At 43.5% G+C, this 57,671-nt stretch carries 53 protein-coding genes, 20 tRNA genes, 3 rRNA genes, 1 pseudogene and 2 riboswitches (2 of these 79 only partly in view); of the genes and pseudogenes, 15 read left to right on the top strand and 62 right to left on the bottom strand.

The genetic code is table 11. The features are described from left to right. From thiO to NAF01_RS02690, 4 genes are all read right to left on the bottom strand, one after another. On the bottom strand, positions 1–514 hold the 5' portion of the coding sequence (gene thiO / locus NAF01_RS02705) for a glycine oxidase ThiO (protein ID WP_250801676.1). Its footprint begins 626 nt before the window's first position; only the first 514 of its 1,140 coding nucleotides appear in the window; it begins with the start codon at positions 512–514; its stop codon lies off the left edge, out of view. After that, positions 498–1,121: a thiazole tautomerase TenI gene (gene tenI, locus NAF01_RS02700; protein ID WP_197248551.1), complete on the bottom strand. Its 624-nt coding sequence runs from the start codon at positions 1,119–1,121 to the stop codon at positions 498–500. Before tenI ends, thiO begins: the two co-directional genes overlap by 17 nt. Positions 1,122–1,207: 86 nt before the next feature. Next, a riboswitch (TPP riboswitch) is annotated at positions 1,208–1,317 on the bottom strand. Between the two features lie 23 nt (positions 1,318–1,340). Beyond that, a complete protein-coding gene (gene thiC, locus NAF01_RS02695) occupies positions 1,341–3,125 on the bottom strand; it encodes a phosphomethylpyrimidine synthase ThiC (RefSeq protein WP_250801675.1) in 1,785 nt (594 codons plus the stop codon). A gap of 128 nt (positions 3,126–3,253) precedes the next feature. After that, positions 3,254–3,368, bottom strand: a riboswitch (TPP riboswitch). A gap of 211 nt (positions 3,369–3,579) precedes the next feature. Further along, entirely contained in the window at positions 3,580–3,864 is a 285-nt protein-coding gene (locus NAF01_RS02690) for a hypothetical protein (RefSeq protein ID WP_250801674.1), read from the bottom strand. A gap of 181 nt (positions 3,865–4,045) precedes the next feature. On the opposite strand from NAF01_RS02690, the gene NAF01_RS02685 reads away from it, so the two are divergent. Beyond that, the gene (locus NAF01_RS02685; RefSeq protein ID WP_250801673.1) at positions 4,046–5,665 is read left to right on the top strand and encodes a bifunctional metallophosphatase/5'-nucleotidase; all 1,620 of its coding nucleotides are present in this window, start codon (positions 4,046–4,048) and stop codon (positions 5,663–5,665) included. 101 nt (positions 5,666–5,766) lie between these two features. Continuing rightward, on the top strand, positions 5,767–6,000 hold the full coding sequence (locus NAF01_RS02680; protein ID WP_197214000.1) for a hypothetical protein: 234 nt from the start codon (positions 5,767–5,769) through the stop codon (positions 5,998–6,000). A gap of 8 nt (positions 6,001–6,008) precedes the next feature. Here NAF01_RS02680 and NAF01_RS02675 read toward each other — a convergent pair whose 3' ends face one another. Beyond that, positions 6,009–6,545 (bottom strand): DUF3267 domain-containing protein, encoded by a 537-nt coding sequence (locus NAF01_RS02675; RefSeq protein ID WP_250801672.1) that lies wholly within the window; start codon positions 6,543–6,545, stop codon positions 6,009–6,011. 229 nt (positions 6,546–6,774) lie between these two features. Between NAF01_RS02675 and NAF01_RS02670 the strand changes: the two genes are divergently transcribed. Then, complete coding sequence (locus NAF01_RS02670; RefSeq protein ID WP_250801671.1) at positions 6,775–7,194, top strand: hypothetical protein; 420 nt, start codon at positions 6,775–6,777, stop codon at positions 7,192–7,194. A gap of 169 nt (positions 7,195–7,363) precedes the next feature. Here the strand turns inward: NAF01_RS02670 and NAF01_RS02665 are convergent. The 33 genes and pseudogenes from NAF01_RS02665 to NAF01_RS02505 all read right to left on the bottom strand — a co-directional run. Next, positions 7,364–7,529, bottom strand: a pseudogene (locus NAF01_RS02665) (IS1595 family transposase); the annotation flags it as partial. A gap of 66 nt (positions 7,530–7,595) precedes the next feature. Continuing rightward, complete coding sequence (locus NAF01_RS02660) at positions 7,596–7,871, bottom strand: hypothetical protein (RefSeq protein WP_135149679.1); 276 nt, start codon at positions 7,869–7,871, stop codon at positions 7,596–7,598. A gap of 314 nt (positions 7,872–8,185) precedes the next feature. Continuing rightward, positions 8,186–9,055, bottom strand: a complete 870-nt coding sequence (locus NAF01_RS02655; protein ID WP_197213995.1) for a cation diffusion facilitator family transporter — start codon at positions 9,053–9,055, stop codon at positions 8,186–8,188. A gap of 230 nt (positions 9,056–9,285) precedes the next feature. After that, positions 9,286–10,074, bottom strand: coding sequence for a DUF2935 domain-containing protein (locus NAF01_RS02650; protein WP_250801670.1), 789 nt, complete (start codon positions 10,072–10,074; stop codon positions 9,286–9,288). 153 nt (positions 10,075–10,227) lie between these two features. Further along, the gene (locus NAF01_RS02645) at positions 10,228–10,788 is read right to left on the bottom strand and encodes a hypothetical protein (protein ID WP_250801669.1); all 561 of its coding nucleotides are present in this window, start codon (positions 10,786–10,788) and stop codon (positions 10,228–10,230) included. Beyond that, on the bottom strand, positions 10,785–11,417 hold the full coding sequence (locus NAF01_RS02640) for an SCO family protein (RefSeq protein WP_226619715.1): 633 nt from the start codon (positions 11,415–11,417) through the stop codon (positions 10,785–10,787). Before NAF01_RS02640 ends, NAF01_RS02645 begins: the two co-directional genes overlap by 4 nt. Before the next feature lie 60 nt (positions 11,418–11,477). After that, positions 11,478–13,172 (bottom strand): cbb3-type cytochrome c oxidase subunit I, encoded by a 1,695-nt coding sequence (locus NAF01_RS02635; protein WP_163139608.1) that lies wholly within the window; start codon positions 13,170–13,172, stop codon positions 11,478–11,480. 14 nt (positions 13,173–13,186) lie between these two features. Then, the gene (locus NAF01_RS02630) at positions 13,187–13,651 is read right to left on the bottom strand and encodes a cytochrome c oxidase subunit II (protein WP_076263118.1); all 465 of its coding nucleotides are present in this window, start codon (positions 13,649–13,651) and stop codon (positions 13,187–13,189) included. A 12-nt stretch (positions 13,652–13,663) separates the two neighbouring features. Next, positions 13,664–13,804, bottom strand: coding sequence for a cytochrome c oxidase subunit 2A (locus tag NAF01_RS02625; protein WP_163139610.1), 141 nt, complete (start codon positions 13,802–13,804; stop codon positions 13,664–13,666). Positions 13,805–14,146: 342 nt separating this feature from the next. Next, positions 14,147–14,223, bottom strand: a tRNA-Ile gene (locus NAF01_RS02620). 8 nt (positions 14,224–14,231) lie between these two features. After that, positions 14,232–14,305, bottom strand: a tRNA-Gly gene (locus tag NAF01_RS02615). A gap of 37 nt (positions 14,306–14,342) precedes the next feature. Then, a tRNA-Cys gene (locus NAF01_RS02610) sits at positions 14,343–14,416 on the bottom strand. Between the two features lie 7 nt (positions 14,417–14,423). Then, positions 14,424–14,498, bottom strand: a tRNA-Gln gene (locus tag NAF01_RS02605). 23 nt (positions 14,499–14,521) lie between these two features. Then, positions 14,522–14,597: transfer RNA gene (locus NAF01_RS02600), tRNA-His, on the bottom strand. Positions 14,598–14,608: 11 nt separating this feature from the next. Then, positions 14,609–14,682 (bottom strand) — tRNA-Trp (locus tag NAF01_RS02595). Between the two features lie 7 nt (positions 14,683–14,689). Continuing rightward, positions 14,690–14,773: transfer RNA gene (locus NAF01_RS02590), tRNA-Tyr, on the bottom strand. Positions 14,774–14,795: 22 nt separating this feature from the next. Then, positions 14,796–14,871 (bottom strand) — tRNA-Phe (locus NAF01_RS02585). Positions 14,872–15,020: 149 nt separating this feature from the next. Further along, positions 15,021–15,097 (bottom strand) — tRNA-Asp (locus NAF01_RS02580). 3 nt (positions 15,098–15,100) lie between these two features. Beyond that, a tRNA-Met gene (locus NAF01_RS02575) sits at positions 15,101–15,174 on the bottom strand. Between the two features lie 184 nt (positions 15,175–15,358). Beyond that, a tRNA-Ser gene (locus tag NAF01_RS02570) sits at positions 15,359–15,451 on the bottom strand. A 23-nt stretch (positions 15,452–15,474) separates the two neighbouring features. Continuing rightward, positions 15,475–15,551: transfer RNA gene (locus NAF01_RS02565), tRNA-Met, on the bottom strand. A gap of 18 nt (positions 15,552–15,569) precedes the next feature. Next, positions 15,570–15,645: transfer RNA gene (locus NAF01_RS02560), tRNA-Ala, on the bottom strand. A gap of 18 nt (positions 15,646–15,663) precedes the next feature. After that, positions 15,664–15,740 (bottom strand) — tRNA-Pro (locus tag NAF01_RS02555). Between the two features lie 5 nt (positions 15,741–15,745). Next, positions 15,746–15,822: transfer RNA gene (locus NAF01_RS02550), tRNA-Arg, on the bottom strand. Positions 15,823–15,829: 7 nt separating this feature from the next. Next, a tRNA-Gly gene (locus NAF01_RS02545) sits at positions 15,830–15,904 on the bottom strand. A gap of 6 nt (positions 15,905–15,910) precedes the next feature. After that, positions 15,911–15,995: transfer RNA gene (locus NAF01_RS02540), tRNA-Leu, on the bottom strand. 15 nt (positions 15,996–16,010) lie between these two features. Beyond that, positions 16,011–16,086, bottom strand: a tRNA-Lys gene (locus tag NAF01_RS02535). A gap of 151 nt (positions 16,087–16,237) precedes the next feature. Continuing rightward, positions 16,238–16,313, bottom strand: a tRNA-Val gene (locus NAF01_RS02530). A 3-nt stretch (positions 16,314–16,316) separates the two neighbouring features. Further along, a tRNA-Glu gene (locus NAF01_RS02525) sits at positions 16,317–16,391 on the bottom strand. Between the two features lie 24 nt (positions 16,392–16,415). Further along, positions 16,416–16,532 (bottom strand): 5S ribosomal RNA (rrf, locus tag NAF01_RS02520). Between the two features lie 78 nt (positions 16,533–16,610). Beyond that, positions 16,611–19,546 (bottom strand): 23S ribosomal RNA (locus NAF01_RS02515). A 205-nt stretch (positions 19,547–19,751) separates the two neighbouring features. Continuing rightward, positions 19,752–21,301: ribosomal RNA gene (locus NAF01_RS02510) — 16S ribosomal RNA — on the bottom strand. Together the 16S, 23S and 5S rRNA genes with 20 tRNA genes alongside form the textbook arrangement of a ribosomal RNA operon. A gap of 345 nt (positions 21,302–21,646) precedes the next feature. Then, on the bottom strand, positions 21,647–22,585 hold the full coding sequence (locus tag NAF01_RS02505) for an alpha/beta hydrolase (RefSeq protein ID WP_226620388.1): 939 nt from the start codon (positions 22,583–22,585) through the stop codon (positions 21,647–21,649). A 128-nt stretch (positions 22,586–22,713) separates the two neighbouring features. Between NAF01_RS02505 and NAF01_RS02500 the strand changes: the two genes are divergently transcribed. Beyond that, complete coding sequence (locus NAF01_RS02500; RefSeq protein ID WP_226620389.1) at positions 22,714–23,040, top strand: hypothetical protein; 327 nt, start codon at positions 22,714–22,716, stop codon at positions 23,038–23,040. Between the two features lie 55 nt (positions 23,041–23,095). Here the strand turns inward: NAF01_RS02500 and NAF01_RS02495 are convergent, their stop codons facing one another. Beyond that, positions 23,096–23,425 (bottom strand): winged helix-turn-helix transcriptional regulator, encoded by a 330-nt coding sequence (locus tag NAF01_RS02495; protein ID WP_250801668.1) that lies wholly within the window; start codon positions 23,423–23,425, stop codon positions 23,096–23,098. A gap of 279 nt (positions 23,426–23,704) precedes the next feature. On the opposite strand from NAF01_RS02495, the gene NAF01_RS02490 reads away from it, so the two are divergent. The 4 genes from NAF01_RS02490 (at position 23,705) to NAF01_RS02475 (ending at position 26,891) form a co-directional block, all read left to right on the top strand. After that, positions 23,705–24,904, top strand: a complete 1,200-nt coding sequence (locus NAF01_RS02490) for an MFS transporter (RefSeq protein WP_250801667.1) — start codon at positions 23,705–23,707, stop codon at positions 24,902–24,904. A 16-nt stretch (positions 24,905–24,920) separates the two neighbouring features. Beyond that, on the top strand, positions 24,921–25,754 hold the full coding sequence (locus tag NAF01_RS02485; protein WP_250801666.1) for an aldo/keto reductase: 834 nt from the start codon (positions 24,921–24,923) through the stop codon (positions 25,752–25,754). 154 nt (positions 25,755–25,908) lie between these two features. Then, the gene (locus tag NAF01_RS02480; protein ID WP_250801665.1) at positions 25,909–26,373 is read left to right on the top strand and encodes a hypothetical protein; all 465 of its coding nucleotides are present in this window, start codon (positions 25,909–25,911) and stop codon (positions 26,371–26,373) included. A 5-nt stretch (positions 26,374–26,378) separates the two neighbouring features. After that, complete coding sequence (locus NAF01_RS02475; RefSeq protein WP_250801664.1) at positions 26,379–26,891, top strand: hypothetical protein; 513 nt, start codon at positions 26,379–26,381, stop codon at positions 26,889–26,891. A 36-nt stretch (positions 26,892–26,927) separates the two neighbouring features. Here NAF01_RS02475 and NAF01_RS02470 read toward each other — a convergent pair whose 3' ends face one another. From NAF01_RS02470 to NAF01_RS02455, 4 genes are all read right to left on the bottom strand, one after another. Continuing rightward, positions 26,928–28,550 (bottom strand): ATP-binding protein, encoded by a 1,623-nt coding sequence (locus NAF01_RS02470; protein ID WP_250801663.1) that lies wholly within the window; start codon positions 28,548–28,550, stop codon positions 26,928–26,930. Between the two features lie 142 nt (positions 28,551–28,692). After that, positions 28,693–29,034, bottom strand: a complete 342-nt coding sequence (locus NAF01_RS02465) for a zinc ribbon domain-containing protein YjdM (protein WP_250801662.1) — start codon at positions 29,032–29,034, stop codon at positions 28,693–28,695. Beyond that, a complete protein-coding gene (locus NAF01_RS02460; RefSeq protein ID WP_250801661.1) occupies positions 29,027–29,809 on the bottom strand; it encodes a hypothetical protein in 783 nt (260 codons plus the stop codon). The genes NAF01_RS02465 and NAF01_RS02460 overlap by 8 nt, the downstream gene beginning before the upstream one ends. Before the next feature lie 3 nt (positions 29,810–29,812). After that, a complete protein-coding gene (locus tag NAF01_RS02455; protein WP_250801660.1) occupies positions 29,813–30,142 on the bottom strand; it encodes a PadR family transcriptional regulator in 330 nt (109 codons plus the stop codon). 635 nt (positions 30,143–30,777) lie between these two features. Here NAF01_RS02455 and ahpC point away from each other — a divergent pair. Both ahpC and ahpF read left to right on the top strand, forming a co-directional pair. Next, positions 30,778–31,341, top strand: coding sequence for an alkyl hydroperoxide reductase subunit C (gene ahpC, locus NAF01_RS02450; RefSeq protein WP_009335870.1), 564 nt, complete (start codon positions 30,778–30,780; stop codon positions 31,339–31,341). Positions 31,342–31,355: 14 nt separating this feature from the next. Then, on the top strand, positions 31,356–32,885 hold the full coding sequence (gene ahpF / locus NAF01_RS02445) for an alkyl hydroperoxide reductase subunit F (RefSeq protein WP_250801659.1): 1,530 nt from the start codon (positions 31,356–31,358) through the stop codon (positions 32,883–32,885). A gap of 134 nt (positions 32,886–33,019) precedes the next feature. Here ahpF and NAF01_RS02440 read toward each other — a convergent pair whose 3' ends face one another. The 9 genes from NAF01_RS02440 to NAF01_RS02400 form a co-directional block, all read right to left on the bottom strand. After that, positions 33,020–33,814 (bottom strand): Cof-type HAD-IIB family hydrolase, encoded by a 795-nt coding sequence (locus NAF01_RS02440; RefSeq protein WP_250801658.1) that lies wholly within the window; start codon positions 33,812–33,814, stop codon positions 33,020–33,022. Between the two features lie 18 nt (positions 33,815–33,832). Further along, complete coding sequence (locus NAF01_RS02435) at positions 33,833–34,504, bottom strand: transaldolase family protein (RefSeq protein WP_250801657.1); 672 nt, start codon at positions 34,502–34,504, stop codon at positions 33,833–33,835. A gap of 88 nt (positions 34,505–34,592) precedes the next feature. Continuing rightward, positions 34,593–34,958 (bottom strand): PTS glucitol/sorbitol transporter subunit IIA, encoded by a 366-nt coding sequence (locus NAF01_RS02430; RefSeq protein ID WP_197204312.1) that lies wholly within the window; start codon positions 34,956–34,958, stop codon positions 34,593–34,595. Between the two features lie 76 nt (positions 34,959–35,034). Further along, positions 35,035–36,048 carry a PTS glucitol/sorbitol transporter subunit IIB gene (srlE, locus tag NAF01_RS02425; RefSeq protein WP_250801656.1) on the bottom strand — a complete coding sequence of 338 codons (1,014 nt, stop codon included), beginning with the start codon at positions 36,046–36,048 and terminating at the stop codon, positions 35,035–35,037. A 21-nt stretch (positions 36,049–36,069) separates the two neighbouring features. Further along, positions 36,070–36,621, bottom strand: coding sequence for a PTS glucitol/sorbitol transporter subunit IIC (gene srlA, locus NAF01_RS02420; RefSeq protein ID WP_284709495.1), 552 nt, complete (start codon positions 36,619–36,621; stop codon positions 36,070–36,072). Positions 36,622–36,637: 16 nt separating this feature from the next. Then, a complete protein-coding gene (locus NAF01_RS02415) occupies positions 36,638–37,087 on the bottom strand; it encodes a transcriptional regulator GutM (RefSeq protein WP_250801655.1) in 450 nt (149 codons plus the stop codon). A 29-nt stretch (positions 37,088–37,116) separates the two neighbouring features. Continuing rightward, positions 37,117–39,039 carry a BglG family transcription antiterminator gene (locus NAF01_RS02410; protein ID WP_250801654.1) on the bottom strand — a complete coding sequence of 641 codons (1,923 nt, stop codon included), beginning with the start codon at positions 39,037–39,039 and terminating at the stop codon, positions 37,117–37,119. A 128-nt stretch (positions 39,040–39,167) separates the two neighbouring features. Continuing rightward, positions 39,168–39,968: an SDR family oxidoreductase gene (locus NAF01_RS02405; RefSeq protein ID WP_197204315.1), complete on the bottom strand. Its 801-nt coding sequence runs from the start codon at positions 39,966–39,968 to the stop codon at positions 39,168–39,170. Positions 39,969–40,182: 214 nt separating this feature from the next. After that, a complete protein-coding gene (locus NAF01_RS02400; protein WP_250801652.1) occupies positions 40,183–40,800 on the bottom strand; it encodes a DUF3298 and DUF4163 domain-containing protein in 618 nt (205 codons plus the stop codon). 125 nt (positions 40,801–40,925) lie between these two features. Here NAF01_RS02400 and NAF01_RS02395 point away from each other — a divergent pair, with 125 nt between their 5' ends. Continuing rightward, positions 40,926–42,659: an ABC transporter ATP-binding protein gene (locus tag NAF01_RS02395; protein ID WP_250801651.1), complete on the top strand. Its 1,734-nt coding sequence runs from the start codon at positions 40,926–40,928 to the stop codon at positions 42,657–42,659. 165 nt (positions 42,660–42,824) lie between these two features. After that, positions 42,825–43,049, top strand: coding sequence for a hypothetical protein (locus tag NAF01_RS02390; RefSeq protein ID WP_250801650.1), 225 nt, complete (start codon positions 42,825–42,827; stop codon positions 43,047–43,049). Between the two features lie 111 nt (positions 43,050–43,160). Here the strand turns inward: NAF01_RS02390 and NAF01_RS02385 are convergent, their stop codons facing one another. The 8 genes from NAF01_RS02385 to NAF01_RS02350 form a co-directional block, all read right to left on the bottom strand. Continuing rightward, positions 43,161–43,988 carry a sugar phosphate isomerase/epimerase family protein gene (locus NAF01_RS02385; RefSeq protein ID WP_250801649.1) on the bottom strand — a complete coding sequence of 276 codons (828 nt, stop codon included), beginning with the start codon at positions 43,986–43,988 and terminating at the stop codon, positions 43,161–43,163. Further along, entirely contained in the window at positions 43,985–44,968 is a 984-nt protein-coding gene (locus tag NAF01_RS02380) for a DUF6005 family protein (RefSeq protein ID WP_250801648.1), read from the bottom strand. The genes NAF01_RS02385 and NAF01_RS02380 overlap by 4 nt, the downstream gene beginning before the upstream one ends. Continuing rightward, positions 44,965–45,240, bottom strand: a complete 276-nt coding sequence (asbD, locus tag NAF01_RS02375; protein WP_250801647.1) for a petrobactin biosynthesis protein AsbD — start codon at positions 45,238–45,240, stop codon at positions 44,965–44,967. Before asbD ends, NAF01_RS02380 begins: the two co-directional genes overlap by 4 nt. Continuing rightward, entirely contained in the window at positions 45,237–46,472 is a 1,236-nt protein-coding gene (locus tag NAF01_RS02370; RefSeq protein ID WP_250801646.1) for an AMP-binding protein, read from the bottom strand. Before NAF01_RS02370 ends, asbD begins: the two co-directional genes overlap by 4 nt. A gap of 19 nt (positions 46,473–46,491) precedes the next feature. Beyond that, positions 46,492–48,207 (bottom strand): IucA/IucC family protein, encoded by a 1,716-nt coding sequence (locus tag NAF01_RS02365; protein WP_250801645.1) that lies wholly within the window; start codon positions 48,205–48,207, stop codon positions 46,492–46,494. Next, complete coding sequence (locus NAF01_RS02360; RefSeq protein WP_226620399.1) at positions 48,179–50,005, bottom strand: IucA/IucC family protein; 1,827 nt, start codon at positions 50,003–50,005, stop codon at positions 48,179–48,181. The genes NAF01_RS02365 and NAF01_RS02360 overlap by 29 nt, the downstream gene beginning before the upstream one ends. Before the next feature lie 148 nt (positions 50,006–50,153). Beyond that, positions 50,154–51,101, bottom strand: coding sequence for an ABC transporter substrate-binding protein (locus tag NAF01_RS02355; RefSeq protein WP_061793031.1), 948 nt, complete (start codon positions 51,099–51,101; stop codon positions 50,154–50,156). 166 nt (positions 51,102–51,267) lie between these two features. Next, complete coding sequence (locus NAF01_RS02350) at positions 51,268–52,809, bottom strand: AraC family transcriptional regulator (protein ID WP_226620400.1); 1,542 nt, start codon at positions 52,807–52,809, stop codon at positions 51,268–51,270. A gap of 136 nt (positions 52,810–52,945) precedes the next feature. Between NAF01_RS02350 and NAF01_RS02345 the strand changes: the two genes are divergently transcribed. Both NAF01_RS02345 and NAF01_RS02340 read left to right on the top strand, forming a co-directional pair. Further along, a complete protein-coding gene (locus tag NAF01_RS02345) occupies positions 52,946–53,980 on the top strand; it encodes a FecCD family ABC transporter permease (protein WP_197212526.1) in 1,035 nt (344 codons plus the stop codon). Next, complete coding sequence (locus tag NAF01_RS02340) at positions 53,980–55,011, top strand: FecCD family ABC transporter permease (protein ID WP_250801644.1); 1,032 nt, start codon at positions 53,980–53,982, stop codon at positions 55,009–55,011. The genes NAF01_RS02345 and NAF01_RS02340 overlap by 1 nt, the downstream gene beginning before the upstream one ends. 51 nt (positions 55,012–55,062) lie before the next feature. Here NAF01_RS02340 and NAF01_RS02335 read toward each other — a convergent pair whose 3' ends face one another. Beyond that, a complete protein-coding gene (locus tag NAF01_RS02335) occupies positions 55,063–55,398 on the bottom strand; it encodes an antibiotic biosynthesis monooxygenase family protein (RefSeq protein WP_250801642.1) in 336 nt (111 codons plus the stop codon). Between the two features lie 146 nt (positions 55,399–55,544). On the opposite strand from NAF01_RS02335, the gene NAF01_RS02330 reads away from it, so the two are divergent. Beyond that, entirely contained in the window at positions 55,545–56,759 is a 1,215-nt protein-coding gene (locus NAF01_RS02330; RefSeq protein WP_197249271.1) for an MFS transporter, read from the top strand. Positions 56,760–56,937: 178 nt separating this feature from the next. Here NAF01_RS02330 and NAF01_RS02325 read toward each other — a convergent pair whose 3' ends face one another. Next, positions 56,938–57,671, bottom strand: partial view of an NAD(P)/FAD-dependent oxidoreductase gene (locus NAF01_RS02325; protein ID WP_250801641.1) — the 3' portion only. It continues 316 nt past the right edge of the window; 734 of the gene's 1,050 nt are visible here — the last part of the coding sequence; its start codon lies off the right edge, out of view; its stop codon occupies positions 56,938–56,940.

Below are 57,671 nucleotides of genomic sequence, written 5' to 3'. Positions count from 1 at the left end.
CTGCGCCGATGGCTATCGAAGCTTTTGCAAAGGCTAGGGACAATTCATATGCCTGTACCTGTCCGTCATTCGGTATATACATGGCCCCCCTCAATTTGTTTGATACGAAGGGTTCAAGTTTGATCAGGCTATCAATTGGTAACCATTCGGCCTGCTCACCTGCTTTTTGCTGGATTTCTATCAATCTTTTTAATGCCAGCTCCTCTTCTTTATTAGCCGCTACTTTATATACACCCTTATTTTGATAGCCAATATGAACTTGTGATAAATCTTCCAGTTCAGGAATCAGGCTCTGGTACATGGAGCGGCTTTTGCATGCCAGCTGGCATAGCGGGCCATCTTCTGTCAGTTCCGTTTGGGCTCCTAAAATTCCAGCTGCAGCTCCGGAAGCCTTGCCGGCTATTTTTCCCTTATCCAAAACGGCCACTTTATACCCTCTTTTAGCCAGTTGAAAAGCAATGGAGCTTCCATTAATGCCTCCACCTACTATAACGGCGTCAAATATTTTCCTCATCTTTCCCCTCCTCATTAAACTTATTTAAAAAGAGCTTTGCTGCCTCTGCAGGGTCCTTTGCCTGCAAAATCGCCGACATTACAGCAATGCCGTCTGCTCCAACCTCCAAAACCTCGGTGACATTTTCTGGTTTAATGCCTCCAATTGCCAATACAGGAATTTCTACTGCCTTTTTAAGAGCCTCCAGTGACCCAGTGCCCCTTGGCGGAACTCCCTTCTTGGAATCGGTTTCAAATATGTGCCCAAACAGGATATAATCAGCCCCTTGTTTTGCAGCCTCTTTTGCTTCTTCAAGAGAATGTACGGAACATCCGATGGGTATATCTGGAAAACGCATTTTGACAACATGGACTGGAAGGCTGTGAAAAGCAAGATGTACTCCTGTTTTATATGTCCAAGCAACATCCACCCGATCATTTATAACAATTTTATGAATGGGGACTCCCTCATTACAAAGCAGCTCAACCCCTTCATATAGCTCCCTTGAGGTTCGATGTTTTTCCCTCAAGTGGAACTTGTCTGCAAAGGGTTCTACTTCACCTGCTATTTCAGCAAAGGCCTCTAGAGAAAGCTTTCCATCTGATATAACATGCAGACACTTTTTCATAGAGGATGCTCCCATGCTATTTTTAATTTTGTGCAAATAAAAAACCACCTTCTAAATAGAAAGCGGGGTATGAGGCCCTGGAATATAGACCCGATACTCCACTTCCCTACGCTGGAATTCATGCCAGATCAGGTTCCAAGGGTCTTAAGCTTTTGCTTTAATCTCAGCCTGCAAACAGGCACCCCCAGCGGATATAATTTCTATTAAACTATAAAAAGACTACTGATAAATGTTTCCCCCGGCCTTATTAAATTCCTCAGCTTTCTCTTCCAGTCCCTTTTGTATCGCTTCGTCGGTTTCAAGCTGATGCTCTTTTGCATAATTCCGGATATCCTGAGAAATTCTCATACTGCAAAATTTTGGCCCGCACATGGAACAAAAATGAGCTGTTTTTGCCCCTTCAGCCGGCAGTGTTTCATCATGGAATTCCAAAGCGCGCTCAGGATCCAGGGAAAGATTGAATTGATCTCTCCAGCGGAATTCAAAACGGGCTTTTGACAGGGCATCATCCCTTTTTTGCGCTCCAGGATGTCCCTTAGCCAGATCTGCAGCATGAGCGGCAATTTTATACGTGATGACACCCTCGCGGACATCGTCTCTATTCGGCAAACCCAAATGTTCTTTAGGGGTAACATAGCAAAGCATTGCCGTCCCATACCAGCCTATCATGGCAGCCCCGATTGCAGAGGTAATATGGTCGTATCCCGGAGCTATATCAGTCGTAAGGGGTCCGAGTGTATAGAATGGTGCTTCTTTACAGATTTCCAATTGTTTATCCATATTCTCTTTGATTAAATGCATTGGAACATGGCCAGGTCCCTCGACCATTACCTGTACATCATGTTCCCAGGCAATTTTCGTCAACTCCCCAAGTGTTTCGAGCTCTGCAAATTGAGCCTCGTCATTTGCATCTGCAATCGATCCCGGCCGCAGTCCATCCCCCAGGGAGAAGGCCACATCATAAGCTTTCATGATCTCGCAGATTTCTTCAAAGTGTGTATATAAAAAGTTCTCTTTATGATGATGCAGGCACCATTGGGCCATAATGGATCCGCCTCTCGACACAATTCCGGTCAAGCGTTTTGCTGACAGCGGTACATACCTCAAAAGGACACCTGCATGAATGGTAAAATAGTCAACCCCCTGCTCTGCTTGTTCGATTAAGGTATCCCTGTATACTTCCCAAGTAAGATCCTCAGCAATGCCATTAACCTTTTCAAGTGCCTGATAAATGGGAACGGTACCGACCGGAACGGCAGAATTTCTGATAATCCATTCACGTGTTGTATGAATATTTTTTCCAGTTGAAAGATCCATAATCGTATCGGCGCCCCAGCGTGTGGCCCATGTCATTTTCTCTACCTCTTCTTCAATAGAGGATGAAACAGCCGAGTTTCCAATGTTCGCATTAATTTTCACATGAAAATTCCTTCCGATAATCATTGGCTCTGTCTCAGGATGATTGATATTGGAAGGAATAATCGCCCGCCCTCTTGCTACTTCAGACCGCACAAATTCCGGCTCCATATTTTCCCGAATGGCTATAAACTCCATCTCCGGGGTAATAATTCCCTTTTTGGCATAGTGAAGCTGGGTGACATTCTTCCCTTTTTTCGCTCTCAATGGCTTGCGGTTTAAGCCAGGAAAGACTTTATGATTGGCACGCGGATCATCTTCATTGAGGTAGCCATTGTCCTCGGGCTTTACTTTCCGCCCATCATATTCTTCTACATCCGCCCGTTCCTGAATCCACCGGCTTCTCAGAGCGGGAAGCCCTTTCTTTAGATCTGCCGTATATTGAGGATCCGTATATGGTCCGCTCGTATCATATACACGAACCGGCTCATTGACTTCTTCACCAAACGTTCCGGCAGTGGGGCTTAATACTATCTCCCGCACCGGAACCTTTATATCAGTCCTGGATCCCTTCACATATACTTTTTTGCTGCCAGTAAAGCTCGACATAATAGAAATACTCTCCTGATTTAAAGAACTTGCAGTCATTGATCATCTCTCCCTTATTAAAAAATATAAGGACGAGACCTGGAACCGAGGTAGTGCAAGATATGTAAAAAAGCCGGTCCACATAATGATGGACCGGCTTAACCGCAGATGTCTTTGCACAAAGAAACCTTTGCACATTCTAACTTCCCCACGCTGGTATAATCCAGATCAGGTCCAAAGAGTCAAGAAACTTTAGCGCGTTTCTTTCTCAGCCCAAGCTATTGGGCACCCCTAGTTATTGCTATTTAATTCTATTTTAGTATACATAATTCTGAAAACAAATAAAAGGGATTTCTATAATGTGTATGAAAAAGCTTCCGTTTTTCCCGCTAGATCACTTGTATTCCTGCAGCTGAATACTCCACGGCTTAGACATTCAAATTCTTGAAAAAACATACAAAAACGCCTGCCATTAGCAGACGTTTTTCTACATGTATTAGATGTGTATCATCAATTAGTTCTCTTCAGAACCCCCATCGTTCATATCCATATCACTTTCATCCATGTTTTCTTCATCGTGTGGAGATTCTTCATTCATGCCGGGTTCCTCCATATCCGACTCCTCTGATGTGCCTGGATCCTGCATTTCACTATCTTCATTATTGTTTTCTTCCATTTGATTATCTTCCAATTCCACATCTTCCGTTTCCGGCGGCGGCTCCTGTTCATCTGTCCCGCACCCTGCCAACAATAATCCTGCACCCAATGGGACTGAAAGCAAAAGCTTCTTATATTTCATATGTTGTCATCTCCTTTGGCAGTATTATGTTTCTTAATATGAACTTACCCTTTATCAAATTGGATAAACAAGTGCAGGTTAGCAGGATTTTTTCATTTACTTGCCACCCAAAAGCCCCCTTACGATTAAATCCCCAATATCTGCAAATACTATCCCTGCCACAATTACAGGAGGTTGATTGATGAAAGTACTTATCTCCCTTATATTATTTAGCTTCCTGGGAATGTCTCTGGGAGAAAAAAATCAATGGGATCGGCAAGGCCTCTCTGAGGATTATCATGGCCATATTGAAGATCGCTCAGAAGGACCATACAAGAGAGTCCAGCTGCTGGGAATCAATGATTTCCATGGCCAGCTGAATGTGACCCGGCAGATTAACGGCAGACCAGCAGGACGTGCAGATTATCTCGCTGCGTATTTGCGCCAGCGTGCCGCAGAAAATGAAAATACCATCCTGCTTCATACTGGAGACATGATAGGAGCAAGTCCTCCTGTATCCGCCCTCCTGAAGGATGAACCGACCATTGAATTTTTGAATAAGATGGGGTTTGACATTGGCACCATCGGCAACCATGAATTTGATCGGGGTTTGGATCAGCTTCTTCGCTTACTAAATGGCGGTAGCCCTTCAGCTGCAAAGAGCTACCCTGGCTCACGCTTTCCATGGATTGCAGCCAATGTTATCAGTCAGAATTCTGGCAAGCCCATCCTTCCTCCCTATAAGATTTTAAATGTCAGCGGGGTCCCAATAGGGTTTATCGGTGTGATCATGAAACAAACACCAAGCTTATCTGCACCAAATAGTGTGAAGGGTCTTACCTTCACTGATGAAGCGGAAGCAATCAATACGTATACCCGGGAACTTAAAAAGCAAGGAGTAAGAGCCATTGTGGTACTGGCCCATGTTCCCGGCAAATCAAAACCAAATGGAGAACTAGCCACGGGCCAGCTAATAGAATTGGCCCATCAAGCAGATGACGAAGTTGATATTATGTTCGGAGGCCACAGTCATGCTTATCTGAACAGTGTGGTGGATGGAAAGCTTCTCGTGCAGGCCTATTCATATGGCACTGCCTTTTCAGATGTGGATATCGAAATAGATCCCCGGACAAATGATATTGTCCGTAAGCACGCAGAAATTGTAAATGTTTTTCAAGAGAATACCCAGCCTGCCAGCGACATAACCAGGATGATCGAACACTACGAAATGAAAGTAGAACCCGCTGTGAACAGATATATTGGCACTGCTGCCTTTTCCATCACAGCTGCACGAAACAGAAGCGGCGAGTCCGCCCTGGGCAATCTTATTGCCGATTCCGAGCGGGCAGCGATGAACACAGATTTCGCTTTCATCAATCCTGGGGGCATCCGGGCAGACATTGACGCAGGCCGTGTTACATGGGGCAACTTATATGTCGTCCTTCCATTCAGCAATCAATTGGTTAAAATGAACCTGACAGGAAGCCAAATCCGTGAAATTCTCAATCAGCAATGGCAGCCTGATACTACCCGAATCCTTCAGATCTCGGGCTTCACTTATAGCTGGGATGACAGAAAGCCTGCCGGCAGTAAAATACAGGAAATCTATTTGCCCAACGGAACAATGCTTGATCCGGATAAGAAATATTCAGTTACCGTAAATACCTATCTCGCAGATGGCGGAGATAATTTTACTGTATTCAAAAGTGGTATAAGCAGAGTGACGGGACCAATGGATATTGATGCACTGGAGAAATATATACAGCAGCTCCCTCAGCCGTTTAGTTCTGCAATTGATGGACGCATAAAGAGAATAGACTAAAAAGGACAGCCATGACTGTCCTTTTTTTCTTGTCTATTTAATACTAATAAGGGGATCTGACTCATATCTTTCCAGTAGGATCAAATGAAAGGAATAGGATAATGAAAAAATATATTTATTTCCTCATGCTGTTCGGTATCTTTTTTCCATTTTTTCATAAGACAGCCATTGTTTATGAAAACTGGAGATTGTGCACCACTGCTTCTAAACTAATCGGGATCCGGCTCTATGGACTGGATTCCATGAGAAACCTCCTTATATCAGCATTGGCGGCCCTCGTTGCTTTCTATTTTACGCAGCTATTTATTAGATGGGACAGCAAATATAAAAGCTAGTATAACCGCTATTCATAAATCGTAAATTGCGGTTTAGTCGGATGGTCAATGACAAGAGCCTCATTAGGAAATTTTAATAGCTTTTGATACAAAACAAGATCCCCCATGCAGCCAACTGTCAATATTGCTCCCAGGACCGATAATCCAGGCATATTAAACACAACCCCCAGAATAAGCGGCAATAAGCCAGTCGGAATGAATGGCAGCATTAAAACCTTTTTCATTTGCTGAACTGTTACTGGCTGTTTGGCATGAGCATAAGCCACACCCATTTTCAAATTGACTCCCCAGGACATTTCCTTCCAGGGAACACCGCCAATATAGTGAAAACCCGCCAAATGAATGGCTTCATGCAAAATAACGATAGCGACCATGCCAGCTAAAAATAATAGCATACCTGTGAGGTCAAAAGACATTTCCCCACTGCCATAAAACACAGCATGTAAAAAGAGTACCCCAAATATAAGCACCATCGTTGTAAAGAATAAATAAATCTGCAGCTTGATCATTGAAACAGTAACAACTGTTGCTTTTTTATTTTCCACTTTTTTCACCTCATCAGAATTGGTCAATACCCATACCTACGAATCAAGCAACAGCGAAGTTTCAGATTTTTCCATTACCTGATTTTCCCCTTCTTTTGCCTCAGTCTCATTTTTTCATAATGTCCAGTTTCTGCCCAAATGGACCTAAAGTAGCGAAAAACACTGTTACCGTCACTGATAGACTTGTATAATCAAGGCAAGAAAAAATGAAAGGACTGTGATAAGGAAAGTGCTGTATATCTGGGATATTGAAAAAATCATTTTACATACATTGAACGAACAACGCCTCAATATAAATTATGAGTTCAGCAATTCACTCGCTTCGCCTATGAGCTACAATGTTTCAACGAATACAATAAAATTTAACTACCTGAAGGTGAACGGCTACATAGCCAAAATCAATTTTAAAATAAAAGAGACAAATGAGAACCTGGTAAAATTAATGCTTTACCATGAGATCGGCTATTATCTGGATTTCAAGAAAAACAAACATGACATCAGAACGCTTATGTACGGAGAAGATGATGAGAAAGAACAGCTCATGGCTGAAATAGAAAAAAACTCCTGGGATTATGGGAGGGGTATTGTACCTGAACATCTGGTCAATGCCTATGATCAGTTTAGGGAATTGGATAAAGAGTTCAGTTAAAAAAGATTTTTAAATCTTGATTTTATTAATAATAATGGGAACCTCTAATTCACTAGGTTCCCTAAAATTTTATACTTCTTTTTTTACTTTTCATTAGCATATCACATAAATTACAATTCCATTTGCGACCATAATTAGAAAAGAGTTTTGAAATCCAGCTTTTTTAATTACCGTTAAATCGATTTAACCAGACCTCCAAGACTGTTATATCTATTCACATTTTGAATATGATAAACCTCTCTAACACATTCCTTACCATCTGATTTATTTCTATAATGCTCATGTCCTTTTTCTTTTGCATAAGTAATAAATGCCCGAAAAGCATCGGTACACAGGAATTGGAACGAGCAGTTTAGAGACAAAAGTTTTTTCACAAAAAAGAACAGCTTCCGCTGTCCTTTCTATACGCTTCCTGATGCTGATCCGATGGCAACCAGTATCCAAAAGCCGAACTTGTATATAAATGTTCCAATTCCCAGTATAAGTCCTGTCCAGCACATCCCTTTGCTCTGACCCTTTTTCAGCCCCACTGCACCAAAAACAATGGCAAGGATCCAGGCGGGAAGAAGAAACCATCCAATAAACGGTATCAGTCCTAATACAATCCCGCATATGCCAAGAACCAGTGAAGCTACGGCCATTCCATTGCTCTCCATCTTTGCCTGCTGCATTTCCATCGCATCCACTCCTTCTTTCTATGGATACGCGTGATTTAGTAATAAAAGAACCGTATTCGTTTTAATCAGAGTTAATTTCTGGATATTTTCAATTGACAAGGTATATCTCGATAAAAATGGATCCTTTTATGAAAAGGGATGATAATCTGCTATCTATTATGGAAGAAAAGCCCGACCCTTCTTCTTGCCAATCGTTTTAAAATTGCAGGAGCTACTTCTGCAGCGAGTTTGAAGACCTGTTGTGTTTGCAGGATTTATCCATACAGAATAAACTCCCTCAGCGTCAGGTCCCTCATCATGAGACGCATTTCTTTTCAATTTGGTTCAACATGGACATGAACATCATAAACACCATGATCCTGCATCATCACTTTTTCCACATGTGTCGCAATATCATGGGCTTCCTTAATATCAAGCGTGGAATTAACCATAATGACCACATCAATCACTTCATTGTTGCCGTAGCTTCTTCCTTTAATATCTTTTATGCCTTTAACTCCGTTTACTTTTTTGATGACATCCTGATATTCTTTAATCTTTTCTTCATCAAATCCATCTGAAAGCTCATGGGAAGCTTGTACAAAAATATCCCAAGCCGTTTTGCATATTAAGAGCCCGACAATAATGGCTGTTAACGGATCAAGCCATGGCATGTTCAGCTGTGACCCAAATATCCCGATGGCTGTGCCGATACTCACCCATGCGTCTGAAATATTGTCCTTTGCAGCTGCCATTACGGCCTTGCTGTTAATTTTTATGGCTAATTTTTTGTTATAGCGGTACACAAAGTACATTGCCGCTCCAGAAAATACTCCCGTATATGCCGCAATGATATCAGGAGATTCATTAGCTCCTTCAAACATGGATGAAACAGCATTAAGCAGGACTTGAAGACCTACAGCAGCCATAATGAAGGAAGCTACCATAGATGCAATGGTTTCACTCTTCCAATGGCCATACCCATGATTTTTATCCGGCGGACGCTGGGAAATCCTAAGACCTATAAGCACTGCAATTGAAGCAATGATATCCGTTGTATTATTCAATCCATCCGCTTTCAAAGCAGCTGAATCACTCACATATCCAATTGTTAATTTTAGTACAGAAAGACATATATAAGCTGCAATACTAATAACCGCAGCACGCTCACCTAATTTAAGGTTTTGATACTTTTCCTTTTCCATGCCCCAGCCTCCTACATTACCCTTGCTTATATTACCAAGCGGCATTCGGGTGGGTCTAGAGCAATCTTTTTGTCTATTATTAAATAAATAAGTAAAGTGCAATTAAGTTGTACTAATGAAAATTTAAGCCAGCCCCGTAATAGGCTGGCTTAATTCGAAACGTTTTATATGACGAAGGTGAAGACAGAATCCGAACCGCCTGTGAGTAATAGCCCTTCATTCATGCAAATCTAAGATCTTTTGAGACTCGCCTCAAACAAATCGATAATTTCCAAAAATCTTTCTGCTTCTCTAAATGTATGGTCAGCCAGAAGAGGATGAATATTGCTTTTGATCCGGCATGCCTCTATTAATTCTCTGGCAGTTTTCTTAAAATCCCTTAATGAAGCAACTGATACTTTATTCTGGTTTAAGAATTGGCTCAGAATTGGTTTCGTTTCTGATTGCGGCTGCATAGATTCCAGGTCCACAGCCTGGAATAGCAATTGATCGAAATCATGGCTGAACTCTCTGGCCTGTTCAACCAGCTTTCTTTCGGAAGGGTCTAATAAATGGCCGATAAATTTAGCATGATCAGCCATAATCTTTAGGAAAAATACATTCTCCTCTATTATAGCTTCCGGCTTTGGAGCGAGTACCCCTGAGTTAAGTTCTTTTAATCGATTAGCAAAATAAGCAGCTTCTCTGCTGATATGGTCAATCAATAAAGGATAATTATTTGAACGGATTTCGCATCTTAAGGTCAAACCCAATACTTTTCTCTTATAGCTCCAGATAGCGGCAGCTGCCTGATAAACCTCGTTATTAAAAGCTTGCACTTGGCCAAGTTCGGAGTTTACATTAAACCTTGCCAGCTTCTCCTCAATTCGTTCAAATAAAGCAATAAACTGCTGGGCTTCGGTAATTAACTGTTTCTGTTCATATGTAAAACCCAAACTTAAGAATAAGGCATGTTCTTTCATGATCCTGGACCAAAATTTAATTTCATCCAGAGATCTAGCAACAATTGGATCCGCCATGTCTTCCCCTCCTTAATTACTCACTCCTTCTTATATATATTTATGATATTCTGTCATTATTCCATTTTAGTTCACTCACTAATCATTACCTTACAAGCAGATAAACCAGCTGAAAATGTAAAAACTGCTCCCAGGACGGAAGCAGTCATTCTTTTACTCATATTTTGAAAAATCCATAAAATAGCTATAAATCAAGTAAACAACCATTGCAAACGCGGTTGAGATGAAACCCCAGCCGAGCGTAATCTGCTCGATAACCAAATAGTTATTGCAAAGCTGCACAGGAGACCAGATATATAGCCATCCCAGAGCTAGAAAAAGAATAGTAAAAAAGATAATGAGAGCATGCTTCCAAAATGAACTTAGCTTTGGCCAGCTGTCCCGCAATGGCACCCCGGCCAAAAATGGCAGTGAGATAAATTTAAAGACTTCTACACTTGTAAGCGTCAAAGCTTCATCCATCGTTCTTGGCAGAGACCAATACACCATAATAATTGAAAACAGCAATAGACCCGGCACTCCGTTTTCATTCCATTTTGAGAAAAACTCAGGAAAACGATTCTGAAAGAACTGCGCCATAAACAATCCAGAGATCACCAGCAGGGGCATTTGCATATGCATATGGGTAATCATAATGGACTCCAGCAAATTAGCTGCAGGCGGGAGCATCAACGCAAGAAGCAGAAGCAATCCGTAAACTGGTGACTTCATCATTCTTCCCTCCCGCTGCGCATAATCTCCGTTACCCGATCAGCCGCTTCTTCAATCAAGGTGTAGTCCATGACTTCGATTAACTGTCCTTTTGGGTTCACCAGATAAAAAGCCGAGTTATGGGCAAAGTTGCCGTATTCATCCGGTATGACAATGACGCCAAACCGATCCAGCAAAGAGTCAAGCTCCTGCTGTTCCGGTATCCTCGCCATTCTCCACGTTTCTCCGTCACTGCCGAAAGCCTTACGGTAAGTATCCAATGTTTTCGGATCATCCCTCTCCGGATCAAAACTGATGCTAAGGAATTGAATGTCGTGGCCAATATACTCTTCCGGAATCCGTTTATATACTTCAGACATATTAACCTCAAGCTCGGGGCAAACCGTACCGCATGAAGTATATAAGAATGTAATAAAAACATACTTCCCTTCAAATTCCGAGAAAGAGTAGGTCCTTCCATTATTGTCTTCAAGCGTTACATCCGGGAACTGAGGCTTTTCATCCATTAACTGATTAACCCTGGCTGTTTCAGCAGTAAAAGCCTGAAACCCATCTGTGCCAATGTAAAAAAGGACTATGCCAAACATCAGTACTAGCAAGCTTGATAAAGCCGTTCTATTTTTTAGAAACATGATTCATCACTTCCTTTTAAAAGAAAGAGACAGCCCAGCAGCCGAGCTATCTCTCATACCTTACCAGGTTTTAAATGGAGGAGAACCTGGAGGCGCATTGACAATGAAATCGACCAATGGAATGACATATGCCATGCCGACAAGGGCAATCATACACACAACCCACAATCCCCAGCGTTCTGTCCATCTAGGTGTTGGCGCTTCATCCTCTTCCACTTCCGCAATAGGGAACTCTGTGTTTCCTTTTGGCGCAAAGAACATGAGGTAGAAAACTGCGTATACCTGCATAAGGACACCAATCATTAGAAGCGTGCCACCGATTGCCAGGAAGAATAGATAAGGATCCCAGCTTAAAGCAGTTGCATTATCAAAATATGTTGAATAGGAAGTTCTTCTCGGAGATCCCAGCAAACCCACCCAGTGCATCGCACCTGACATGATGATCATACCGAGCGTCCATATAATCGTTTGAATAACTCCAAGTTTATTGATCTGCGGTGTCAGAACTCTTTTAGATACATAAGGAATGAGCCAATAGCTTAGGCCAAAGAACGTCATAACTACTGACATGCCAAGTGTTAAGTGGAAATGGCCAACGACCCACATCGTGTTATGAACTACCTGATTCAATTGGTTTGTAGTTTGAGCAATGCCGCCTGCCCCAGCAGGGATAAAAGCAGCCATTGCGATAAATGGTGCAAGGAATCTAACGTCTCCCCAAGGAAGCTTTTTGTACCAGCCAACTATGCCTTTTCCGCCTTTCCTTCTCGCTGTGCGTTCAAAGACTGCAAACATTGCATAAGCAGTCATTAATGAAGGGAAGCCAATGGCCAAACTCATAAACACGTGCATGTATTTCACAGGTTCAGAAATACCCGGGTCAATAATTTGATGGTGGAAGCCGCCGGTAATATTCATAATTACTAGTGCAATAACCACAATCCTTGTTAAGAGGTCATTCCATCTTCGGCCGCCAATAACTTTCGGCACAATGACATACCAGGCGGATACAGCTGTTAAATACCAGATGTTAACCAGCGTATGGCCGAACGCCCAGAACAGCGTGCGTGCAACCATAACATTTATTGTCTCCACCCATCCAAAAGCCCAAGGAATTATAGTGAAAACCTCAATGGCTACAGGTATGCTACCGAAGAATAAGAGAACAAATACGCCTGTTGCAAAGAAAGATAGAATCGGGATGTGCTGGCCGGGATTTCTCTTTCTCCAGCTGGCTACATTGATAAAGGCACCGAAGGCGCACATCCATACACCCAATACGATAAATACTAAGCCGATATAGAAAATGGGTGAAGCAGCCATTGGCGGATAGAAAGTATACATAACAGATGCTTCATTCATTAAAATCGGAATCACCGCTAGGACAAATCCAAAAATCTTCATCCAGAAACCAATCCAGGCCATCTTTCTGACCTTAGGAAGCAGGCCGCCCAATGTATGGGATAACCCGGCATAGAAGTATCCTATTGTGAAGAACGCCGACAGTACGACTACCAGCAGAAGACCATGAGCTGTAAGAACCTGATAATAGTTCAGCCATGCTGGCAATTCGAGCATTCCAGCCCGGTTCAGGCCTTGCAGCAGTCCAAGTATTCCGCCTAGAAGGATGGCTAAGAAAGCAACAGATAAATATGATTTCGTTAATTTTCCATCCTCGAGGCTAATCCCCATAACTTTATTTGCTTTATCCTTAAAAACTTGTGTTTTTGCTGATTGCTTAATAACTGTTTCCACTGTCTATCCCCCCTTTATTTCACTGTAATGGTTGTGCTCATCATTTGATGACCCGCACCGCAGTACTCATTGCAAAGAACCAAATATTCGCCTGGCTTATCAAATTTCTGAGTGATTTTTTGTACATAACCAGGCACAACCATAGCATTTAAGTTAGTTTCGGCAACCTGGAACCCGTGAACGACATCTTTTGACGTCAATGTAAAATGAACTGTTGATCCTGCAGGCACTTCTATCTCACTCGGAGTAAAACTGAACACTTGTAGAGTCATAACTACTTCATACTCATTATCGCCAATTTTCTTAATTCCTGGCTTATCGAACGGTGCTGTTTCATCCACTTTCTGAGGATCAATTCGCTCTCCATAGCTTGGCGGCCCCATTTCAAAGGCGAATGCCTGGTAGCCAGCGATTAACATGAATCCAATAATCATTCCAAAGCTTAAAATAAGCCATACCTTTTCAGAACGATGCATCATTGTTTATCCCCCCTATATTCTGGCCATATACAGGCCGTACAAGATTAAATAAGTAACAAAGATCCCAAGCCCTACTACTGTAACTGAAAAGAACGTACCCTTTAGAGAGTTATGTTCTTTTGAACTGCTCTGGTCCACTTTTCGTGTTTCCACCTTCCATCAGCTCCTTAACTTTGTTACCTACATAATAGTTGAGAAGGGTTTTCATAAAAGTGAAATGAATCACACTTTCTTCATATTTCCTCAAAGGCAAAAGGGGGGCAATTTTAGCTAAAACACTGTAATATCAAGGGTTTTTTCCTCCTAATGGTGCTCTGGCAAGAATAACGGTTCACAAAGTATTCACAAAGTATCAACTTAGCTCCTCGCTTCCACATTCGGTATCTGCATTTACAGTAAAATAGCCTGTTCCTCTTGGAGACAGCCGTTAAAAAAGTTTCTAAAAACAAAAAAAACTAATCCCTATTGGAATTAGTTTGATAATGGTATGTATAATGGTGGGCCTAAATGGACTCGAACCATCGACCTCACGCTTATCAGGCGTGCGCTCTAACCAGCTGAGCTATAGGCCCATATGTGTTGGAGCGGGTGAAGGGAATCGAACCCTCATCATCAGCTTGGAAGGCTGAGGTTTTACCACTAAACTACACCCGCATTTAAATTATTTTATTATAACCATCTGTCTTTTATTTGGAGGCAACACCCGGATTTGAACCGGGGATGGAGGTTTTGCAGACCTCTGCCTTACCACTTGGCTATGCTGCCTTAAAAATGGCTGGGCTAGCAGGATTCGAACCTGCGAGTGACGGAGTCAAAGTCCGGTGCCTTACCGCTTGGCTATAGCCCAAAATTAATGCAAAAAAAGAATAATGGGGCGATTGATGGGAATCGAACCCACGAGTGTCGGAGCCACAATCCGATGCGTTAACCACTTCGCCACAACCGCCACTATCCTACTGGCAGGGGTAGTAGGAATCGAACCCACATCAAAGGTTTTGGAGACCTTCGTTTTACCATTAAACTATACCCCTATATAAATGGTGGAGGGGGGCAGATTCGAACTGCCGAACCCGAAGGAGCGGATTTACAGTCCGCCGCGTTTAGCCACTTCGCTACCCCTCCAAGTCTGTAAAGACTAAGAAAATGGTGGCTCAGGACGGAATCGAACCGCCGACACAAGGATTTTCAGTCCTTTGCTCTACCGACTGAGCTACTGAGCCATATTAAGTTATTTTGCCTAAATAAAATTTGGCTTCGTCCTTCGTCCCGATTAATCAATCGGTACGTTGAAGTATTTCAAGGCAGCTTATTCGGTCGTGCTCTACCGACTGAGCTACTGAGCCATAAATTTATTTATATTGTAAAAAAATGGCGGTCCGGACGGGACTCGAACCCGCGACCTCCTGCGTGACAGGCAGGCATTCTAACCAACTGAACTACCGGACCAAATTGCGGGGGCAGGATTTGAACCTGCGACCTTCGGGTTATGAGCCCGACGAGCTACCGGACTGCTCCACCCCGCGACAATATTATTTATGTGATTTTTCTATGCTCACATCAAGCATTACATCGCAGTTTAACCAATGAAGTACCGCCCCGATTTCAGAAAGATTATTCAAGCAGCAGCTCAATCGGTGCGCTGAAGTAATTCCTTCGCAGATTATTCGGTCGTGCTCCACCCCGCGACAATTTTATTAAAATAAAATATGGAGGAGGAAAGGGGATTCGAACCCCTGCGCGGTTTGACCCGCCTGTCGGTTTTCAAGACCGATCCCTTCAGCCGGACTTGGGTATTCCTCCGATTTAGTAAAAGGTAATCATATTGGTAGCGGCGGAGGGGATCGAACCCCCGACCTCACGGGTATGAACCGTACGCTCTAGCCAGCTGAGCTACACCGCCGAAATGATTATATATTTATGGTGGAGCCTAGCGGGATCGAACCGCTGACCTCCTGCGTGCAAAGCAGGCGCTCTCCCAGCTGAGCTAAGGCCCCATGAAAAAGAAGTGTCGCTGGTCGGGAAGACAGGATTCGAACCTGCGACCCCTTGGTCCCAAACCAAGTGCTCTACCAAGCTGAGCTACTCCCCGTAATATGGCGCGCCCGAGAGGAGTCGAACCCCTAACCTTTTGATCCGTAGTCAAACGCTCTATCCAATTGAGCTACGGGCGCAAAATAATGGAGCGGAAGACGGGATTCGAACCCGCGACCCCCACCTTGGCAAGGTGATGTTCTACCACTGAACTACTTCCGCTTAAAATGGTGCGGGTGAAGGGAGTCGAACCCCCACGCCTTGCGGCGCCAGATCCTAAGTCTGGTGCGTCTGCCAATTCCGCCACACCCGCAATATGAAATTAAAATGGTGAGCCATGAAGGACTCGAACCTTCGACCCTCTGATTAAAAGTCAGATGCTCTACCGACTGAGCTAATGGCTCGTACTAAAACTCTGCAGCCTAAAGCCTGAAACTGCTAGGTCAGATGTTCCAAAGCACTGCGTGCTTTGTCACAGATTGCTATTCGGGTGAAGAATCTCACTGATGCTGCAATCTGCTCTACCGACTGAGCTAATGGCTCGTACTAAAGTTATGGTGGAGGATGACGGGATCGAACCGCCGACCCTCTGCTTGTAAGGCAGATGCTCTCCCAGCTGAGCTAATCCTCCAAATGGTGACCCCTACGGGATTCGAACCCGTGTTACCGCCGTGAAAGGGCGGTGTCTTAACCGCTTGACCAAGGGGCCAAATAAAGTTACCCAATCAGGGTTGCCCGGCAGCGTCCTACTCTCACAGGGGGACAGCCCCCAACTACCATCGGCGCTGAGAAGCTTAACTTCCGTGTTCGGTATGGGAACGGGTGTGACCTTCTCGCTATCGCCACCGGACTATTTGGTTGAAGAAACTTCGTTCCCTCAAAACTAGATAATGCATGAAGAAGTATTTGCCGAGAATCTACCAATGACTTGGTTAAGTCCTCGATCGATTAGTATCAGTCAGCTCCACATGTCGCCACGCTTCCACCTCTGACCTATCAACCTGATCATCTTTCAGGGATCTTACTAGCTTGACGCTATGGGAAATCTCATCTCGAGGGGGGCTTCATGCTTAGATGCTTTCAGCACTTATCCCTTCCGCACATAGCTACCCAGCGATGCCTTTGGCAAGACAACTGGTACACCAGCGGTGCGTCCATCCCGGTCCTCTCGTACTAAGGACAGCTCCTCTCAAATTTCCTGCGCCCACGACGGATAGGGACCGAACTGTCTCACGACGTTCTGAACCCAGCTCGCGTACCGCTTTAATGGGCGAACAGCCCAACCCTTGGGACCGACTACAGCCCCAGGATGCGATGAGCCGACATCGAGGTGCCAAACCTCCCCGTCGATGTGGACTCTTGGGGGAGATAAGCCTGTTATCCCCGGGGTAGCTTTTATCCGTTGAGCGATGGCCCTTCCATGCGGAACCACCGGATCACTAAGCCCGACTTTCGTCCCTGCTCGACTTGTAGGTCTCGCAGTCAAGCTCCCTTGTGCCTTTACACTCTGCGAATGATTTCCAACCATTCTGAGGGAACCTTTGGGCGCCTCCGTTACTTTTTAGGAGGCGACCGCCCCAGTCAAACTGCCCACCTGACACTGTCTCCCGCCCCGATCAGGGGCGCGGGTTAGAATTTCAATACAGCCAGGGTAGTATCCCACCGACGCCTCCACCGAAGCTGGCGCTCCGGCTTCTCAGGCTCCTACCTATCCTGTACAAGCTGTACCAAAATTCAATATCAGGCTACAGTAAAGCTCCACGGGGTCTTTCCGTCCTGTCGCGGGTAACCTGCATCTTCACAGGTACTATAATTTCACCGAGTCTCTCGTTGAGACAGTGCCCAGATCGTTACGCCTTTCGTGCGGGTCGGAACTTACCCGACAAGGAATTTCGCTACCTTAGGACCGTTATAGTTACGGCCGCCGTTTACTGGGGCTTCGATTCAAAGCTTCGCTTGCGCTAACCTCTCCTCTTAACCTTCCAGCACCGGGCAGGCGTCAGCCCCTATACTTCGCCTTGCGGCTTCGCAGAGACCTGTGTTTTTGCTAAACAGTCGCCTGGGCCTATTCACTGCGGCTCATCAGGGCTATTCACCCTAATGAGCACCCCTTCTCCCGAAGTTACGGGGTCATTTTGCCGAGTTCCTTAACGAGAGTTCTCTCGCTCACCTTAGGATTCTCTCCTCGCCTACCTGTGTCGGTTTGCGGTACGGGCACCTTTTCCCTCGCTAGAGGCTTTTCTTGGCAGTGTGGAATCAGGAACTTCGGTACTAAATTTCCCTCGCCGTCACAGCTCAGCCTGTATGGTAACGGGATTTGCCTCGTTACCGGCCTAACTGCTTGGACGCGCTAATCCAGCAGCGCGCTTACCCTATCCTCCTGCGTCCCCCCATTGCTCAAACGGTAAAGAGGTGGTACAGGAATATCAACCTGTTGTCCATCGCCTACGCTTTTCAGCCTCGGCTTAGGTCCCGACTAACCCTGAGCGGACGAGCCTTCCTCAGGAAACCTTAGGCATTCGGTGGATGGGATTCTCACCCATCTTTCGCTACTCATACCGGCATTCTCACTTCTAAGCGCTCCACCAGTCCTTGCGGTCTGGCTTCAACGCCCTTAGAACGCTCTCCTACCACTGACATCGGAAGATGTCAATCCACAGCTTCGGTGATACGTTTAGCCCCGGTACATTTTCGGCGCGGAGTCACTCGACCAGTGAGCTATTACGCACTCTTTAAATGGTGGCTGCTTCTAAGCCAACATCCTGGTTGTCTAAGCAACTCCACATCCTTTTCCACTTAACGTATACTTTGGGACCTTAGCTGGTGGTCTGGGCTGTTTCCCTCTTGACTACGGATCTTATCACTCGCAGTCTGACTCCCATGGATAAGTCTTTGGCATTCGGAGTTTGTCTGAATTCGGTAACCCGATGGGGGCCCCTAGTCCAAACAGTGCTCTACCTCCAAGACTCTTACTACATGAGGCTAGCCCTAAAGCTATTTCGGAGAGAACCAGCTATCTCCAAGTTCGATTGGAATTTCTCCGCTACCCACACCTCATCCCCGCACTTTTCAACGTGCGTGGGTTCGGGCCTCCATCCAGTGTTACCTGGACTTCACCCTGGACATGGGTAGATCACCTGGTTTCGGGTCTACGACCACATACTCATTCGCCCTGTTCAGACTCGCTTTCGCTGCGGCTCCGTCTTATCAACTTAACCTCGCATGTAATCGTAACTCGCCGGTTCATTCTACAAAAGGCACGCTATCACCCATTAACGGGCTCTAACTACTTGTAGGCACACGGTTTCAGGATCTCTTTCACTCCCCTTCCGGGGTGCTTTTCACCTTTCCCTCACGGTACTGGTTCACTATCGGTCACTAGGGAGTATTTAGCCTTGGGAGATGGTCCTCCCTGCTTCCGACGGGATTTCTCGTGTCCCGCCGTACTCAGGATCCACTCTGGAGGGAACGAAGTTTCAACTACAGGGCTTTTACCTTCTCTGGCCGGCCTTTCCAGACCTGTTCATTTACCTCGTTCCTTTGTAACTCCGTATAGAGTGTCCTACAACCCCAGGAGGCAAGCCTCCTGGTTTGGGCTAATCCCGTTTCGCTCGCCGCTACTTAGGGAATCGCGTTTGCTTTCTCTTCCTCCGGGTACTTAGATGTTTCAGTTCCCCGGGTCTGCCTTCCATACCCTATGTATTCAGGTAAGGATCCTATCCCATTACGGATAGGGGGTTTCCCCATTCGGAAATCTCCGGATCAAAGCTTACTTACAGCTCCCCGAAGCATATCGGTGTTAGTACCGTCCTTCATCGGCTCCTAGTGCCAAGGCATTCACCGTGCGCCCTTTCTAACTTAACCGTATTTGACAGGTTCATCGAAGATGAACAGTATCAAAGGTTTTTAACTCTATTTAACATAGAGAATTTACTAAGATGGCGATTACTCGGTTATTGCTTCTTCATTAACATTATCTAGTTTTCAAAGAACGATAATTTTGAGAGATTAGTTCCCTCAAAACTAAACAAAAGCAGAAAGCGTCACGTTTCTTGTAAATATTCCTTAGAAAGGAGGTGATCCAGCCGCACCTTCCGATACGGCTACCTTGTTACGACTTCACCCCAATCATCTGTCCCACCTTAGGCGGCTGGCTCCAAAAGGTTACCCCACCGACTTCGGGTGTTACAAACTCTCGTGGTGTGACGGGCGGTGTGTACAAGGCCCGGGAACGTATTCACCGCGGCATGCTGATCCGCGATTACTAGCGATTCCGGCTTCATGCAGGCGAGTTGCAGCCTGCAATCCGAACTGAGAATGGTTTTATGGGATTCGCTTAACCTCGCGGTCTCGCAGCCCTTTGTACCATCCATTGTAGCACGTGTGTAGCCCAGGTCATAAGGGGCATGATGATTTGACGTCATCCCCACCTTCCTCCGGTTTGTCACCGGCAGTCACCTTAGAGTGCCCAACTGAATGCTGGCAACTAAGATCAAGGGTTGCGCTCGTTGCGGGACTTAACCCAACATCTCACGACACGAGCTGACGACAACCATGCACCACCTGTCATCCTGTCCCCCGAAGGGGAACGCCCTATCTCTAGGGTTGTCAGGAGATGTCAAGACCTGGTAAGGTTCTTCGCGTTGCTTCGAATTAAACCACATGCTCCACCGCTTGTGCGGGCCCCCGTCAATTCCTTTGAGTTTCAGCCTTGCGGCCGTACTCCCCAGGCGGAGTGCTTAATGCGTTTGCTGCAGCACTAAAGGGCGGAAACCCTCTAACACTTAGCACTCATCGTTTACGGCGTGGACTACCAGGGTATCTAATCCTGTTTGCTCCCCACGCTTTCGCGCCTCAGCGTCAGTTACAGACCAAAGAGTCGCCTTCGCCACTGGTGTTCCTCCACATCTCTACGCATTTCACCGCTACACGTGGAATTCCACTCTTCTCTTCTGCACTCAAGTTCCCCAGTTTCCAATGACCCTCCCCGGTTGAGCCGGGGGCTTTCACATCAGACTTAAGGAACCGCCTGCGCGCGCTTTACGCCCAATAATTCCGGACAACGCTTGCCACCTACGTATTACCGCGGCTGCTGGCACGTAGTTAGCCGTGGCTTTCTGGTCAGGTACCGTCAAGGTACCGGCAGTTACTCCGGTACTTGTTCTTCCCTGACAACAGAGTTTTACGATCCGAAAACCTTCATCACTCACGCGGCGTTGCTCCGTCAGACTTTCGTCCATTGCGGAAGATTCCCTACTGCTGCCTCCCGTAGGAGTCTGGGCCGTGTCTCAGTCCCAGTGTGGCCGATCACCCTCTCAGGTCGGCTACGCATCGTGGCCTTGGTGAGCCGTTACCTCACCAACTAGCTAATGCGCCGCGGGCCCATCTGTAAGTGATAGCCGAAACCATCTTTCAGCTTTTCCTCATGTGAGGAAAAGAGTTATCCGGTATTAGCCCCGGTTTCCCGGAGTTATCCCAGTCTTACAGGCAGGTTGCCCACGTGTTACTCACCCGTCCGCCGCTGACTTCAGGGAGCAAGCTCCCATCCGTCCGCTCGACTTGCATGTATTAGGCACGCCGCCAGCGTTCGTCCTGAGCCAGGATCAAACTCTCCATATAAGAGTTGATTAGCTCGTTTGTCTTTTCGAAAAAGACTAATGATTTAAACGTTGACGTTTCTGTTTTGTTTAGTTTTCAAAGAACTAATGTGCTAACTTCTTTCGAAGTGACAACGATATTCATCTTATCATCTTCATTTAAGTAAGTCAACAGCTTTTTTTACTTTTTTTCTATTCGATATTCAAACAGATTCAAAAGTTTTTTTGCCGCTGAGCGAATAACTCTTAGCGACAAAAACTATCTTACAATAATTTAAACCCCAAAGTCAATACTTTATATAAAAAAATTGCATACGCCATAATTTTTCTCAAAACCATGCGCATGCATCTTTACGTCTTTACGTCTTTAGAGAATATACTTCTTCGTCCATTCTTCAATTATGTCCAGCATTTCAGCGCTCAGCGGCTTTGAAAGACTTCTTTTATAAATCGACTTCAGCTTTAGCATAGAAGTTTGTTCTTCCTGATCTCTAAGAAGATGGTTCATATCCGAGACATTATAGCTCTCAGCTGGGCCATTCACTTTTTCAGCAAAAAGATGTACATGCTCAGGATCGACTTGAACATCTTTATTACCGGTAATAGCAAGAACGGGACATGTAATTGCAGCCAAATCTTCTTCCATCTTATATTGAAAATGCTCTCTTGCCCATTTTGCATTGATCTTTGTAAATCCTTTTTTCATTACTGCCTCTTCTGATTCCATCATTTCATCAAAAATTTTCTTTTGTTTGGAAGCGGCAGTTTTATGAACTTTTAAAGCACGAAGAATTATCCCATTCACTCCCTTCATTTCTTTAATTTCTTCTTCCAGCAGTTTTACTTGCAGCTCAGATGCATTCCTGACATTTTCCGCGTGACCGGCAAGAAAGATAATACCTGCAGCTTCCGCCTTCTTATTAATAGGAGGAATTAATGTACATCCTTCACTGTGACCCAGCAGAAATATTCTTTTAGGGTCAATTTCCGGCAGTTCGAGAGCCGTCTTTACAGCTGCTGCTCCGTCGTTAACTAAATCCCACATGCCTGTTTGATAAAAGTCACCCCCGCTCACACCGGCTCCCCGCTTGTCATATCTAAGAACCGCTACACCGGCTGATGCAAAAAACTCAGCAAGCATCTTATAAGCATTCATCTGCATAACCTTCGCATTGCCATCCCGGTCAACAGGGCCTGAACCATGAATTATAATAACAAGGGGAAGCCTTCCTTCGGACTCTTTCGGAAAACTCACTGTCCCCTTTATTTTTACATCTGTATTGAATTCGACCTCACGTTCTTTCATTATGAGTACCCCCAATAAATGACTTTACTTATGAGACGCTTATAAATAATTATCGTTCAGTTTTTTTATTATTTTTTTGAGGCAATACTAAGAGAAATTCTTATTCGTATTAGAAAGGGTATGATTTCATGCCAAGGAAAGCAGCATCAGCAGACAGCGGAGAAGAGAACAAGAAGGATAGTGAAGCACCATCAAATACCCCCCTCAAAAAAAGTGAGGATGAAATCAGTAAGCTAAATAGGATGTTAGCTTCTGTTTTAAATTATCTTTCGGATGATGAAGTAGAAGAAATCGATATTGAGTATCTGCTTGCAAATACAGAAGGACTGCGATATTGGTGGGAACAATACAGAGAAAGTAATAAGAAACAAATCGAGGAAGAAATTAAGAAGTCACTTGGCTCTTTATCGCTTGAGGAGCTCGAGAGTATCCGCGAACAAATAAAGAGTAAATAGCTTTGCCATTAAAAAGGACTCGTTTGCCTAAAGCATACGAGTCCTAAATTTTTTATTATTCCACAAGCTCTCCGCCTGTTAACTCAATATGCCCTTCTCCCCAGTTGCACATTGCATCCAGGATCGGGCGAAGTGACCATCCGTAATCTGTTAAAGAATATACAACCTTAGGGGGCACCTGATCAAAAACAGTGCGGTTTACAACCTCATCCGCTTCAAGTTCACGAAGCTGCTGAGTCAGCATTTTTTGCGTAATCCCAGGCATAAGGCGTTTAAACTCGCTAGTTCGCTTTTCACCTTTAATTAAATGACACATAATTACAACTTTCCACTTCCCGCCAATCACATCTAAAGTAGCTTCTACCGGTATATTGTAAGCCAACATCCTTCCCCCTCTGTTTTATAGGCACTTAAAAGTACCTACATTACTTCAAAGTGCGTACTGTTCATTTAGAATCATGCCCTCCATAATAGCATAAGGAAGCATAAAACAAAATGGTGAAATAGACCATAGGTTACTTTTTAGTACCTGTATTACTTTAAAGTACGTACTGTTCATCATGTTTGGCCTGCTCCATAATATTTTTCATCAAGACTGTATGGCCAAGGCGCCTGGCTGTGCTTTCTTAACTGCTATTACAATAAAAAGGAGGATTCATTGCTAATGAATTCAATTGCAATAAATAGACAAAAAGAAAAAGGCGGCACTCCCGCCCTGCTGGCACTCGCAATCAGTGCATTCGGAATTGGCACCACAGAGTTTGTGCCTGTAGGGCTTTTATCTGCCATATCAGGCGATTTGGGAATTTCCATTACATTGGCCGGTTTATTGATTTCCGGTTATGCCATAGGAGTTGCAATTGGTGCACCTATACTAACTGCTTTGACCAGTAAAATGAACAGAAAGTCATTGCTAATGTCATTAATGGTTTTATTTATCATTGGAAATTCTGTCGCAGCCATGTCTTCGTCTTTTACATTTTTGCTGGCTGCGCGTTTTATAACAGCTTTTTCACACGGCATCTTTTTCTCAATCGGATCGACCATTGCTGCTGATTTAGTTCCTGAAAATAAACGAGCCAGTGCGATTGCCTTTATGTTCACCGGTTTGACTGTCGCCACCGTGACAGGTGTGCCGCTCGGAACATTTATTGGCCAGATATTTGGCTGGAGAGCTACCTTCTGGGGAGTGGCTCTGTTAGGGATAATTGGAATTATCGCCAGCGCCCTTCTGATTCCTTCAGATCTTAAACAAGCACCAGCTTCCAAGTTTAGTGAACAGCTGAAAATTCTAAACAGCGGAAAACTGCTTTTAGCATTTAGTATTACTGCACTCGGATACGGAGGGACATTTGTATCTTTTACCTATCTGACACCGCTTCTTGAAGATGTAACAGGGTTTAGCGCAAAATGGGTCAGTATTATTCTTCTGGTTTACGGAGTGGCCGTGGCTATCGGCAATGTTTTTGGAGGCAAAGCATCTGACAAGGATCCATTAAAAGCGTTATTTTGGATGTTTACTCTTCAAGCCATTATTTTGGGCCTTCTCACTTTCGCAGCACCTTTTAAAACTTTTGGGCTTATCGCTATTTTTCTAATGGGATTATTTGCTTTCATGAATGTGCCAGGTCTTCAAATTCTGGTGGTAAACCTGGCTGAAAAGTATGTTCCTTCAGCTGTCAATGTGGCTTCCGCTTTAAATATTGCAGCTTTTAACATCGGAATTGCCATCGGCTCATTTGCTGGAGGACTGATCGTCGACTCTATCGGCTTAATTCACACACCTTGGCTTGGCGGAGTAATGGTGCTTGGTGCCGTATTTCTGACAGGATGGCTAAAAAAACTTGACAAACAAACTAACTAATTAAGGAGTGCCTTATATGAATAAACTATCTTTATCTGCCACTGCAGCACTTGTAAATGGAGTTAAAATGCCCAGGGTTGGCCTTGGGGTATTTAAAGTGGAAAAGGAAGAAGAACTAATAACAGCTGTTAAAGCAGCAATTGAGACCGGATATAGAAGCATCGACACAGCTTCCATCTACGGTAACGAGGAATGGGTCGGAGAAGCCATCCGCCAGTCTGGCTGTAATAGAGAGGAACTTTTTATCACCTCAAAAGTGTGGAATTCCGACCAGGGCTATGAAACAACTCTTAAGGCGTTTAACACCTCATTGGAAAAAATGGGACTTGAATATCTTGATCTTTATTTGATCCATTGGCCTGTTGAGGGGAAATACACAGAAACATGGAGAGCACTGGAGGATTTATACAAAGAAGGTAAAATCAAAGCGATTGGCGTCAGCAACTTTCAGATTAGCCATTTAGAAAATCTATTGAAAACAGCTGAAATCAAACCAATGATTAATCAAATTGAATTGCACCCGAAATTGGCTCAAACTGAACTTCGTGACTTTGCTGCCAAACATAATATGCACATTGAAGCGTGGGCCCCACTAATGCAAGGCGGATTATTCGAAAACGAGGTCCTGACTGAAATGGCTGAAAAACACGGAAAATCCATTGCACAAATTGTCCTGAGGTGGCACCTGCAAAACGGCATTATCGTCATCCCTAAGTCAACAAAACCTCATCGCATCAAAGAAAATGCAGATTTATTTGATTTTGAACTATCTCAGCAAGACATGGAATTGATTAATTCCTTAGATGAACATTTACGGGTAGGACCAGACCCTGACAATTTTGATTTCTAAATATATCGAGACGAGGAGCAGCAGGTTCCTCGTCTTTTCTTATTAATAAACATGATCAGGTTACTAAATAAAATAACCTCTAATGAACAAGATAAAAAGAAACAATCTAGGTCGTTTGAAAAAGATCCAGAGTGACAAAGGGGGTTCATGCACAATGATTTTTCTTATTTACCTGGTGATCAATGTGTGCGTATTGTTTCTTTTTATCAAACTAAAGAAACATCTGCATATTCTGGAAGTCCTCGTCTATTGGATGGTGAGTTCGTATCTTTTTCAAAATTTTTCAGCCCTGTGCTATATGAACTTCAAAACTCTCGTCATTCCGGAACAACTGAGCTATGAGTTCGCCCACTTCCTTAATCGTATTTTGCTTTTCCCTGCATTGATGGTCCTTTCCTTGAACTATTTTCTTACCCTGAAAACATACAAGAGCAGGATCCTCTTAATGACCTTTTTTATATTAATCTTAAGCGGGCTTGAATGGCTTGGGCATACAACAGGAGTGCTGATTCATGTCCATTGGAAAATATGGTGGTCATTTACTTTTTGGCTGGTGTCAATACTGGCGCTAATGGGCTTTATGAAGTTTTTCCGCAAAATCCTATATAGAGGGGATTAGACTTTATGAATGTAACATTTGATTGGAATGAATGGTTCTTTATTATATCTTCCGCAATTGCCATACTTTTATTTCTCCCGATCAGAAGGTACTTTCCACCTGTTATAGTTACGATTATATGGATTTATAACCTTACATTGGTTGCAACCATTGACTACTTTCTCCTGGCCACGCCTTTTCAGATGTATTTATTTGGTGACAACCCTACTTATGAACTATCAGGAGCCCTCTTTCATTTTTTCATGTACCCATGCGCCGCTTTGCTGTTTTTATTTGGCTATGACCGCTGGGAGCTATATGGCAAAAAGTCTATTTGGTACATACTGGGCTGGAGTGCATTTTCCCTATTCTTCGAATGGCTTACTGTTAAAAATCATGCACTCATCTATACGGGATGGAAGCTGGTCTATTCAATCCCGGTTTATCCGGCAGCGGCTGTCATGCTCATTATTGTGTTTCGCTTTGTGAAAAAGAGACATATGGATCCGGAGCTTGAATGTTCTTCCAAAATAAATTGAAAAAAGCAGGGACTCCCCCTGCTTTTTTCAATTTACTTAATTGTTTTTAAGCGGTAATGTAATCTCTATTAAAGTACCTTCACCAATCTTGCTTTTATATGCGATGCTGCCATGATGCTGTTTAATGATCTTATGGCAGATCATAAGTCCCAGGCCAGTCCCTTTTTCCTTTAATGTATAAAAAGGTTCACCCAGTCTTGGCAGAAAATCGTCAGGTATTCCGCACCCCTGATCCTGAAATGAGACAATACATTCCCCGTCATTTTTACACTTGAGGGAAATCTCAATATCCCCTCCATTATCCATAGCTTCCATGGCGTTTTTTAAGATATTCAAAAAAACCTGCTTGATTTGATTTTTTTCACATGATATTAAAAAACCATCATCAGCAAAATTCAACTTAAACTGAATACCGTCCATATTTGCCTGTGGGGATAATAACTCGACTGTATTCACTATAATATCAGTTAAATCTGCACTGTCCATTTGTATCGCCTGCGGTTTTCCAAGCGAAAGCATTTCAGTGGTGATATTTTCAATGCGCTCAAGTTCGCTTAGCAGCAATTCATTAATTTGGCTATTGCCGCTCTTATAGAGCTGTACAAACCCTTTGATGGTGGTAAGCGGGTTTCTGATTTCATGGGCGACCCCGGCTGCAAGCTCCCCTACAATCGATAATTTCTCAGACTGCAAAAGAAATTCCTCTGCTTTTTTCCGCTCAGAAATATCCCTGCTAATCATGACGACATGCTCGATAACACCATTTTCACCTTCAACCGGCATACAAAGTGATTCAAATTCTATCCAATGGCCTTCTCTATGTTTTAGGCGGAACTCCATAGCCATTCTCTCATTATTCTCGAATATCCTTTGCATGCCTGCCTGGAATTTTCCCGCTTCATCAGGATGAAGAACAATATCTACTTCCATCTTTTGCAATTCGGGCACTTCATAACCTAAAACGAACTCATGAGACGGAGATAAATAACTCAAACTGCGATCCCTGTCCATGACAGCGATAAGGTCTGATGTATTTTCAGCGATTAGCCGGTACTTAGACTCACTTTCTTCCAGCGTTTTTTCCATCCGTTTTTTTTCTGTGATGATTCGAATCAGCCTTTCATAGGATTCAATCAGCAAACTCCCAACAATGACACCTAGACCCACAAACAGAATATATTGCAGATGAAAAATAGGCTTGTCCCTAAAAACGTTAAAAATGATCGGCACCGTTATAATATAAATAACACAATATACACCATATAATAGGGCCGTTTTTCTAACTGCCTTATGGTGCTGGGTATATCTATGTATGACAGTGAAGGCAATCAAAATAAGCACTAATCCTATTACAGCAGGCAGCCAATTCTCACTGACTGCAAGCCTTGTGATAAGAGCGATAATTGCGGTAATAACCCCTGCTCCCGGCCCCAAATAGGAAAATACCAAAATTAGAATGGCATAGCGAATATCATAGGAATAACCCTGCTCATTAAAAGATAAACCTACAAGAATGACAGAAATAATTCCTGCATATATGCCGCCCAAAAGATGCAGGTCCCTAAGCGGTTTATGACTGATAAACGAGCGGAGAATTAAAGGCACACTGACCAGTAATGAAAAAATGGAGAGGTTGACAATGTAGTCTAATAGTATCAAGAAGGCTCCCACCCATACCGATAAATTCTTAATATTCTTTCTTTATCATAAACCAGAGATGGTGACCTTGCCAATACTATTTGAGAACCCGCAAAGGGATATATAAAAAAGGCCAATCCTTGGAAGGATAGGCCCTTTTTCGTTATACTTTCTTCACAAATTCCGACTTCAGCTTCATGGCGCCAAAACCGTCGATCTTACAGTCGATATCATGGTCGCCATCCACAAGACGAATATTTTTAACCTTGGTTCCAATCTTAATAACGGAAGAGGAGCCTTTCACTTTAAGATCTTTAATGACGGATACCGTATCTCCATCACTTAGTACATTTCCGTTAGAATCCTTAATCACCTTTTCGTCCTCAAGACTGTTGATTACGGATTCAGCTGCCCACTCATGTGCACACACAGGACATACTAAGAGCACCCCGTCTTCATACGTATACTCTGAACTGCATTTTGGGCAATTAGGCAAGCTAGACATTTCGTTTTCCTCCATTGTTCAACATTTTTTTCCGTTTAGCTATGAAAACAAATACCATTATAGCCGCTATAATAACGAATGCGATAACAGTATATAAAATATATGCTGGATCTTCATTCACATCCTTTGGAATAAATCGATTGGCAATAGGTCCCATAGATATAAACAGTGGAATTATAATCGTAAACCATGTTTTTGTATAAATAGCAGAAACAATAAATATAACCGCACAAACTGCCACAATTACATTATTCTGAAAGGGCGTTGCTGTAAAGACCGTTTCAAACTCCTGTTTCTGATTCCAAAGTAAAACCATAACCATTATGCCTGTCATAGCCACTCCAGCTCCTAAAAGCAGAACTGCACTCCACTTGGTATGAAGAAATTTAGGAAGCACTCTGAAAATCAGAACACCATAACCTGCGACTGCAATTACTCCTGCTATAATAGCGATCCAAAGTGTCCCTTTGGATAAAGAAAAGTTCCCTTCAATTGCAGGGCCTATGCTGACATAAGCACCCAGCATAAGAATCATCAGCGGCACCAGCCCCGCCACCTGACGATAATCGGTAGTCATTGATTGTCCGATGCTTTTCATATATTGCTTTGGGCTATCCCCGATAATATGAGAAACATCTTTCCCATCGGCTTCAGCCTCCATTAAATGCACTTCAAGCTCTTCTGTTATTTCATTTATTTCATCATCGTTTTTTCCTTTTGACATCAGGTAAAAACGAAGCTCTGTCAAAAACTGTTCAGACTCTTTTGAGACCATTTTTTATATCCCCCTTTTATTCAATACATTGTCAACAGATGAACTTACCTGTTCCCAGCGCACAATAAACAGTTCCAGCTCCTGTTCGCCTTTTTCAGTTAATGTGTAATATTTTCGTTTAGGTCCAGCCGTTGACTTTCGCAATGTAGCACTGATCAGCTCTTCCTTTTGCATACGCAGTAGCAGCGGATAAATTGTGCCCTCGCTCAATGAGCGAAATCCAAATGACTCCAATTTCGCCGCCAGCTCATACCCATATATCTCCCCTTCTTTAATGATAGCTAATAGACAACCGTCCAAAATCCCCTTTAACATTTGCGTGGTATCTGACATTCACCTTACTCCTTCCACTACCTTGTATTACAAGATAATCACCTGCAGTTAAATACCTTGCAATACAAGATACACTTTTAATATAACCTCCACTATATTGTAATGCAAGGTATTTTTATAAAAATAGGTAAATTTTTACTCTAACCAATCAAACGTTTGATTGAACTATTTTTACTGCCATATCGATTGTTTTTAGCCGAAGAGGGAATAATAAATTAATGTGGACCAGTGCCTGATCATTGGGCACCGTTTTATCCAAAGGGTTTATCTAAAAATTATGCTTAATCACATTCTCAATTATAAACTTAAATCTCATATTAGTTGAGATTGATACAGGCAAAAAAAGGGTAATTAATAAAAGAAAGAGTTATACTGTTATTAACGGGCTCAAGGCAACTTTGAAACTTCCATTTCGCACTGATTCCACCAAAGAAAAAGCGGATTTTACATTGGCTTCTTATCCGGGCATTTAAAGTTTCCGCCATCCAGCCGAAAAGGAACAAATTTTTACAGCTTATCCCTTGACAAAAAATATGTCGTATATGATAATTATTACCGAATTAGAATTATTATTAAATAGTTCGCTATTTAATTAATAATCATATCACTCAACCATTTTAAGGAGGAATTTAATCATGGCATTAATCGGTTCAGAAGTACTACCATTCGCAGCAAAAGCTTACCATAACGGTGATTTCATCGATGTTACTGAAGAAAACTTCAAAGGAAAGTGGAGCGTAGTATGCTTCTACCCTGCAGATTTCACATTCGTATGCCCTACTGAATTAGAAGACCTTCAAAATGAATATGCAACTTTAAAAGATATGGGAGCAGAAGTTTATTCTGTATCAACTGATACTCACTTCACTCATAAAGCATGGCACGATAACTCAGAAACAATCAACAAGATTGAATATGTTATGATTGGTGACCCTAACCAGCGAATTTCCCGCAACTTCGAAGTTCTGAACGAAGAAGATGGACTTGCAGAACGCGGAACATTCATCATCGATCCAGATGGCATCATCCAAACTGTTGAAATCAACGCTGGCGGAATCGGCCGTGACGCAAGCCAGGTTGTAAGCAAGCTTAAAGCAGCTCAATATGTACGCAACAACCCAGGTGAAGTTTGCCCGGCTAAGTGGAAAGAAGGATCTGAAACACTTAAGCCAAGCCTTGATCTAGTAGGTAAAATCTAAGGAGCACGATAAACATGTTACTTGATGCAGATATTAAAGCACAATTAGCTCAATATCTTCAGATGATGGAGGGCGACATCCTTCTAAAAGTCAGCGCAGGGTCAGACAAAGTATCCAGCGACATGCTGGCTTTAGTAGATGAGCTGTCCAATATGTCCTCTCACATTAAAGTTGAGCGTACTGAATTACAAAGGACGCCAAGCTTTAGTGTAAATCGTCCAGGTGAAGATACTGGCATTACCTTTGCAGGCATTCCTCTTGGACATGAATTTACTTCCTTAGTGCTTGCTCTGCTTCAAGTTAGCGGAAGAGCACCTAAGGTTGACCAGAAAGTCATCGACCAGGTGAAGAAGATTGAAGGCGAATATCGTTTTGAAACTTATGTCAGCTTAAGCTGCCACAACTGTCCTGATGTAGTACAGGCTCTTAACGTCATGAGTGTTCTTAATCCTAATATTTCACACACTATGATTGATGGTGCTGCTTACAAAGAAGAAGTAGATGCTAAAGAAATCATGGCAGTGCCGACAGTTCTTTTAAATGGCGAATCATTCGGCAGCGGCCGTATGTCCCTTGAAGAAATTCTGGCGAAAATGGGAACAGGCCCTGACGCATCAGAATTTGCAGATAAGGATCCTTATGATGTGCTTGTCATTGGCGGCGGCCCTGCTGGATCTAGTGCTGCCATCTATGCTGCACGTAAAGGTATTCGCACAGGCATCGTTGCTGAACGCTTTGGCGGCCAGGTCATGGATACTTTAGGCATCGAAAACTTCATTAGTGTGAAGCACACAGAGGGACCTAAGCTTGTTGCAAGCCTTGAAGAACACGTGAAAGATTATGGCATCGATGTCATGAATCTGCAGCGTGCCAAGAGACTTGAAAAGAAGGACCTTGTTGAAATCGAACTTGAAAACGGTGCTGTTTTGAAAAGCAAATCAGTCATCCTTTCCACTGGTGCACGCTGGAGAAACGTCAACGTGCCTGGCGAAGCAGAGTTCAAAAACAAAGGGGTCGCTTACTGCCCTCACTGTGATGGACCATTATTTGAAGGCAAAGATGTAGCTGTTATCGGCGGAGGCAACTCTGGTGTTGAAGCAGCGATTGACCTTGCAGGAATTGTTAACCATGTAACGGTTATCGAATTCAATCCTGAATTGAAAGCAGATGCCGTTCTGCAGGAACGTCTAAACAGCCTTCCAAACGTAACGGTTGTCACAAATGCCCAGACAACTGAAATTACCGGGACTGACAAAGTTAACGGTATTTCATACATGGATCGTGAAACAGAACAAACACATCATGTTGAACTGCAAGGTGTGTTCGTCCAAATCGGCTTGGTTCCTAACACAGATTGGTTAGGCGACCAGATCGAGCGTACCCGCTTCGGCGAAATCGTTGTGGACAAGCACGGTGCCACTAATATTCCTGGCGTATTTGCTGCTGGAGACTGTACAGACAGTGCCTACAAGCAAATCATTATCTCCATGGGATCCGGCGCAACTGCTGCACTTGGTGCGTTTGACTATTTGATCCGAAATTAATTTTCAACCTAAAACCGCTTACTGCATTTGGCAGGAGCGGTTTTTTCACACTCAAAAAAGTGCTTATTCCCGCACCTTTTATACAACGGAGAACAAGCACTTTAAAATTCAAATAAAAAACCACTATTTAGAAATTAATAAACTAGTTTACTGTCTAATAAACCACACATTAATAAACCATTTAATATACCATCTTCATCATGAGAATTAGTTACATATTTTGCCGCCTTTTTGACATTATCTATAGCATTCCCCATTGCAATAGGATGCTCAACCAGCTGGAACATTTCCAGGTCATTTAATCCATCGCCAAAGGCATATGTTGATTCTCTTGGTATGTTTTTTGACGTGAGCAGCCTCTCAATTCCGGTTGCTTTAGAAGTACCGGCAGGATAAATATCGCAGCCAAACGGAGAGTTCCTCACAAATTGGAAGTAAGGAAAACGCTCCTGATAATAGGTTTCTTCCCCTGCTTCACAGAATATCAGCATTTGATGAATGGTCTCATCTAAGTATAGACGATCATCTATTGGCGGATATACACTGCCAACCCGTTCGTAGTTCTTTGTAATTAAATCTGAACCCCCGGCAGTAACAGTTATGTTTTCCGCATTGTAAAAAGCCAGTTCATGTCCTTTCCGAGAAGATCCTTCATGCAATACTTTCACTTCATTAACATCTAGTGGATTCTCATATATAATTTCACCGTCATAAATCACATATTGGCCATTCATAGCCACACAAGACTGAATTCCTGTTTCTTCCATTACATATCCTATTTCCATGATTGTTCTTCCTGTAGCAATGACCGGCTCTGCACCTTGCTCCCGAATTCTATGAATCGCCTCAATAGAACTGCTTGCTACTTTTAAATCACTTGTTAAAAGTGTTCCGTCCAAATCAAAGAATACTACTTGTTTCTCCACCATTTTCCCCCTGCTTTCTTATTAAGAATGGATTAAATCGATTCCATAGGCTTTCTGCCATTCTTCTTTAAAAGCTTTGACGTCAGAAGCTGTAGCAGGAAAAGCAATGAATTTCTCAATGAGATCCGGGCTGGCCGTTATTGTTTCTGCGCCAGCCAGGCAAACATTATGAATTTGCTGGACATTCTTAAAGCTTGCTGCGAGAATTTCTGTTGACAGCTGGTAGTTTTCAAAAAATTGAGCAATTTCTGATACTACGTTTACACCGTTGCCTGTTAAATTATCAATTCTATTCACATATGGCGCCACATACTTAGCCCCCGCCAATGCAGCCATAAGTGCCTGAAAAGAAGTATAGATTGTTGTTGCTAATACTGGGATCTTTTCTTCAGACAATAATTTAATTGCCTTGAGGCCTTCCTCTGTTACAGGAATTTTCACTGCTAGTTTTCCAGTCAATTCACTCATAATGAAATTAGCTTCTTCTACCATTTCTTCAGCGGTATCACCGACTAACTGCACAAATAATTCTTTCTCCTCGCCAATTACTGCTCTAATTTCTTTCAGCAATTCCAGGAAAGGACGATCCTCTTTCACAAGAATAGATGGGTTCGTTGTAACCCCAGAAATCGGATAATATTCGTTTAGATGACGTATTTGCTCAATATTTGCGGAATCTATATACAGTCTCATTTTAGACCTCCTTAAAAAATAGAGACTTAACCTTTTTTAGATTAAGCCTCGTTGCTTGTACATCAGCAGAGGTTAATCATCTGCTTCATTATTCGCTAATAATCTTTAATTCTGTATTTAGATCAATAGGAGGAATATCTTTACTTTCTAAATACAAGGTTCCTGGAAGCTCAGCCTCTTTCATACCATCAAACCTTAAGGTTATATGGCCAAGTGTAGTAAGATTACGCTGTACAAGATTGCCAACAGCTGTAATTTCAAATGCTTCATTATCTATTAGCAGTTTTTGGCCTTCTTTTATTTCCCCGTCTGTATTTACAACATCGATGTTGTAGCAAAAGTCCTTTAGATCCTGGGGAGCCTCATTCCCGAATAAAATAAACATTTTTTCTTCCAGAAATGTGTTTGCAAATGAACCAACATTCTTGATTTTGTTTTCATAAATCTTTTTCATAGCATTAGCATCAACTAGGAGTTGTGCTTGAACGCCTCCTTCTGCTTCTAATTTGGTATAGTATTAGAACTTCTTTTTATTCGTATAATCCGAAGCTTGCCAGCCAGGCGACAAACACCCTTGGGACACCTATTAAGAATCGTGAATAAAGAACAGATGGAACACCCACTTCTACTGTTTCCGGCTCTGCATCTGCAAGCCCTAAACCTACTGGAATAAAGTCACAGGCATTTTGAGTGTTAATAGCAAACAAAGCAGGAAGAGCAAGGTTTGGCGGAATATTACCTTTGCCAATTTCCACTCCGATTAACGTACCAATAACCTGTGCGATAACCGCACCTGGTCCGAGTAATGGAGATAAGAATGGCAGCGAACAAATGAAGCCAATCAATAGCAGTCCCCAAATGTTTCCTGCTAAAGGAGCCATGACATCAGCAAACACATTACCAATTCCCGATCCCTGGATAATCCCAATTAATAAGGATACAAAGGCCATGAATGGTATGATGGTGTTGATCATTGTTTGAACAGCATCACGTGCAGCCTGATAGAAAGTATTGATAACTTTTCCGGCACCTAAGCCAAACTTGGTTATGATGCTCTTATTTTTATTGGCAGCCAGTGTTTGGGAAATCTTTTTATCTGTGCTGTACTTATATTCTTTTTCCGGCTCAGGGAGCTTTTCTGCCGCTGCAGCTACATGCACTTCTGCATCATCCGCGGGTTCAATTTGATCATTCCCAACAGAAGATACATAAATATCTTCAGTGATAAATTTAGCCAAAGGGCCTGTTTTGCCTGTCGGCATAATATTAATCGTAGGAATGCGTTTTTGCGGATAAATTCCGCAGCGCAGTGTACCGCCACAGTCAATAATGGCAACCATGATTTCCTCATCTGGTACAGAGGTTTGGAACCCATTCACAGGCTCAGCACCTGTTAACTCTGCAATTTTCTCAACAATATCAGGCTCTGAACCGCCGCCTGTAATATAGACAATTTTATTTCTTTTATCTGCAGGAGTAATCGTCAGCGGACCTCCGAATCCTCCACTGCCTTTTACAACTTTAATAGAACGATATTCAGCCATTTCCTTAACCCCCTCAAAATCCTAGTGATTTAACTTAACTTCCGTTTTCAATTTAATTCCCTGCTGTTTTTCAACCAATTTTGTTGTGAAGTCCGTAATCCATCCAGCAAAGAAATTCATGACAAGACCTACCAGGAGGTAACGGACAGCCAATTCTGCTGTACTGAAACCAAGTGTTTCAATTCCTGCTGCAATACCGAGGAAGATAAATAGTTCACCAGGGTTGATATGCGGGAATAAACCATTGCTTGTATGGCAGAAATAAGCTCCAGATGCATAGTAGCTTGGCTTATACTTTTCAGGTAAAAAACGTCCCAAAGACAAAGCCATCGGATTACCAAGCATAAAAGAACCAACAAACGGAAGAACCATATATCTTAATAGAGGGTTTTTCGATGATGCCTTTGCCAGCCTGTTAATTCGTTTTTCTCCAATAATTTGTATCAGGGTATTCATAGCCACAATTAAAAGTAATACAACTGGGACAATGCCGGTCATCCAAGAAATGAAAACATCAGCGCCAGTTTGAAATAATTTCATAAAGCCTTCAGCAAATTTGATGATAAAATCCATTATCTTTCACCTCTTATTATTTTTTTACAGTAACAGCACGTTCAGCCTTCAGCATCATGTTCTTAAAAAGACTACTCTTCTCAGGAATGACTCCTCCGCTTATGATTGTCTTATAATTGGATGCTGCATCAAGGATGGCTTGCTTCAAGAGCTTATTGCAATGGGCCAAATCCTCCTCTTTTAACGTTCTGATGTTTTTATCTTCAAAACCTGGCAAATCCTTAACCTTTGCCATGATGGTAACCCCTTGCATTTTTTGAGCCTTTAAGATCCTTCCGCTATTTGAAACGGCAAAAAGGACAATGGTTCCAGCTCGAAATTTCCCAGGTTTCTTGCCAATGGCAACTTTGCCTATTCTTCTCAGCTCCGCATAGGAATTTGAAAAATGCTTTATTTGCAGAAACCCAAGTCCCATTTGAACCAGAAATGCTCCTGCGATAAAAATCATGATCACTAAAATATTCATTGCTGTTCACTTCCTGCCATTTGATTGAATTACGACCTGCTTGCATACACCAGGCATTTGCCAAACTCCTCATAGCTGGATGATTGTGCCATCTGACCGATTAGCTGATCGTCAGCTGCAATCCTGATGATTTCGTCATAAATTTTAACTAAGAGGCTTGCATCATAATCTGTTTGCTTTGGAATCCCTAATAAAAAGACCAGTTTAATTTCTTTTCCGTCAGCCAGGACGTTTTGCGGAAAGACCCCCAGCGCCAATTCAATTTTGTCTGTTGCGGTATTACTGGTATGCGGCAAGGCTATGTACCGATCAAATACCATCGATCCTTTGGCTTCCCTATCTTTTAATCTTTCATTAAATCCCGCATCCAGGTATTCTTTATCCACTAAATGATTAACCATGTCCATCACATTTTCTTGATAGCTTTTGCGGCTGTCCAATAGAAAAAACTTATCTTTATTAATTAACAGCTTAACGAGTGAATTATGATGGCCCTCATCTTTAAGCTTAAATTTTTGCAGATAGGTCACTTTTTCAATTTGTTTTGAAACACTGTTTTCATTGAATATTTCGTCAATCATAATGATTGGAGCATCGGTTTCAAATCCAAGCTTTACCGTTGTAAAAACAATATTGTAATGATCCAATAACTCTTTCGTAGCTTCTGACTCAGCAAAAAGATCGATTTGAGTATTGGGATTTAGGACACGCTGGAGCTGTATCGCCACCAGATTGGCTGTTCCCCGGCCTGTGCCGCAGATGACAGCAACTTTCTGCAATCTTTTGGTTTTTACATCATTTTGAGTAATAAACACCCCAAAATAAAAGGCTATATATCCACGCTCATCCTCTGAAACGGTTACTCCATATTCTTTTTCAATTACTTGACCAGCAATCTCTGCCATTTTATATGCAACAGGATACTTCTCCTTCACATCTGCAAGCAGCGGATTATGGATTCGAATATTAAACATGAGGCGATTTAACATAAACGTTAAATGATATTGCAGATCTTTAAAAAACTCTTCATTTTCCAAAACTATGTCTTTTTCAAATCCCAGCCGTTCCATAATTAAGTTTAGAAGATTTTTTATTTCATCCGTAATGCTGATATCCGCCATGCTTCGAGTATTCGTCGGTGTCCTTCTTCCTGCAATTGGTATCGTAATGAACTGGATTTCCCGCTGCGCAATCCTGATTGGAAGCTGTTTTTCTATTGCCTCCGTTATCTCCTGGGCGAGCTGATAATCCTTTGTGTTCAATAATCGATTGTGCTTATCGCTCATTTTCTCAATAGAATGGCCTTTTAAAAATCGATCCAGCATGACAATAATTGATTTCATTAACCTGTCTTGTGTAGACGATTCCAAATCATGCTGCCGGGAGATCCTTACTACTTGTTCTTTAATATCCTCATCGAGAGGATAGTCGCTATATAGGTGGTCATATACGTTATCAAGAATAAAAAAGCGCAAATCCAGCTCACTGCCGGTTAAGTACATTCCGCTGTTTTGTTTCCCGCGGATGGAAAGATTATATGTTTCTAATGAAACTGCAGCTCTTTTTAATTCATTAACAAGCGTAGTCTTTCCTATATTCATTGCAAATGCTAATTCATCAAGGGTACTGGTTTCATCGCTGTTTATTAAATGATCAATGATAAAAGCAATCCGGCGCTGTGGTGAGTCCAGCATAGCTTTCTCTGATTTAAATTTTCCGATAAAGTCTTCAAACAACTGATCATCCTTAATATCCAGCCAGTAGCCTTTTCCTCTTTCATTCTCCATTACAGCAATGCCGTTTAAGTCACTATTAAGCTGCTTAATATAATTGCGGATGCTTCGGGTGCTAACTCCAATTTTCTCTGCCAGATAATCTAGTGGGCAAAATGTTTTTTTCCTGGCAAGCTCAATGATTTGGAAGACTCTTTCATCTATACTTACATCAGTCATGTGATCACCACCTCCTCCGTTAAAGTGAATGGCATAAATTATATCAGAATAATTTAAATAATGTTATATATTTTTAGAAGGTTTCCGATATTCCCCATCCATTTGATCCACCTTTATCGTCATTGGCGTTATCCCCTGGATTTGCCTCCAGAAATATTTACAGTTGTTCCGGTTACATAACTTGAACGGTCTGAAGCCAGGTAAGAGACTAAATCTCCAACTTCTTTAAGCTGACCCTCACGCCCCAATGGAATGGACTTGCTATAATCAGTATTCAATCCATCGACTGTAACACCCCTTGTGTAGGCTAAAGCTTCTTCATAAGCTGGCGTTCTTAAACCTGTTGTTTCCAAAATTCCAGGAGCAACAGCTACAACACGGACGTTAAACTTACCCAGTTCCTTTGCCCATGCACGTGTAAATGAAATGATGGCACCCTTTGTTGCAGAGTAGCAGCTTTGCCCAGCAGAACCTTCCTGGCCAGCTTCTGAAGCAATATTTATAATGACTCCCTTATTTTGTTTAACCATTTCTTTAGCAGCTGCTTGTGAACACAGGTATGGGCCTTTTTGATTAACAGCTACCATAAGATCAAAATCTTTCTCACTTAGTTCATACTCTGGTCTTTCTCCAACTGCATCCACTAATAAGCGAGGCAAGTTTATACCGGCATTATTTACAAGGATGTCCACAGAACCAAATAAATCAACAGTTTGTGCAACCATTTGGTCAACACTTTCTTTTTTTGTTACATCACATTTAATAAAATAGGAACCGTTTGCCTGCTGACCATTTTCCCCGTTTATATCAGAAACAACAACTTTAGCTCCGTTCTTAATCAGTTCTTCTGTAATTTGCAGGCCGATGCCAGAAGCACCACCCGTTACGATTGCTACTTTTCCTTCCAGTTCAAGCCAAGAACCACTCATATTTTTCTCCTCCTACAGCCCATTATGTAAAGCGGTTTCATTTATGGTTTAAGTATAGGTACATGGAAGGATTAGATTAATACACTCTTTTTCACACGAAAGTGAAAACGGTTGCTATAATTAAAAACACACGCTCACTGTCCCCATAATCCAAATCAATCTTTTAACCAAATAAAAAAGAGATGCCGCAGTTTAGGCAGCATCTCCTTTGCCTTTAATTCACCGCCATCCTCCCCAGCGGCCCATTTTCATCAACAATATCCTGCAGATCATAAACAGATATCGGAAACATAGGGAATCCATAGGCATATGGCGTGATTTCATATAGCTGGAAATAGACAACAAGCGCTTTGTCTGCAATGTAAAAATCCTGGTCTGGCTTGATTGCAGTAAAATCAACCAGAAGCGGAATGTCTCTCTCTTTGATTTGTACAGCAATCAAGTCTGAAATCCGTTGGACATAGTCGCTTCCCGGCTTGAATAAATCCTTTAAGGAAACCTGCTTCCCTTTTTGCAGATCAAACGTCAGAGATTTTATAACGGTCATTCCATGGGCAGCATGGTAATGATACACATAGTTGCTCAAAGACAAACTCAGCACATCCCGCTGATTATTTTTAACCTCATAATATCCATACAAATCCACAACGGTTGTATCCATATTGCCTGTCTGTTCGTTAATGAGCTGCTGGGTTTGCCTGAGAATGGTATTGTTTATAAATTCCTGCAGCTGCTTATTTTCCATGCCTGATACACGGGGATAATAAACGACTTTGGTGGGCCCGGTGCTGATTGTTATCGTTTTGATGCCTACTGGAAAGTTGATTGCCACGGCTATCCATCCTTTTTTGTTTTTAACACATCCTATTCACCGGATAGGCGTTAAGGTGCATAACAGGAAATGGAAGTTTCAATGTTATATAATATTAGGATATATAAGAGACAGGAGCACGCAAAATGAAGCAAAAGCATACCAGCCTAAAACCATTCATTTCACTCATTCTATCAGCAAAAATTCCAAAGACCGCGCTCATCATTGGTTTAACAGCGAGCATTTTAACCACCCTGACCGGGCTGGTGGTTCCGCTGCTGACCAAAAATCTGGTGGACGGTTTCTCAGTTGAATCTTTAAGCGTTCCGCTCATCATCGGAATCGGGACAGCCTTTATCCTCCAGGCGATTATCAGCGGGATCTCCATTTACCTGCTGAGCTATGTGGGCCAAAAAGTGGTGGCGCGGCTCCGGGATCGGATGTGGATGAAGCTTATAAGGCTGCCGGTCCGTTACTTTGATCAGCAATCCAGCGGCCAGACAGTCAGCCGCGTAGTGAATGATACCAGCATTGTCAGAGAGCTGATTACCAGCCACTTTCCACAGTTCATTACCGGGATTATCAGTATTATCGGTGCAATTATTATCCTGCTTGTGATGGACTGGAAAATGACACTGCTGATGCTCACATCTGTTCCTATTACACTGGCCATTATGATTCCGCTTGGCCGAAAAATGGCAAAAATATCCCGGGGCCTTCAAGATGAAACGGCCATCTTTACCGGAAATATAACCCAGACACTCGGAGAAATCCGCTTAATGAAGTCTTCTACTGCAGAGCAAAATGAAGAAGAAAAAGGGTTGGATGGCATCGACAAGCTGCTTGGCTACGGTTTGCGGGAAGCCCGCATTTTTGCCATGATCGGCCCGACGATGTACCTGATCATGATGGTGGTCATCGTCATGATCATCGCCTATGGAGGCATGCGTGTGGCAAGCGGATCGATGTCAACGGGTTCTCTTGTAGCCTTTTTGCTGTATTTGTTCCAGATTATTATGCCGATCACTTCATTTGCGATGTTTTTTACACAGCTGCAAAAAGCAAAAGGCGCAACAGAACGGATCATAGAAATCTTAGAAGAGTCATTGGAGGATGGACAGGACGGAATTGAGATGGATATCAGCAGCAAGCCGATTACAATCCAAAACGTTTCTTTCTCCTATAGTGCAGAAGAGAGTGTCCTGGAAAATATCTCTCTGGAAGCACAGCCAGGCCAGATGATTGCATTGGCAGGTCCAAGCGGAAGCGGAAAAACCACCCTGTTTGGATTGCTTGAACGATTTTACGAGCCAGATGCAGGTGAAATTAAAATTGGCCATACACCCATCCAGCAGATATCGCTTAAATCCTGGCGCAGTCAAATCGGCTATGTTTCACAGGAAAGCGCTATGATGGCAGGTACGATCCGTGAGAATTTATGCTACGGATTGGAGAATCCAGAAAGCATACCGGATGAAAAATTATGGGAAGTGGCAAAAATGGCATATGCCGATCAATTCATTGCCGATTTTCCGAAAGGACTTGATACAGAAGTTGGTGAGCGGGGTGTGAAGCTTTCCGGAGGACAAAGGCAGAGGATTGCCATTGCGCGGGCATTCCTTCGCGACCCTAAAATATTGATGATGGACGAAGCTACCGCTAGCCTCGACAGCCAATCGGAAGGCATCGTCCAGCAGGCGCTTACCCGCTTAATGGAAGGCCGGACAACTTTCGTCATCGCCCACCGACTTTCAACAATTGTCGATGCGGATCAAATTGTCTTTATTGAAAAAGGCAGGGTGACAGGCATTGGCACACATTATGAACTAACTCAATCACATGAGCTATACAGGGAATTTGCCGAGCAGCAGCTTGCATAAGAATTGGCCAGTCTATTGCAGACTGGCCTTTTTGCTGCAGATCTCAAAAGTCTAAATCTTGTGATAAAATGTGACAAATTATCCATATAAACAGGAGGTTAAATTCCTTATAATGGAATTAGGATCTTCATAGGATACACCAACCCAAGAAGGAGGTTGCGGACTATGCCATTAGGTCATACGAAAAACATGCTTGAAACGTTAAAGTACTACAGCAATACCCAAATCACCCAAACGTTTACAAAAGATCAATCACAGATTCTAGTGGTTCGTTATATAAAAGAGTCTCATTCATTTGAGGTTACTTATACGGGAACTTCACAGAAAAGGACGTATCCTTCCATTGATTCTGCCGCGGTTGCGATTGAACAGGCAATCGGCAGTCATTGATTCCTCACATGTCTCCCATATCAAAAAAACGCAGCCAGTACTCTCTATCCCGTACCAGTACTGCGCCCATTCCCTTTCAATCAAACGTTTGATTGATTTTTTTCTGTCCATTTACCTTGCTTCTTCAACCTGAAGAAGCTTCATAATCTCCCTGCTGTCTTTTGCCAGTATGCTTTTCACATTTGGACCGAACCATTCCAATGAAGCGTCCATTTCCATCATTTCAGAAGCTTCTCTTAGAAACAAACGGTAGTCCACCGCTCCTTCAAACAGTGAAACCATGCCTTCCCTGCTGCCGGCTGCTGCATACACATTATTAGGGGCAAAGACGCCAAGCTTGCTTCGTGATTCAATATTTTTGAAATGAAAATGCGAAACATAGGGCTGCAGCTGCTTAAGAGCAAATAGAGGGTCCACTCCTGATTCCCATATGTGCAGAACATCAAAATTAACCCTTAGTGCCGGATGATCCGTTTCCTCGAGAAGCTGAAGTGCAGAAGATGGATTATCTGTAAGAGTATTCGGATGGGTCTCGACCAACAGCTGCATTCCCTCGGCTTCAGCCATTTTACAGAGCATCTTCATGCGCGAAACAAGCTCAATCCGCTCTAATCTGCTGATATCTGCACTGCCTTTGTTCCCTGCAAATGTCCGTATTTTGCCCGTTCCCCAGCGATGCGCAAGTGAACATAGGGCGTTCATTTCAGCCATTAGTGCAGGAAGGGGTGCATCCAGGGGCAAATAGTCGCTCAGCATACTTGTCTCCAGATCATATGAGCTCAGCCACTCACTTCCATAATGGATATCTTCCGCCAGATTTTTTGCATGGACACCCCATAGTTCAATCCCCTGGAACCCATTATTCTGGGCCCAGTGGGCAATTTGGTCAATCGATTGGAGATGATGCCGGAATGAGATGGTGCAAAGAGAAAGTTTCATAGGATGACCTCCTTCATTTTTTGAGATTGCTGCAGTTCAGACCAGGCCTCAAAGCTCTCCTGCAGCCCTCTTTTTATTTTAAATTCCAGGATATTCTGTTCTTCCAGCTTTGCAGTAATTTCGTCCACTAACCGCCTGTTTCCAGTCATAGCGAGCTTCATGGCCCGGTATTGGATGGCTGTATACCCTTTCACAAGTTTTTCGATTTCATCACACCAGGCTTCAAATCCTTCTTCATCATAGCCAAGCGATTCCCAGAAAAACGCAAAAGCATGTTCATAGGCATACTTCCGTATAGCGAGAACAGGCAACTCCCTTAAAGCCAGTGTCAGCCCTGACAGAGGAAACTTTTCTTCTCCGGCAGCATGAAGCTCGATAATCTTTGCAACAGCATCTGTCATTGGATTGCAGTCATGCTTGATGCATGTGTTAAAATACGCTTCAACCGTTTCGGCAGTTGGCATAATAATGTCAGATGCATCAAAGAAATAGCCGCCTTCAGCTGAAGGATCCTCAATGGAAGCCAGGATCCGGTCTTTAGCTAGCACCCCTTCCCAGCGGAAGTCCGGATCAAACATAAACCATTCCTCTTCGTTTCCCGTCTTTTCCAGCATCACGTAATGGGGAAAAGGGCTTTGATGAAATTTATTTTCCCGCTCAGGAAGCTTCGACAAATCGAGCATCACCATGACATATTCATGGGGCTTCTTATTTTCCAGCAAACTCAGCATTACCTTCATATTTTCCTGCTTGCTTTGCTTTTCGTCGTACCATTTATGCAGCTTGATGCCATAAAGCATTTCATACCACTGATGAAAAAAATTATGGTCGATCCGTTTGGAATGATACGTTAACACTCCATTTTCCAGCACATCAAAATCTGCATCCCATACTCCGAAATAATAAGGGCGATGGTCAGCGCCTTCTGTCTTTTTGACCGCTTCGCACACACAGCTTACAAAACAATGCACTTTTATCATACGGATCCCTCCACTGCAGCCGGCTCCTGCTTTCGCTCCAGAAAATCAGCCAGGCTTCCTACTGTCCGGAAATCTTTTGGCACAAGCATTTCATCTGGAATATCAAATCCCATGTCTACTTCCAAATGAAGGATCAGCTGCAGAATCATAATGGAATCCATGTACAAATCTTCATTTAAGCGTGCATCTTCATGGAAAGCCTTCATGGAAGGAAGCTCTAATTGATCTTGTAAAATGTCATGGATTACCTGTACGATTTCTTGTCTTGTCATGCCAGCACTCCTTCCCCCAGCCTTTTCCGGCTGACCTTACCGTTTGGGAGCTTTTCGATTTCCTCCACTTTCTTAAATTCCAGCGGAACCTGGTATGGGGCAAGATAATCCCTGCACCATTCCCTCAGTTCCTGTTCCTCTATGGGTTCGGAGCAGACATACTGCGCACATACTCTTTCCCCTGAAAGCGGATGAACTTTTTTATAGACAACTGCCTCTATGATTCTCGGTTCTTCCATCAAAACATCTTCTACTTCTTGCGGATAAACGTTCAAGCCTGCCACATTAATGGTGTCATCCATTCTGGCCAGAAATGACAGAACACCATTTTCTATATAGCCAAGATCTTTTGTATATATTGTCTTTTCAGAATCATGAATGAGGATTTCACCAGGATTTTGGATGCTTCCGGCCTCCACTTTGACGTGCGGAAGCGGATAGCCCATTTCACGCGTGTCGCACACATCCGGATGAATGGCCACACATCCCGCTTCAGAACAGCCATATTGCTGAAGCACTCGATTTGAAGCCTTCTTTAATGCTTCCATCCAGCCGGCAGGCATGAGTGTGCCTGATGTCATGACAGCATCAAACCGCTGCCCATCCCTAATTAAGCGCGTTAAAGTATGCAGCAGTGCAGGAGCCCCATAAAGAATATGCTTAGGATGTTCTTTCAGCTTTTTCAGCACATATTTAGGGTTCATATTTGTCAGAATGACCGGTTCTGCCCCGCGCCTTATGCACGCCATTACACCGCAGATTAAACCATAGGAATGGGTTGTCGGGCAGGCAACGACTGAAGTTGTCTGATTATCAGCCGGCAAAACTGAGACATAGCTTTCAAGCTCCTTTTCAATGGATTCCCATGTGCGTTCAATGCACTTCGGATCCCCAGTCGTACCCGAACTCATTTGCACCAGAACGCCTTCCTTTTCATTTATCTGCTGTGACAAGTGGATCGGCAGGTGGATATTTTCATAAAGCAGGAAATGGCTTCCCGCCTTATTTGCCATCCTGATGGCCCCTTCTTTCGGGACAGTGGGATGGAGGGGGACAATGGATCCTCCTTTACTGCGTACAAATAAGCAGAGTGCCAGCCATTGAAAAGCATCCTGCATACAAACAGCCAATCTCCTATTTTGGCATTCTTTTAAATGAGGTATATTTTCAAATACTGTATATTGTTCCTCAAGATCATCCAGCGTATAGTACTGATCATTTACAAAAAACATCTCAATTCTCCTTTGAGTTCTATACTAAAGAGTTCGTGACAAGATGGCGGAATCCGCCAGCTTCTTCTTTTTGGACCTTCCTTTTCAGCAGCGATTCGGCATAAACCATGGGAGCTGTATGCTGCAGAAGGTAATTCCGGAAAATCAGTTCTGGATAGCAGCTCATGTGCCCGGCAAGCGTCTCGCCAGCCAGCCTCCAAAATTTTCTCTCACTGTAGCCGTACTGCTCTTCAAGCGCAAAAGACAGTTCTGTTAAATGAAAAACAAACAATGTATCCATGACAAGCTCTCTTAGTGCTTCAATGGAAGTCATCCAATAAAACTCATCTTCCCCGCCTTTTTTAAACTGCTTATGAATCTCTCCAAAGTCAGGAATCCGGCTGGGTTCTGCCAAAAAATCATGATGATACTCTGTGCTGTCATGGAAATCCCTCAAAACAACACGGGTTGGCCAGCCGTTTTTATGAAGGAGGATCATGTTCTGGGCATGTGCCTCCACAGCTATTCCATGAGCGGCGAGCAAGTGCCAGACCGGAACCACACTTACTTCCATTAGCCTTTTTAACCAATTTTCTATTCCATAGTGCACAAGCCAGTCATTTATAAATAGGGAACCGTCCCTCTCCATTAATGGAAGTGCTGTAAAAGGTACAGCCTCCTCATCCTCTTCCATGTGGAGACGAACGCTTTCCCGCCAAATAGCTCCCAGTTTTGCCTCTGTTTTTTCCTCAATAGGCTGATGGGCAATCCCTGCATACTCCTTCAAAACAATCAAGGAAGCTTCTTCCTTTAAAAATGGATCAGCTTCCACCGTGTCAGCTATCCATTTGGAAATATGGGGAGCAGCACAGATGGCGTGAGTGTCTAAGGTTCTTAGCGATGAGGTATTCACCATATTCATGGATAGTTTTATGTGAGCCTTCTTTGGATTCGTTACGTTCCAAAGCGTCCGGACCGACTGGGTTGCACGATAAGAATCCCCGCTGCTTTTTAGCAGAACGACATCCCCTTGCTCCAATTCATCTTTAATATGCTTTACCTGCCATGGATGTATTGGCAGAAAGGTGTATTCTTCAAAAGTTTTTCCCAGCTCATGCAGCTCGGTCAGAAGTTGTCCGAGCATGAGAGGACCCAGCTCCTTTTCCCAGAATTCCTTCTCACCCTCGGGGATAGCCATTCGGCTATGCTCGCGTCTCACTGCAGCCCATTGCAGTGCAAAAGATTGGCCTGCTTCCGGACCGAATGCAGCATGGTCTTCAAGAGAGAATCCAGTCCTTGCCTTAAAACAAGGATGATAGGGATGCCCTTCCCAAACTTCAGACTCCAGCTCCTCATAACTGAATGTTCTCCTTGAAAAAGACGGCATGAGATTTTTTTCATTCCATTCACTCAGCTGAATGGTTTGCTGCAGCTCGTGAATAAGCTTGTTTCTTTTTTCCAGGTCGGGTACAAGGTCCTCTGCCAGCTCTTCTATGCTTGTTGACGTACGGGAACCATCGCTTTGCACGGAACAGATGCTGTCCTCCTTTAGCCGCACGCGGTCAAACGCAGCAACCCTTCCCTCACAGCAGTAAGTCCGCTGATTTCCGAAAACGGTGAAGCTCAATAAAGGTTCTTCCGGCTGATTTGCTGTTTTTTCATAATCCATCAGCCCTTCAAAAAGAACCGCCTCCAGTAACTGTCGGATGACTCTTCTTTCAACTTTCTTAGATGGCAACGGATGCAGCTTCTGCATAGTTCTCCTCCTTCTTCACAATGGCAAAAGGATTTGGGATATAGGTGTAAACGGCTTGTTCGTTCTTCGCCAGCAGTTCATCCACATCATGGAAACGGGTTAGCAGGTTGGCTTTATAGGCAAGCTTCTCTGAGTGCAGGATATGGCCGAGGAATGCTTTCCCCTGTCCAGACAGCTCTTTTTCAAGTATGCAAAGCTGTTTCCGGCACCATTCGATCAAATGATCTTCACTGACGAGACCGTCCTGCCCAAATCGGCAAATCACTGAAAAGAGCTGATTCATGAACAGGTAATAGGTGAAGCGTTCCTGAATGAGGTCATCCTCATAAAATAGTTCCGGGCATTCTGTCAATTGCGGCAAAAGGCCGGATAAATTTTCCCTATAATCGTTTGATAGATAATATCCTTGATTATCACGGTAGTAGTAAGCTTCCGGGTATCCCGATGATAAATTCAGGACGCTGTTTTGCTGATGGGCCTCAAGTGCAAGCCCATGTTCATCATATAATCGGATCAGAGACTCAATTGAGCATCTCCAGTATTTTTCGAACCAGTCCATGCTGATTTCCTGCGGATCTCTTCTCTCTGTTTGTGCCAGCCTTTCAATTGTCCGCTGCAGTCTTGAGCGTTCATCCGGCAGTGGATCCTGAACCAATGCAGCGATGGAACTAATCCCCTTATCCGCTCCTTCTGGAAAAGGGTTGGACCGAATAATGACCTCGAACCCTGACTCTTTATGCCCCGGCAATTCAGCTGTTATATAAGCCGGATCATCAACCATCCGAAATGACGGATATTTTTCCGTAAAGCGAAGCTTATCCATTAGTTCCGTCATAGCGGTACCTGCCTTTAGTTCATGCAGGCGGTTCGTCCTTAATGAATTCGTAATTTTTACCGGAACAGAAAATTTGAACATCCATTCATTTTCCGGGCTGTAAACCGTTCTGATGGAAGAGGTAGCTGAATAATAGGCTCCCATTGGGCCAAGATCTTTTATTAGATTTTTTTCAACCGCCCCTCTGACATGATTCTGCTGAAGCAGCCATTGAGCCTGAAGAGGGTGCATCGGAATGAGGCAGTTGTTATGCGGGACAGTAAAATGCGGAATCGATTTCTTTAATGAATGGAGTATAATATCGCTTGCGCCATTCCGGTTAGCTGAAGCTTCCCTGACTAACTCCCGGTCTACTAGGAAATAGTGAAGCTGAAAACGGCCCTTTAACTCCGGTGCATACTGCGGATGCTGCCATCCAGCCATTCCCTGCCTGCTCTTCGGTGTAGGGTGAAGCCAGTGTCCAAACAAAAGTGACTGCTCGGCCTCAATGAAAGTGATCTCTTCGGAATACAGGCTATTTTCGTCATTCATTCTTTCTTCAATATACAAAGCCATTGTCTGATAGCTCTCAATCAGCCTGAGCACCAGCTCATCAAAATGGGATGCAAGCTCATGGCAGCCATTTGATTTAGCCATTAAATGCAGTTCGTGGATAAGAGCAATCATCATCGGAAGCCGGTCCTGCTGTATCCATTCCCGTCTTTGGCTGCAGTATTTAAAGGCACCGCCGATCAAGTGCCTTCCAGTTAGTGATTGGTAAATCACTTCCACTGCAAATGCTGCAGACTGACCTGGAAGTTCTATCTCCACTACTGATTTGCCTGATAGAGTCATAGATGGCCGCTGCTCCTGCACCCATTCCTCCCTATCCATCCAATGTCCGCCATTTACTTCTCTTAAGTAACTATTTATAAAAGCTTGAAACGTTGCATTTTCTGCAATTTGTTTGGCTGAATGATGCATAATTCCATCCTTTCACCGAGTCTTTAGACCTAGTAATTGATAACCATTCTCAATAATGGTTAAAAAATTTGATTCCTTCCCATGAAAGAAATCAATGTAATGGAAGAGACAGGGACATGCGTAAGTCCCAGTCTCTTATTAAGATGTTTTATTCACTTAGGAGCAAGGATTCAATCTCTTTCAATCCTTTTTGGCGCTCAATCGGATCCCAATATCCCCACGTGGTCTTAAGAGTATGTACGTTTCCGTTCTGAACAGCTTTCAGGCTTTTCCAAACCTCGCCCTGTGTGACAGAATCATAGAACTCTCCACTATTAAAATAAGAAACATCGAGGATATGATCAGGATTATACTTTGCTAATCCTTCAATCGAAATATTCTCACCGAAATCCTCAGGAAGGTTTTCTGCCGGTGTTAGTTTCAAATCATCAAATAATAACGAATTTGTTGCATGGTTTGTACGTCCATATACACGAATATCTTTTTTGTTAATTGCCACTGCCATAAATGTTTCATCGCCCATTTTTTCACTTACGCGGCTGCCGATATCTTCTGCTTCCTTCTCAAGATCCTCAATCACTTTCTTTCCTTCATCAAGCTTTCCTGCAGCTTCAGCAACCTTCAGATGGTCTTCCTTCCAATCACCGCCAACTTCAACAACGACAGTTGGAATAGTTTCAGACAGCTGATCATATAAAGGCTTATAGCGGTCACTGATAATTAACAGGTCCGGATCCAGCTTCAAAATTTCTTCCGAGTTAATTTCATCAGCATAAGGCAGAGCCTTCACACCTTCAAGCTCCTCTGTTAAATGCGGAGGAAACTCATTATCATACGCCATCACGGCATAAGGCTTTACACCAACAGATACAAGTGAACCTTCCCATGATACATGAGACAGCAGAACGATTTTCTTCGGTTCGGCAGGGACTTCTGCTTTTCCGTACAAATGCTCAACGGTTCTTGTTTCCTCTGTTTTCTCTTCTTTCTTCTTTTCAGACGCTTCTGTAGAAGCTTCCTCTTCTTTTCCACAGCCAGTTAAAATAAGTAAAAATAACATAAAAACAACGCTCAAAGGAGCAAAAAACTTTTTCATGGATCATTCCTCCAAAACAATAATGAATTTCATTCTCAATGATAATCATTATCATCATTGCTGAACATGGACAATTTTAACTTCCTCCATGAACAAAATGAATTTACGTTATAAAAAAAACAGCCGCAAGTCTGCAGCTGCACGTAAATTATTTTCTTCTAATTCCTTAAGCTTTTAGTTTGGCTTTAAGAATGCTTGAAGGAAACTCTTCCAGCATCCTCTTCCTCCCAATCGGGCCCCACGGATCCCACTCATGGCTTTCAGGGTAATAAACCTCTCCAGTCCGGACAGCCCGGATTTTATTCCAATCTGTAGTATGGGCAGTTCTCCAAACATCCTTTTCATGACTCCATAAAATGAGAAGCTTGTCAGGGTTCAATTCAGCAATCTCTTTCAGGCTTACATTTCGGTAACCCTCCGCATGCAGATCTGGATGCGGCTGGAATCCAAGACCTTGAAAAAGAAGTTCGAGAAGGGCATGATTTCCCTTCCCGTAAAGGCGTATTTCTTCCGGACGGATCCAAATGACAGCCCACCGGCCATTTTTGGTTAATGGACAAAGCTCATCCCGCACTTTGCATTCCATACCGTGAATGTCCTTTTCTATGCATTCGGCACGGCTTTCACAGCCGACCAGCGATGCTATTTCATAGAGATAATGACGCCAGTCCTGCTTCAAAGGCAAATGATGGACTTGCTCCTGTTTTGAAAGCAGCACGCTTTGAAGCTGAAATTGATGTAAGGGTGTTTTAATAATGCGGTCAGGATGGGTCAGCAAAATATCATCCGGCTGAAATGGTTTTTCTGCATTTAACAATTTAGTTCCTTCCAGCTCTTTTTGAAGATAGCTCGGAACCCCGCTGCTCGCAGAATAGACGGTTGGGTAGGACGGAGCTGCAACCGGCTGGATTCCGAGTGAAATAAGGTGGTCCTGCAAAAAAAGCTGACTTACGACAGCGATTCGTTCACTGGCCCTTTTCATGAAAACAGTTGGCGGCATCCCTTCTCTGCTTTTAAAAAGACGGCTGAAATAAAATTCATCCTGCAGCCCTATTTGCACGGCTACTTCTTTAGCTGTAATTCCTCTATTTTGGAGCAGCAATCTTTTGGCAGTCTTCATTCGTTCTGCATTTAAAAATTCTTTCGGGGTCATACCGGTCCTTTTGCGGAAAGCCCTTGAAAATGTAACAGGGGTCATATTTGCTTTAGCAGCTAATTCCGTAACGGTGAATGGACGGGACAGGCTGTTTCGGATCAGTTCCTCCGCTTCTTCCATTCTGTCTATGTCTGCCGCGTCTGTCAGGATGGATAGCATCTCCCAGAGAAGGGACAGAAATCTGCATTTGGCCGAAATTGATTTTTCCTGCCGGCTTTTCTTCATCTCTTCCCAGAGGGGGGCCATTTTTGCAGGGACCTGGTCAGCCAGCGGACGGGTTAACAAGTCTTTCAGCATATCGCCTTCTTTTGGCCAGGAAAGCAAATAAGCAGAAAGCAGAGATGAAGAAGACGATGTAAGGATTGCTGAATCCGTAAGGAAATAGCTTTTGCCCTCCTCAGCCTTCAATCTCTGGTTCCTGCTTACTAAAGTGCCCTTTCCCGATGATATGTAAAGGATTAAAAAATGACTGCGCTTTACATTTATTCCCTGAGATAAGCCCTCACGCAGGTTGGATGCTTCAATTTCAAACATATGGCTCTTCAGCAGCATATTTAGACACTCCCTTCTTTTTCCTGAAATATGAATTGACAAATGCTGTGGAAGGATAGTAGATTAATAACGATCTTACATGGCGATAACGATTCTCATTTTCATTTAAAAAATACATAGAAAAGGACTGATCATCATGGCCAGAACTGCTGCTGACATAAACGAATCCCTGCAGCCTGTTCACTTAAAATCTATTAAATGGGGCCTTATTGGCTTACTATTTGTTTTTCTTTGCCTGCTCGCTTCAATTGGACTTGGAGCCATATGGATCTCCCCTTCTGTTGTTTGGGACTCTTTTGTCTCTTTTCAAGCCGGCCAAATTGAACACCAGCTGATCAGGGAAGTGCGAATCCCGCGGGCATTGGCTGCTGCCCTAATTGGGGCAGCTCTTGCTGTTGCAGGCACTATTATGCAGGGCATCACACGCAATCCTCTTGCCGATCCTTCAATCATCGGCATTACCCATGGAGCCGGACTTGCCATCGCCATTTCGCTTGCATTTGTTTCAAGCGGATCCTACTGGATTCTTCTGATCTGGTCATTTGCAGGCTCTGCAGCCGGCGCCATGCTTGTCCTCTCTTTTTCCATGATTTCAAAAGAGCGGATATCTCCTGTGACCCTGACGCTTGCAGGTGCTGCGTTAAGTACTTTATTCAGCGCTCTTTCCACGGGTATCGCCCTATATTTCCAGGTGGCGCAGGACCTGAGCTTCTGGTTTGCCGGAGGACTATCCGGAACCAAATGGCAGCATGTTTTTATACTGCTTCCAGCTGTTATCATTGGGATTCTGCTGTCCCTCTGGATCAGCCGCTCTCTGACTATACTGGCTTTAGGGGAGGAAGTGGCTGCAGGTCTCGGCCAATCTCAGCAGAAAGTCAGGTGGATCGGGCTCATTGCTGTTATTCTGCTATCTGGCGCAGCCGTTTCCATTGCAGGCGCAATCGGCTTTATTGGCCTAGTCGTTCCCCATATAGTCCGGATGCTCATCGGATCTGATTACAGATGGCTCATTCCGTTAAGTGCCATTGCAGGGGCCCTTCTCCTCGTACTCGCCGATATAGGGGCACGGATGATCAATCCTCCATTCGAGACACCTGTCAGCGCAGTGACCGCCTTGATTGGCGTTCCGTTTTTCTTATATTTGTCCCGAAGGAAAAGGGGGTATATGTAATGGATTGGAAGCTTGCTTTAAGACAGTCCAAAACCTGGCTGGCAGCCTTTGTCTTTTTAATCATGGCCACCTTTATATTGAGCCTGTCCACTGGCGTGATGCCCATCCGTTTTTCTGAAATATTGAACACGTTAGCCGGCAGCGGCACCCCAAGGCAGGAGCTTGTTTTATTTCAGCTGAGATTGCCGAGAATGGTCATTGCCATGCTGATTGGTGCCGGGCTTTCTCTATCAGGCAGCATTCTTCAGGGACTTTCGAGGAACTCCCTCGCGGACCCGGGCATTCTCGGAATTAATGCTGGCGCTGGACTGGCTGTCGTTTTTTCGATCTATCTTTTCGGACAGGAGAAAGGAAGCCTGCTCTCTGAACCTTTTTTCCTGCCCGTTTTTGCTTTTATCGGCGCTCTTGCCATAGCAGCTCTGATTTACCGCTTCTCATGGAAAGGGGGAATAGACCCGGAACGGCTTCTCCTTGTCGGTCTCGGATTTAATGCTCTATGCGGTGCTCTTCTGATGATTCTGCAGCTGAAAATGGATCCAAAGGATTTTCAGCAGGCAGCCATTTGGCTGACAGGAAGCATCTGGGGAACCGGGTGGCCTTATGTATGGGCACTGCTTCCATGGATTTTGATTCTTATACCGGCTGCCTTTTATAAAGCAAGGACCATGAATCTTCTTCAGTTTAAGCAGGAAGTTCCGGTTGCTCTTGGCTTAAAAGTGGAGTCCGAACGGCGTTTGCTTCTTTGCCTTTCTGCTGTCCTTGCAGGAGCATGTGTGGCCGTCGGCGGCGGAATCGCCTTTATTGGCCTGCTCGCTCCCCATCTGGCACGGCGGCTGTGCGGACCCAATTACTTCAGCAGTCTGCCATTGTCTGCACTGATCGGAGCAGCTCTGGTGCTCATGGCAGACATGATCGGCAAAAATCTTCTGGCACCAACCGATATTCCCGTCGGTATAGTCATATCGGTTATCGGTGCACCATACCTGATCTTCATGCTGCTGACCCGGAGAGGTTCCGGGATGAGGGTCTAAATTCAATAGAAATGCCCATTCAACAATCCCTAATGAATGGGCATTTCAGCTTTATTTGATTTCAGCAGGCTCTCTGTATTGTTTTTGCCCCAGCACATGATATACATCCTGACGGCTTTCGATAATAAATTCAGGCTTTGGCTTCCCTCGGTTCGCACGATGGCCAGCAAGATGTACATCGCTTGTTTCCCAAGCCTTCCATGCCTCTTCAGATTCCCAGCGGATCATAACAATGATTTCTTCCTCTCCGCTGCGCTGTTTTTTCTTTAATACATTTAAATCTAGAAAACCGGGCTGCTCTTCGATGATTCCTTCTCCGGCAAAGCGCTCCACCATTTTTCCCCCATGGCCCTCTTTAACCATAATTGTCTTTAATTGAATAAACATGCCTATTTCCTCCTCAGTTCTTTTTTGTTATTATAATTGATAACGATTTTCATTTTCAACTGTTTTAAAAAAAATAGATTCATTATTTTGTAAGTTTATAGTATCTTTAGATTAACGAAATTTTACTGAAATTGTGAGGCCGTTATATGTGGAAAAATAAAAATGTGTGGATTCTTTTAACTGGTGAATTTATAGCAGGGGTGGGCCTTTGGCTTGGCATTATAGGAAACCTCGAGTTTATGCAGGAAAGGGTTCCTTCTGATTTCCTGAAATCACTTATTCTTGCATCCGGTCTGCTGGCAGGAATTGCAGTCGGCCCCTTTGCCGGCAGAATTACAGACCAGCTGAATAAAAAAACTGTAATGCTCGGAGCAGGTTTTGTCAGGGCCATCAGTGTTATTTTTATGCTGATTGCTATTCAAACGGGATCTGTGTGGTGGATGGTTCTGTTCCTGGTTATGATTCAATTGTCAGCGGCCTTTTACTTTCCTGCACTGCAGGCAGCCATCCCTCTTGTAGTTGCCGAGAAAGATTTGCTGCAGCTGAATGGTGTGCACATGAATGTGTCCACCCTTTCGAGGATATTGGGTACAGCATTGGCTGGTGTTCTGTTAGTCATTCTGCCATTATCCATGCTTTATATCGGGTCGCTGGTCGCTTACCTGGCTCTGTTCGGATTAACCTGGTTTATGGACTTCGAGGAAAAAAGGGAGCAGCCAGGCCCTGGAAAAGAGTCTGCGAAAAACAGCGGAGGATTCAAGGAGGTTTTCCCAATTATTAAAGGCCTCCCCATTGTATTCATGACACTGATTTTAACGCTGGTCCCACTGCTGTTTCTTGGCGGTTTCAACCTGATGGTCATCAATATCAGCGAGCTTCAGGACAGTTCGTCCATTAAAGGGTTAATTTATACTGCCGAAGGAATCGGCTTCATGCTCGGCGCATTTATCGTCAAGCAAATCAGCCAAAAGCGTTCGCCTTATGCTATCTTATTTTTCTTCTCATTTGTCATTGGCGTCTCACAGCTCCTTCTGTACTTTGCGGATGTGCCCGTTCTATCCATTGCGGCCTTCTTTGTATTCGGATTTGCCGTTGGCTGTTTCTTTCCAACTGCAGCCACCATATTTCAAACAAGGGTGCCAAAGGAATTCCACGGAAGATTCTTCTCCTTCCGAAACATGCTCGATCGTGTTATTTTCCAAATTGTGCTCCTGCTGACAGGATTCCTGCTGGATGCCGTTGGACTTCAGATAATGGTCGTGATCTTTGGCATTCTATCCTTAGTCATGACAGCTGCTTTCTTTGTTAAATTCAAGCAAATTCGGACAGAAGTACAAATAAAAGAAGAGATCAGTACGTAAAAAACCGGCTCACATCATGTGGGCCGGTTTTTTACTGCTATTTTGCCTTAATTTCAGGCGTTTTTTTCGGTTTATGTGCGGATAGCCTAATTTTATGTGCGGATAAGGTTTTTTCTGTGCGCATAACCCGGTTTTATGTGCGGATAAAAAAATTTATGTGCGCTTAAGTTTTTTGACCCTAGCGAACCAGCTGCTTCACCAATTCCCGGTTCCGCTTTTTAAAAACATCATTATGTGATGAAACCATCGCTGCCCCGGCTGCATCAGGTTCAATGTACTGCTTCGCTTTATTTACTGCATTCGCAGCATCCTGGAAGGCTCCCGCAATTAAATGAAGCTTGCCGTCATGCTTAAGAATATCGCCGGCAGCATATAGCCCTTCAACTGACGTCTCGCTGTTTGCGTTGCCTGCAATATAGAAATCTTCGAGCATTTTAATATTCAGATTGCTATTTTTCAAGAGTTCCGTATCCTGCTCATATCCATGATTAATCACCACTTCATCGATGGCAAGATATGAAACCTCTCCCGTTTCATTATTGGTCAATTCCACCTGTTCAATTTCCTCGTGATTTACGCCGGCAATTAATTTGGTGATGGACGTATGGTTAATGCAGATCACCGAACTATTCATCAGCTGTGAAACCTGAGCTTCATGGCCAGTTAACGCATCCCGTCTGCAAGTGATGTATACCTGCCTGGCAACAGGCTCCAATTCATTTGCCCAGTCTACTGCGGAATTGCCTCCTCCTGACACAATAACCGTTTTATCCTTGAAATGCGCAAGAGACTTGACTGTGTAATTTAAATTGGAGACCTCAAAACGCTCTGCGCCTTCAATTTTCAGCTTTTGCGGCTTTAGAATACCGCTGCCAACGGCCACAATCACTGTTTTTGAAAAATGCTCTTCCC

The sequence above is a fragment of the Cytobacillus firmus genome, assembly GCF_023657595.1.
Classification (GTDB): Bacteria; Bacillota; Bacilli; order Bacillales; family Cytobacillaceae; genus Cytobacillus; species Cytobacillus firmus_B.
This window is presented reverse-complemented; position numbering and strand designations above follow the sequence as displayed.

Coding starts and splice junctions, on each gene's coding strand:
- tenI (WP_197248551.1), bottom strand. CDS start 1,121: ATGAAAAAGTGTCTGCATGTTATATCAGATGGAAAGCTTTCTCTAGAG.
- thiC (WP_250801675.1), bottom strand. CDS start 3,125: ATGACTGCAAGTTCTTTAAATCAGGAGAGTATTTCTATTATGTCGAGC.
- NAF01_RS02690 (WP_250801674.1), bottom strand. CDS start 3,864: ATGAAATATAAGAAGCTTTTGCTTTCAGTCCCATTGGGTGCAGGATTA.
- NAF01_RS02685 (WP_250801673.1), top strand. CDS start 4,046: ATGAAAGTACTTATCTCCCTTATATTATTTAGCTTCCTGGGAATGTCT.
- NAF01_RS02680 (WP_197214000.1), top strand. CDS start 5,767: ATGAAAAAATATATTTATTTCCTCATGCTGTTCGGTATCTTTTTTCCA.
- NAF01_RS02660 (WP_135149679.1), bottom strand. CDS start 7,871: ATGGAAATGCAGCAGGCAAAGATGGAGAGCAATGGAATGGCCGTAGCT.
- NAF01_RS02655 (WP_197213995.1), bottom strand. CDS start 9,055: ATGGAAAAGGAAAAGTATCAAAACCTTAAATTAGGTGAGCGTGCTGCG.
- NAF01_RS02650 (WP_250801670.1), bottom strand. CDS start 10,074: ATGGCGGATCCAATTGTTGCTAGATCTCTGGATGAAATTAAATTTTGG.
- NAF01_RS02645 (WP_250801669.1), bottom strand. CDS start 10,788: ATGATGAAGTCACCAGTTTACGGATTGCTTCTGCTTCTTGCGTTGATG.
- NAF01_RS02640 (WP_226619715.1), bottom strand. CDS start 11,417: ATGTTTCTAAAAAATAGAACGGCTTTATCAAGCTTGCTAGTACTGATG.
- NAF01_RS02630 (WP_076263118.1), bottom strand. CDS start 13,651: ATGATGCATCGTTCTGAAAAGGTATGGCTTATTTTAAGCTTTGGAATG.
- NAF01_RS02505 (WP_226620388.1), bottom strand. CDS start 22,585: ATGAAAGAACGTGAGGTCGAATTCAATACAGATGTAAAAATAAAGGGG.
- NAF01_RS02500 (WP_226620389.1), top strand. CDS start 22,714: ATGCCAAGGAAAGCAGCATCAGCAGACAGCGGAGAAGAGAACAAGAAG.
- NAF01_RS02495 (WP_250801668.1), bottom strand. CDS start 23,425: ATGTTGGCTTACAATATACCGGTAGAAGCTACTTTAGATGTGATTGGC.
- NAF01_RS02490 (WP_250801667.1), top strand. CDS start 23,705: ATGAATTCAATTGCAATAAATAGACAAAAAGAAAAAGGCGGCACTCCC.
- NAF01_RS02485 (WP_250801666.1), top strand. CDS start 24,921: ATGAATAAACTATCTTTATCTGCCACTGCAGCACTTGTAAATGGAGTT.
- NAF01_RS02480 (WP_250801665.1), top strand. CDS start 25,909: ATGATTTTTCTTATTTACCTGGTGATCAATGTGTGCGTATTGTTTCTT.
- NAF01_RS02475 (WP_250801664.1), top strand. CDS start 26,379: ATGAATGTAACATTTGATTGGAATGAATGGTTCTTTATTATATCTTCC.
- NAF01_RS02465 (WP_250801662.1), bottom strand. CDS start 29,034: ATGTCTAGCTTGCCTAATTGCCCAAAATGCAGTTCAGAGTATACGTAT.
- NAF01_RS02460 (WP_250801661.1), bottom strand. CDS start 29,809: ATGGTCTCAAAAGAGTCTGAACAGTTTTTGACAGAGCTTCGTTTTTAC.
- NAF01_RS02455 (WP_250801660.1), bottom strand. CDS start 30,142: ATGTCAGATACCACGCAAATGTTAAAGGGGATTTTGGACGGTTGTCTA.
- ahpC (WP_009335870.1), top strand. CDS start 30,778: ATGGCATTAATCGGTTCAGAAGTACTACCATTCGCAGCAAAAGCTTAC.
- ahpF (WP_250801659.1), top strand. CDS start 31,356: ATGTTACTTGATGCAGATATTAAAGCACAATTAGCTCAATATCTTCAG.
- NAF01_RS02440 (WP_250801658.1), bottom strand. CDS start 33,814: ATGGTGGAGAAACAAGTAGTATTCTTTGATTTGGACGGAACACTTTTA.
- NAF01_RS02435 (WP_250801657.1), bottom strand. CDS start 34,504: ATGAGACTGTATATAGATTCCGCAAATATTGAGCAAATACGTCATCTA.
- NAF01_RS02430 (WP_197204312.1), bottom strand. CDS start 34,958: ATGAAAAAGATTTATGAAAACAAAATCAAGAATGTTGGTTCATTTGCA.
- srlE (WP_250801656.1), bottom strand. CDS start 36,048: ATGGCTGAATATCGTTCTATTAAAGTTGTAAAAGGCAGTGGAGGATTC.
- srlA (WP_284709495.1), bottom strand. CDS start 36,621: ATGGATTTTATCATCAAATTTGCTGAAGGCTTTATGAAATTATTTCAA.
- NAF01_RS02415 (WP_250801655.1), bottom strand. CDS start 37,087: ATGAATATTTTAGTGATCATGATTTTTATCGCAGGAGCATTTCTGGTT.
- NAF01_RS02410 (WP_250801654.1), bottom strand. CDS start 39,039: ATGACTGATGTAAGTATAGATGAAAGAGTCTTCCAAATCATTGAGCTT.
- NAF01_RS02405 (WP_197204315.1), bottom strand. CDS start 39,968: ATGAGTGGTTCTTGGCTTGAACTGGAAGGAAAAGTAGCAATCGTAACG.
- NAF01_RS02395 (WP_250801651.1), top strand. CDS start 40,926: ATGAAGCAAAAGCATACCAGCCTAAAACCATTCATTTCACTCATTCTA.
- NAF01_RS02390 (WP_250801650.1), top strand. CDS start 42,825: ATGCCATTAGGTCATACGAAAAACATGCTTGAAACGTTAAAGTACTAC.
- NAF01_RS02385 (WP_250801649.1), bottom strand. CDS start 43,988: ATGAAACTTTCTCTTTGCACCATCTCATTCCGGCATCATCTCCAATCG.
- NAF01_RS02380 (WP_250801648.1), bottom strand. CDS start 44,968: ATGATAAAAGTGCATTGTTTTGTAAGCTGTGTGTGCGAAGCGGTCAAA.
- asbD (WP_250801647.1), bottom strand. CDS start 45,240: ATGACAAGACAAGAAATCGTACAGGTAATCCATGACATTTTACAAGAT.
- NAF01_RS02370 (WP_250801646.1), bottom strand. CDS start 46,472: ATGTTTTTTGTAAATGATCAGTACTATACGCTGGATGATCTTGAGGAA.
- NAF01_RS02365 (WP_250801645.1), bottom strand. CDS start 48,207: ATGCAGAAGCTGCATCCGTTGCCATCTAAGAAAGTTGAAAGAAGAGTC.
- NAF01_RS02360 (WP_226620399.1), bottom strand. CDS start 50,005: ATGCATCATTCAGCCAAACAAATTGCAGAAAATGCAACGTTTCAAGCT.
- NAF01_RS02355 (WP_061793031.1), bottom strand. CDS start 51,101: ATGAAAAAGTTTTTTGCTCCTTTGAGCGTTGTTTTTATGTTATTTTTA.
- NAF01_RS02350 (WP_226620400.1), bottom strand. CDS start 52,809: ATGCTGCTGAAGAGCCATATGTTTGAAATTGAAGCATCCAACCTGCGT.
- NAF01_RS02345 (WP_197212526.1), top strand. CDS start 52,946: ATGGCCAGAACTGCTGCTGACATAAACGAATCCCTGCAGCCTGTTCAC.
- NAF01_RS02340 (WP_250801644.1), top strand. CDS start 53,980: ATGGATTGGAAGCTTGCTTTAAGACAGTCCAAAACCTGGCTGGCAGCC.
- NAF01_RS02335 (WP_250801642.1), bottom strand. CDS start 55,398: ATGTTTATTCAATTAAAGACAATTATGGTTAAAGAGGGCCATGGGGGA.
- NAF01_RS02330 (WP_197249271.1), top strand. CDS start 55,545: ATGTGGAAAAATAAAAATGTGTGGATTCTTTTAACTGGTGAATTTATA.